A 54,931-nucleotide genomic window follows, 5' to 3' on the forward strand; every position below is an offset into this window, starting at 1 on the left:
GTCCTGGCGGTGACGCTGCTGCTGCAGACCGGGCCGGGCGGATCCGTGCTGCACGGCCTCGGCCTGGCCGAGAAGCCCCCTTCTTTCACCGAGATGTCCTTCCTGCACCCGCGTGAACTGCCCGCACGGATCACCACCGGGCAGGCGCCGGCCAAGGCCGAGTTCGAGATCCGCAACCGCACGGGCGAGAAGCAGGTCTACCGCTGGGTGGCCCTGGCGGTGCGCGGCAGGACCGAGGTCCGGCTCGGCACCGGGTCGGTCACGCTCGCCGACGGCGAGCGCACCACCGTCAAGCCGCCCGCGGCACGCTGCACACCGGGTCCGGTCCACTACGTGATCCGGCTGGAGACGCGCCGGGAGTCCCTGGGCTTCCACGCCGACTGCGAGGCGGCATGATCAACGAGCGGCGTCCGGCCACCGAGACGGCCTTCGACGTGCCCCCGCGTTCCGCGCTGGACCGGTCCCCCACCGAGACGGTCTACGACCTGCCCCCGCGCCGGGCCCTGGAGAAGTCCCCCACCGAGACGGTCCCCGACCTGCCGGTGCGCCCGGCCGCGCAGGGGGCCCGGCGCTCCCTGTACCGGTACGCGGGCCTGCTCGTGGCCATCGACGTTCTGGTGGTGGCGCGCGACCTGTGGGCCGCGCAGATCCTCCTCGTGCCGCTGCTGCTGACCGTGCCGGGACTGCTGCTGCTGCGGGCGCTGCGGATCCCCGCCTCGGCGATCGCGGCGTTCCCGCTCTATGTGCCCGCCGCCTCGCTGATGACGCTCATGGGCTCCGGTTTGGCGGTGAACCTGGTCGGCCCGCTGGTCGGGGTCGACGCGCCGCTGCGCGCCGTCCCGCTCCTGATCGGCCTCCAGCTCTGCCTGGGGGCCCTGCTCCTGGCCGGGGCCCGGGCCCCCGACGACACCCTCCTGGACTGGAGCGGGCTGCCCTCCCCCCGCTGGACGGCACTGCTCGCCCTCGTCCCCCTGGTCGCCGCGATGGGCGCGCTCCGGCTGAACACCGGGCACGACAGCGTGCTCGCGATCGTGTCCATCGTCCTGTGCCTGCTCATCCTCACGGTCTCCACCACCTCGGCCGACCGGCTCACCCCGGCGCAGCTGTCGGTCATGCTGTTCGTGGTCGCGCTCGCGATGATGTGGTCCTTCTCCCTGCGCAGCGACCTGGTGTACGGCTTCGACATCGCCACCGAGTACGGCATGTCGCACCGGACGGTCCAGGCCGGGTACTGGAAGGCCGACAACAGCACCGACGCGTACGGCGCGATGCTGAGCATCACCCTCCTGCCCGCGCAGCTGCACGCGCTGACCGGCATGGCGGACGTCGTGGTCCTGAAGCTGGTCTTCCCCGCCGTCTTCGCGATGTTCCCCATCGGGGTCTTCCGGCTGGCCCACCGGTTCCTGCCGCAGCGGTGGGCCTTCCTGGCCGCGGCCTACACCCTGGTGCAGGGCGGCGTCTTCCAGCAGCTCCCGGCACTGGCCCGGCAGGAGATCGCGCTGCTGATGTTCCTCGCGCTGATCAACGTGGTCTTCGACGACCGGGTCTCCGGCCGCCAGCGCGCCCTGCTCATCGCGGTCCTCACACCGGGCATGATCGTCAGCCACTACTCGACCGCCTACCTCGCCGTGGCGATCTTCGGCGGCGGGGTCGTCCTCCAGCTCGCGGTCTCGGCCGTCCGCCGCAGACGGGCGCTCAACCTGGCCGTCCTCGCCGTGTTCGCCGCGGGCCTGGGCTCCGGTGCGCTCTGGTACGGCCTCGTCACGCAGTCGGCGTCGAACCTCTCGACCTTCAGCTCCTCGCTGAGCACCTCCGGCCTGCGGCTGCTGCCCAACACCGACGGCAAGGGCAACCTCATCAGCGGCTACCTCAAGGGCACCGAGACCAGCGGCATCAAGGTCAAGGAGTATTCCGCGCGGCTGGAGGAGCAGTACGCCGAGCGCACGTACGTGGTGCCCTTCGAGGACGCCGGGGACCGCGAGTACGCCCTGTACGACAAGCCCATGGCCAAGCCGCCGGTGCTGGTGCCGATGCTGCGCGGCATCCTGAACACCGGCGAGCTGTACGTGCAGCAGTTCGGGAACCTGCTCGGCCTGCTCGGCGCACTGATCCTCGTCAGCAAGCGCAACTCTCCCGGGGCGATCCGGGTGATCGGGCTGCTGTCCGTCCCCGCCCTGACGCTGCTGGCGCTGTTCCGGCTGTCGGGCACCTTCGCCGCCTCCTACAACCAGGGACGCGCCCAGCTCCAGGCCATGATCCTGCTGGCGGTCCCGATGTTCTGGCTGCTGCACCGGCTGCCCGGCAGGCTGGAGCGGTTCGCCCGCTCCAGGGACGACCAGTTCCTGGACCGGCTCATCCGGACGACGGCCGCCGGCGCGCTGCTGACGATCTTCCTCAACACGACCGGGTTCGTCGGCACGTTCTTCGGCGGCGGCACCAGCACGAACCTCACCTCCTCGGGCGAGGACCACGACCGGTTCTACATCCAGGGCCCCGAACTGGCGGGCGCCGAGTGGATGGGCAGCCGCGTCGCGCTCAAGGAACTGGTGTACGCCGACCGGTACGGCGCTCTGAGGCTCTACGCGATGACCCAGATCAAGGACCGGCTCATCACCGACATCACCCCCCGCACCCTGCACCGGACCGGCTGGATCTACGCCGGCCGGTCCAACACCGTGGACGAGCGGACCAGGAGCCTGGTGGACAACCGGCTGGCGGTCTTCAACTTCCCGACGGCCTTCGTCCAGAGCCACTACAACCTGGTGTACTCCAACGGCTACTCGGGGGTCTACCGGCGCTGAGCGGCCCCGGGCCTCACCGGGGGCCGGGGAGGACGGTCGTCCAGGCCGACGGGTCGCCGGGCCGGCCCGAGAAGTCGTACCGGACCGTCCGTGGGCCGAGCGCGACCAGGCTGACCGACGTGGTGGCGAAGACCCGGTCCTCGGCGGTGACGTGCCTGTGCAGCAGGGCGCGCGGGTCGGACGGGTCCAGCCCGTCGCCCTCGGCCAGGGGCAGCCAGTCGCCCCACGCCCCGGCGGGGTCGCCGTCCTCGGGCTCGGGACGGGCGGCGGCCTCCAGCCGGGGCCGGAAGTGCGCCAGCCGGGCCCGGATGCCGTCCAGGGCGCTCTGCGGGATGGCGGTGGGGCCGGGGCAGGTGTCGTCCAGGCCGGTGTTCACCACCAGGTGGACGCCCGGCTCCAGCGTCCGCTCGGTGAGGTCGCGGCCGGTCCAGGTCCACAGCCGGACGCGGTCCGGCTCGGCGCACACCAGGTGGAACGGGTCGAGGCGGGAGTGGTCGAGGCCGCCGAGGCGCCCGTCGGACGCCGCGCGCAGCGGCAGGTCGCCGCGGGAGAGCCGGTCGCGCGGCGGGGCGTCGACGCCGCAGCCGTTGAGCACGCACGCCGCCCGCGGCAGGGAGGGGTTCACCGCCAGCCAGGTGCCGCCCGCCAGGCGGTCCCGGCCGCCGAGCAGTGCCGGCCGGTCCGGCCAGTGCGCGGCGGGCGGGTCCCAGGCCCGGTCGGCGTACTCGTCGCGGACTCCGACGAGCAGCACCGGGATCGGGGAGGAGGGGTCAAAGCTCAGGAGGCAGGTGCACATTGAAATATTTCAACAAATGTCGCAAAGTGCCCGCTACATCGGGGGCCAGGGTATGGCGGGCCAGTCCTCCGGCGGATAGGGGTGCACCCTGTGCTTGAGCATGAGGTCGACCCGGCGCCCGGTCGCCTCGACCTCCTCGGTGGTGATCAGCCCGGCCAGCCGCCCGGCCAGCCCGCCCTCCAGCTCGGCCCTGACCTTGGCCAGCGCCTGCAGTGCCAGCGGCTTGAGCGGCTTGCCCCGCCACTGCCACAGGACCGTGCGCAGCTTGTACTCGGTGGAGAAGCACACCCCGTGGTCGCAGCCGTGCACATGGCCGCCCTCCACCGGCAGCAGATGCCCGATCTTCCGGTCGGCGTTGTTGACCACCGCGTCGAACACGGCGATCCGGCGCACCGCCGCGTCGTTGGCGCGGGACAGGGCGACGAGGTCGACCGACGGGTCGGGGTCGATCCACAGCTGGACCATGCCCGGCCCCCAGGGCCCGTCGCGGTGCACGGTCGGCGGCACGATCCGCCACCCCATCGCCTGGGACACCAGGTAGGCGGCCACCTCGCGCCCGGCCAGGGTGCCGTCGGGGAAGTCCCACAGCGGGCGCTCCCCCGCCACCGGCTTGTAGACGCATTTGGCGCGCACACCCTCGAACTCGATGTCGCAGCGGAGAGTGGCGTTCGAGGCCTGGACCAGCCGCCCTTCGACCGTCATGGCGCCGTGCGTCAGCAGCCGTTCGGCCGCGGCGGTGTCCTCCGCGAGGGACTGCGTCATATCGTCCTTAGATGTCCGTTCTGGCGGGGGCACACGTGCCCTGAGGAGTCCAGTGGCAGCCCGCACAGCGGGCAGGGCGGGCGGCCGGCGGCCACCAGCTTGAGGGCCCGCTCCGCGAACGCCCTGGCCTGGGCCGCGGTGAGCGAGACCCGCAACGTGGAGCCCTCCGGCTCCTCCGGGGCGGGCTCCTCTGGGTCCAGCAGCGTGGGATCGTTCTCGGCGGCCTCGACGATGACGCGCTCCTCCTGCGGATCCCAGGCCAGCGCCATCGCGCCCACCCGGAACTCCTCCTCCACCGGCTGGTCGAGCGGGGAGTCGTCGTGCAGGTCCTCGGGGGTGACCGCGGGGATGGAGGCGGAGCCGCCGCTGCGCCGCAGCACCTCGTCCAGCAGCTCCTCCAGGCGTTCGGCCAGCAGCTCGACCTGGAACTTCTCCAGTCCGACGCTGGTCACCCTGGCGCCGGCGCGGGCCTGGAGGTAGAACGCGCGATCCCCGGGCTGGCCGACGGTCCCGGCGACGAACCGGTCGGGCAGGTCATAGGAGATGACGGGCATGATCCGACCCTACGCGCCGCCGCCGACCGGCGCGTCACTGTCCCCCTGGTTCGCGGGCACCAAACCACTCAGATCGGTCCCGTTGTCGTTCAGCCGCACCAGGAAGGGACGCAGCTCGGTGTAGCGGATGACGGTCAGCGAGGCCGGATCGACCTGGATCCGCTGGAACTGGTCCAGGTGCAGGCCCAGCGCGTCCGCGACGATCGCCTTGATGATGTCCCCATGGGAGCAGACGGCGTAGACGGCTTCGGCGCCCAGGCGATCGTTCCAGTCCCGCACGGCCCGCACCGCCCGCAGCTGGGCGGCGGCCAGCGCCTCCCCGTCCGCGCCGGGGAAGGTCACCGCGCTGGGGTGGGCCTGGACGACCTTCCACAGCGGCTCCTCGGCGAGCTCCTTCAGCTCCCGGCCCGTCCAGTCGCCGTAACGGACCTCGCCGAAGCGTTCGTCGACGTCGAGGCCGCCGGGCGTGTCGCGGCCCTCCAGCACGGCTCGCGCGGTCTGCACGCACCGCTCCAGGGGGCTGGAGACCACCGCGTCCAGCGGTACCGCGGCCAGCCTGGCCCCCACGGCCCCGGCCTGGGCCGCGCCGCGCTCGTCCAGCGGCACTCCCGGGGTCCAGCCGGTCAGCACCGGCCCGGTCTTCGCGGTCAGGCCATGACGGATCAAAAGAACAGTGGGCACGGTTAACACTTTATGCCGGATACTTGGCGTCATGATTGTCGACTGTGCCCTCTACCGAGGTGGCTTCCGGCAGGAGGTGGACGGCGACATCCGCGAGGCTCTGAAGGCCGCCACGGCGCACGACGACGCCTTCATATGGATCGGTCTGCACGAGCCCGCCCCCGAGGAGTTCGAGACCGTCAGCAAGGACCTCGGGCTGCACCCCCTCGCCGTCGCCGACGCCACCTACGGGCACCAGCGGCCCAAACTCGAGGACTACGGGGACACCCTCTTCGTGGTGGTCAAGACCGCCACCTACACCAAGCCCGCCGAGATCATCCTGGGCGAGATCATGGTGTTCGTCGGCCCTGGCTTCGTCATCACCGCGCGGCACGGCGACGCCAACCCGCTCGCCCCCGTCCGGCGCCGGATGGAGAGCGACCCCACCCTCCTGGCGACCGGTCCGAGCGCGGTGCTGTACGGGGTGCTGGACGAGATCGTCGACAGCTACGACGTCATCGCCCACGACATCGAGTCCGACATCATCGCCCTCGAACGCCGGGTCTTCACCCACGACGGCCAGGACGTCACCGAGGACGTCTACACCCTCAAACGCGAGATCCTGGAGTTCCGCACCGGGGAGGACCCGCTCCTGCCGGTGCTGCAGGAGCTCGTCAAGGGCAGGATCCCGCTGTGCGTGCGGCACAAGGAGCGCTTCCGCGACGTCCAGGACCACCTGCTGCGCATCGACCAGAAGATCGACGCGCACAGCGAGATGGTCACCAACGTGCTGACCGCGCATCTGGCCGTCCTGAGCAAGCGGCAGAACGACGACGTGCGCAAGATCTCCGCCTGGGCCGCCATCCTGGCCATCCCCACCATGATCGCGGGGGTCTACGGCATGAACTTCGAGCACATGCCCGAGCTCGGCTGGGCCACCGGCTACCCGCTGGCCCTCGGCACCATGGGGAGCGCGTGCCTGCTGCTGTACCGGAAGTTCAAGAAGAGCGGCTGGCTGTGAGGCCGAAGCGCCTCAGCGCTTGCCGCGCAGGGCTTTGAGCTTGGTGGCCGCCGCCGACGCCCGGTGCATCACCCCGAGCGCGAGCCTGCCGATCCGCATGCCCTCCGGCTTCATCGGATGCAGGATCGCGTCGGTCCCCCCGTCGACGAACACCACGGTGCCGACGATGAGCGAAGAGGCCTCCGACAGCAGGAACGCGATCGTCGCGGCGACCTCCTCGGGCCGTCCCGGACGGCCCAGCGCGCTCGGGTAGGCGTCGGCGAAGACCCCCAGCCTGGGGTCCCGACGCAGCCCCTCGGTCATCGCGGTGTCGATCATTCCGGGGGCGACGGCGTTGAGCCGGATCCCGGCGCCGGCCCACTCGTCCTTCACCGCCTCCCGGCGCGTCCAGTACGCCAGCGCCGCCTTGGTCGCGGGGTAGACCTCGACGGCGTCCGCGGACGCCGCGGCCCGGCGGGCGCCGTCCTCGTCGTCGCGCAGGCACGCCGCGGCCACGTCGGCGTTCCAGCCCGGCTGGCAGGTCACCGAGTTCGACGACAGCAGCACCGCCGAGGCGCCGCCGGCCGCCTCCAGCTCCGCGCGCAGCCCCTTCACCAGGGCCAGCGCGCCGAAGTAGTTCACCGACACCACCAGCTCCGGGTCCACTCCGGTGAGGCCGGCGATCCCGGCACACGGCACGAGCCCGTGCACCACCCCGGTCCTGGCGCGCACTCCGGCGACCGCGTCCTCCCTGCCCCGCGCGGTGGACAGGTCGGCGACCACGTCGGCGTCCTTCAGGTCGACCGTGACGACCGTGTGGCCCTGCCCGCGCAGCAGCGCGGCGGTGGCCGCCCCGATCCCCGACGCCGCTCCGCTGATGACATAGGTGCCCATCGGTCCCGCCTTCCGCTCCGGTCGTGTCCGGCCCGACTGTAACGACAGGGAAGACCGTGGGTCAGCCCCGGACCCGGCCTTCGGGTAAGGGGCCAGCAAGGAGGCCCACAGGCCGCTGCTGACGCCGTCGGCCTCCAGTCGCGCCCTGATCTGCTCGATCGTCGAACGGGTCGGGATCCCCGTCCAGAGCACCAGCGGGTAGCCGAGGCAGAAGGAGAGCGCCATCGGCAGGAAGCTGTCCGCCGCCATCGCCAGCGGCAGCCCGAGGAGCACCACGCCCTCGGTGAGCGCGAACCGCAGGAACAGGCCGGCGCGGAAGGACTCCGACGCGCTCAACCGGGAACCGCCCTGCCCGGCGCGGACCGGCAGCGCGGCGGGCAGCCGCCGCGCCAGGAGCAGAGCGCCCGCGGCGGCCACCGGGATGACGGCGCACGCCCACAGCGGCGGGGTGTCCACGGTGTGCGTCTCCACCCGCATGATGTACGGCGAGAGCGCCAGCACCCCCACGGGCACGGCCAGCAGCCCGAGGAAGGCCCTGCGCAGCTGGGCGAGCATGGTTCCGGTGCGCAACGACGCGAGATATCCGGGGTCGCCCTCCGGGCCCGCCCCCGGTGGCGGATCTGCTGGAACTGCCACGAAGCCGAACCTTAGCCTGAGCGGGCCCGGTTCTGACAGTGCGGCCGTGTCGCTTTTGCGCCTTCCGTATGCCGGTCCGGAAACGCTATAGCCTTTGGACCTTATGGAGCAGCGTCAGCTCGGTCGGAGCGGTCTCATGGTGTCCCGGCTGGGGCTCGGCACCATGACCTGGGGTGAGGGCACCAGCCCGGAGGAGGCTGCGGCGCAGCTCACCGAGTTCGTCGACGCGGGCGGCAACCTCGTCGACACCGCGGACGTGTACGGCGGCGGGCGCAGCGAGCAGATCCTCGGACAGCTGCTGCGCACCGTCGTGGACCGCGACGACATCGTCGTCGCGACCAAGGCGGGCGTCACGCCCCGCGGATACGACGGATCGCGCCGGCACCTGCTGGCCGCGCTCGACCGGTCGCTGGACCGCCTGTGCCTCGACCACGTCGACCTGTGGCAGGTCCACGCGCACGACCCGGCCACCCCCTACGAGGAGACGATGGCGGCGCTGGACGAGGCGGTCTCCTCGGGGCGCGCCCGCTACGTCGGGGTGTCCAACTACGGCGGCTGGCAGCTGGCGACCGCGGCGACCTGGCAGCGGGCCTGGCCGGGACGGCAGCCGATCGTCTCCGACCAGGTGGAGTACTCGCTGCTGCAGCGCGATCCCGAACGGGAGGTGGTCCCGGCCGCGCTGGACGCGGGCACCTCGGTCCTGGCCTGGTCGCCGCTGGGCCGGGGCGTGCTCACCGGCAAGTACCGCAACGCCATCCCGGCCGACTCCCGCGCGGCGCGCGACCGGCTGGAGGACTTCGTGGCACCTTATCTGGGCGAGCAGAGCGCCCGGATCGTGGAGTCGGTCGCCACCGCCGCCGACGGCCTGGGCGTCACCCCGCTGGCCGTCGCCCTGGCCTGGGTGCGTGACCAGCCGGGAGTGGCGGCGCCCCTGGTCGGGGCCCGCACCGCCGTCCAGCTCCGGGCCGCTCTGCAGGCCGAGGAGCTGACCCTGCCCGACGAGATCCGCGACGCACTGGACGACGTATCCGATGTCTGAACTCTCCTTTCTCGGCCTGCCCGGGGAAATCGCCGTCCGCGCCCGCGCGCACCTCGGGGAGGGCGCCGAAGCGCTGCTGCGCGGCGACCCGTGGGAACTGCTGCGGGTGCCGGGCGTGCGGCCGGCGCAGGCCGACAGGTTCGCGCTCTCCGTGCTCCCCTCGGCCGACCCGCAGGACCTGCGGCGCGGCCGGGCGCTGGTGGAGTTCCTGCTGGCCGAGGCAGCGCGGCGCGGTGACACCGCGCTGCCGGGTGAGGAGGTGGTGAAGGCGCTGCGCGGGCTGCGCATCGCCGATCCGGTGGCGGCGGTGCAGGCCGCGCTGGACGAGGCGCGGGTCATGCTGTTCCACCTGGAGCCGGAGTTCCCCGACGGCGCTGACTGGGCCGACGGGGCAGGCGGGGCAGGCGGGGCCGACGGAGACATCGACGAGCTGCCCGACGCGCAGGAGTGGCTCGCGCTGGCCCGTTACGGGCTGGCGGAGGAGGCCGTCTCCGAGGGCGTGCAGCGGCTGGCGGCCACCGCCCCGCCGATCGAGGCGGGCCCCGACGCCCCGGAGCACGGCGAGGCGGCGCGTCAGGCGCTCTTCCACGGCGTCAGCGTCGTGGCGGGTCCTCCCGGCTCGGAGGACGGCCTGATCGCCGATCTGAGGGCGCTGGAGCCGTTCCTGCCCGTCCCCGTGACGGTCGCGGCGGTCACCGCGACGGCGGCCGCGAGGCATGAGGGTGCGGTGAGCCTTCACCGGCTTCTGGAGGCTCGTGAGGGCCTCGGGGGCCTGGGGTACGCCCGGGGCGAGCAGTGGCCTCTGGAGCCCGGCGTGGTGGTCGTGACGGGTGCCGAGGCGCTCGACGTGGAGCTGGCCGCCGCGCTGGTGGAGGCGTGCCCCGACGACGCGCATCTGGTGCTGGCCGGAGACCCCGGCGGTCTGGCCTCCTACCGGCCGGGCCGGGTGCTGGCCGATCTCGTCGAGGCGCAGGCGGTGCCCGTCACGCCGGCGCCGCCGGAGGACGGCCCGCTGACGGAGCTCTGCGAGGGCGTACGCGCGGGCGTGCTGCGCCGGGTGGAGGCACCCGGCAGGGAGGTCGTGGTCGTTCCGGCCGCCGACGGGCGGGAGGCCGCGCACCGGGTGGGCCAGTTGCTGGCCGACTCCATCCCCCGGGTGCTGGGCATCGCCGCGCGGGACGTCCAGGTCCTCACTCCCGGCCCGGCGGGGACCGCGGCGCTCAACACCGCGTTGAAGGCCCGCCTGAACCCCGGCCCGGGTGTGTGCGGCGGTTTCGACGCGGGCGACCGCGTGGTGGTGGCGGTGCCGTTCGCCGAGGCGGCCGCGGGTGAGACCGGAACGGTCGCCGAGGCCTCGCCCGACGGGCTGACGGTGGAGTTCCCGGACGCGGTGGTGCGGGTCCCCGCGGCGTCGCTGCCGCGGTTGCGTGCGGGCTGGGCGATCCCGGTCCAGCAGGCGGTGGGGACCCGCTGGCCCGCCGTCGTGGCGGTCTTCCCGGGTAGCGGGGAGCTGTCGGGGCCGCTGGTGCTGACCGCGGTCACCCGGGCGCTGGAGCACCTGTCGGTGGTGACGGCCGCGGGTCCCGCGCTCGCCGAGGCGGTCGCCGATTTTGGTCCACTTAAGAGAAAAACGCGTCTGGTGTCGCTTTTTTTCTAGAACGTCATTCGTTTTTCTCTTTGTCAAGACGTGACGATGATGCCGCCGATCCGTTAAACAAGGAGGTGAGCGTCACCACCCCCCCGGGCAAGGAGGAGCATGATTCCAGGACGAGCTCGCGTCCGCCGTCTGAGTGCGGCCTCCCTCGCGCTGTCGGCCGGCGCGCTGATGGTCTTCGGCACCCCCGCGCCCGCCGCGGCCGCCGAACCCAAGAAGTGCGTGAAGGGGCACGACCCCGAGACGTCGATCGCCGACATCAAGTGCCAGTTCCACAACAACGTCGAGACCATCAAGAACAAGATCGACGAGGCGAACGGCCAGAAGAAGGACGACCCGCCGAAGAACGAGGGCAAGGACCAGCCGGAGACCAAGAGCACCAAGAACCCGGCGAAGTCTGACAAGCCCAAGAGCAAGCCGCGGATCACCCCGCAGACCAGCGTGCGGTCCCCGTCGAACTTCACGGTGGTACCGCCGAAGGACCTCACCCCCCGGTCTCCGGACGAGTCCGCGACCGACGCGCTGCCGGAGCAGCCGCAGGTCGCCGGCGCGCCGCAGCCGGAGCAGACCCTCGCCCTTCCCGAGACCCGCATGGTCGAGCCCGTCGCGGCCGAACTCCCGATCCCGGGCGACTCCGAACGGGCCATGTGGGCCGCCGGGGGCGCGGCCGCCATCACCGCGGTGGTGATGGGCCAGTTCAGCCTCATCGGCTCGCGGCTGCGCCGCCGGGCCCTGCAGAGGCGCTGAACTCGACGGACGCGCGAGGCCCCGGACGTCGGAGCGTCCGGGGCCTCGGATCAGGCGACCGCAGCGAAGCGAGGATCGTCTGATCCGCCCGCGGGGGTCCGGGGGTCGCCCCCCGGACGGACAGGTCAGTCGAACTGGCCGCCCATGGCGTGCACGCCGCCGTCGACGTGGATGATCTCGGCGGTGGTCGCCGGGAACCAGTCCGACAGCAGCGCGACCGTGGCCTTGGCCGTCGGCACCACGTCGGTGATGTCCCAGCCCAGCGGAGCGGACTTGCTCCAGCCCTCGGTGATGCCCTCGAAACCGGGGATGTTCTTGGCCGCCATCGTCTTGATCGGGCCGGCCGCCACCAGGTTGAAGCGGATGCCCTCCTTGCCCAGGTAGCGGGCGAGGTAGCGGTTGGTGGACTCCAGGCCCGCCTTGGCCACGCCCATCCAGTCGTAGACCGGCCAGGCGGCGCGCGCGTCGAAGGTCAGGCCGACGACCGAGCCGCCGGCCTTCATCAGCGGCAGGCACGCCATCGTCAGCGACTTCAGCGAGTACGCCGAGATCTGCACGGCCGTCGCGACGTCCTCCCACTTGGTGTTGAGGAAGTTGCCGCCGAGCGCGTCCTGCGGCGCGAACCCGATGGAGTGCACCACGCCGTCGACGCGGTCCCAGCCCAGGGCGCGCAGCTGCTCCTCCAGGCCGCCCAGGTGCTCCTCGTTGGTGACGTCCAGCTCGATGACCGCCGGCGGGTTGTCGGGGCCGCTGGGCAGCTTCTTGGCGATGCGCTGGGTCAGCGTCGGCCGGGGGAACGCGGTGAGGACGACGTTCGCGCCCTCCTCCTGCGCGATCCGAGCCACTTGAAAGGCGATCGAGGCGTCGGTCAGGACGCCCGTCACCAGGATGTTCTTGCCTTCGAGGATGCCCATGCTCAGTGCCCCATTCCCAGTCCGCCGTCCACCGGGATCACGGCCCCGGTGATGTAGGAGGCGTCGTCGCTCGCGAGGAACCTGACCACCTTGGCGATCTCCTCCGGCTCCGCCTGCCGCTTCAGCGGGATGTTCTGCTTGATCGTCGCCTGCAGTTTCTCGTCGAGCACCGCGGTCATGTCCGTGTTCACGAAACCGGGCGCCACGACGTTGGCGGTGATGTTGCGCGAGCCCAGCTCGCGGGCCAGTGACCGCGCCAGGCCCACCATGCCGGACTTGGAGGCGGCGTAGTTGGCCTGGCCGCCCGAGCCCGACAGGCCCACCACCGAGGAGATGAGGATGATGCGGCCCCTGCGGAGCTTCATCATGCCCTTCACCGCGCGCTTGGCCACCCGGAAGGAGCCGGTGAGGTTGGTGTCGACCACCGAGGTGAAGGTGTCCTCACTCATCAGCGCCAGCAGTGTGTCCTTGGTGACGCCCGCGTTGGAGATCACGACCTCGACCGGGCCCTGCTCGACCTCGATCTTGGCGAAGGCGTTGTCCACGTCCTCCCAGCTCGTCACGTCGCACTTCACCGCGAAGAGGCCCTCCGGCGGCTCGCCCGACCGGTAGGTGACGGCCACGGCGTCCCCCGCGGCCTGCAACTCCCGGGCGATCGCGAGCCCGATGCCGCGGTTTCCGCCGGTGACCAGGACTGAGCGCGCCATGCGCTGCACCTCCGTGTGGGTATGTGGGTAGCGGACGTCACATTGCGGCACGAGATTACCGTTCCCGGAGGCCGGTGTCGGGTGCGGAGATCGACAAGTTACGGCCTCCGTTCTTGTGCCGGAGGTACCGTCGGGCGGCGTGAAACCCGGTACCGGGCTCGTACGGCGGCGGATAGGTTCGAGTCCGTGCATGAAATCGATCCGGCATTCACCGCGCTTCCCCTGCGCGCCCTCGCAGACGCCGCGCTGTCCCGGGCCCGGGAGCTGGGGGCCTCCCACGCCGACTTCCGGCTGGAGCGCATCCGCAGCCAGTCCCTGCGGCTCAAGGACGGCGCCCTGGAGACCTCCCTGGACACCGACGACATCGGGCTCTCGGTCCGCGTCGTCAAGGACGGCACCTGGGGGTTCGCCTCCGGCATCGACCTGACGCCCGAGGCCGCCTCCGGGCTCGCCGAGCAGGCGGTCGCCGTCGCCCAGGTGGCCAGGTCCATCAACCGCGAGCCCGTCGAACTGGCCCCCGAACCCGCCCACGGCGAGCAGACCTGGGTGTCGTCCTACGAGATCGACCCGTTCACCGTGCCCGCCACCGAGAAGGTGGAGCTGCTGGCCGACTGGTCGGGACGGCTGCTGGCGGCGGGAGTCGACCACGTGGACGCCTCGCTGCTGCAGGTGAAGGAGAACAAGTTCTTCGCCTCCCTCGACGGGACGGTCACCACCCAGCAGCGCGTCCGGCTGCACCCGCAGCTGACCTCCGTGCGGGTCGCGGACGGCGCGTTCGACACCATGCGCACCCTCGCGCCGCCGGCCGGCCGCGGCTGGGAGTACCTCACCGGCACCGGCTGGGACTTCGACGCCGAGCTGGACCGGATCCCCGGGCTGCTGGAGGAGAAACTGGCCGCGCCTTCCGTGGAGGCCGGAACCCTCGACGTGGTGATCGACCCGTCGAACCTGTGGCTGACCATCCACGAGTCGATCGGGCACGCCACCGAGCTGGACCGGGCGCTGGGCTACGAGGCCGCCTACGCCGGGACGTCCTTCGCCACCCCCGACAAGCTCGGCGGCCTCCGGTACGGCTCCCCCGTCCTGAACGTCACCGGCGACCGCACCGCCGAGCACGGCCTGGCCACCATCGGGTTCGACGACGAGGGCGTGCGCACCCAGGAGTGGGACATCATCACCGGGGGCCTGTTCACCGGCTACCAGACCGACCGTCGCATCGCCCACCTGACCGGGCGGGACCGATCGAACGGCTGCGCGTTCGCCGACTCCCCCGCCAACACCCCCATCCAGCGGATGGCGAACGTGTCGATCAAGCCCGCGCCCGGCGGCCCTTCCACCGAGGAGCTGATCTCCCGGGTGGAGGACGGGATCTACATCGTCGGCGACAAGAGCTGGTCGATCGACATGCAGCGCTACAACTTCCAGTTCACCGGCCAGCGCTTCTTCAGGATCAGGAACGGCCGGCTGGCGGGCCAGGTGCGCGACGTCGCCTACCAGGCCACCACCACCGACTTCTGGAACTCCCTTGAGGCCGTCGGAGGCCCGCAGACGTACGTGCTGGGCGGCGCGTTCAACTGCGGCAAGGGCCAGCCCGGGCAGGTCGCGCCGGTCAGCCACGGCTGTCCGTCCGCGTTGTTCCGGGGCGTCAACATCCTCAACGCGCTGAAGGAGGCGGGCAAGTGAGGCCCCAGGAAGCGGTCGAGCGTGTCCTCGACCTGTCGACGACCAGCGACTGCGTGGTCATCGCCGAGGAGTCCAGCGCCGCCAACCTGCGCTGGGCCGGCAACACCCTGACCACCAACGGGGTCAACCGGTCCCGGCGGCTGACGGTGATCGCCGTCCAGGACGGCTCGGTCGGCGTCGTCTCCCGCGCCGGGGTCGGCGCCGAGGAGCTGTCCGACCTGGTCAAGGCCGCCGAGGAGCAGGCCAGGGGCGCCGAGCCCGCCGAGGACGCCGCCCCGCTGATCGCGGGCGGCGCGGCCGGGGACTGGGACGCCGAGCCCGCCCTCACCGACATCTCGGTGTTCTCCTCCTTCGCCCCCGCGCTGGGCGAGCAGTTCGAGGCGGCGCAGGCCGCGGGCCGCAGGCTCTACGGCTTCGCCCACCACGAGCTGACCTCCACCTACCTGGGCTCCTCCAGCGGGCTGCGGCTGCGCCACGACCAGCCGACCGGAAAGCTCGAGCTCAACGCCAAGAACGAGAGCAGCTCCGCCTGGGCGGGTACGAGCACCCGCGACTTCACCGACCTGGACGTGGCGGGCCTGGGCGCCGAACTGGAGCGCCGCCTGGCCTGGGGGCGGCGCCGGCTGGACCTGCCCGCGGGCCGCTACGAGACGCTGCTGCCGCCCAGCGCCGTCTCCGACCTGATGGTCTACCTGTATTGGACGGCCGGGGCCCGCGACGCCCACGAGGGCCGCACGGTCTTCAGCTCCCACCCCGTCGGGTCCGGGCTCTCGTCCCTGCCGCTGCGCCTGTACAGCGACCCGCACGCGCCCGGCCTGGAGACCACCCCGTTCGTCGTCGCCCACGCCTCCGGCCGTGACACGTCGGTCTTCGACAACGGCCTCGAGTTGTCGTCCACCGACTGGATCGCGGACGGGAAGGTCGCCGCGCTCACCCAGACCCGGCACTCGGCCGGGCTCACCGGGCAGCCGGTCACCCCTGCGATCGACAACCTCCTCATGGAGGGCGCGCCCGGCGGCCCCACCCTCGAGGAGATGGTGGCGCGCACCGAGCGCGGACTGCTGTTGACCTGCCTGTGGTACATCCGCGAGGTCGACCCGCAGAGCCTGCTGCTGACCGGGCTCACCCGTGACGGCGTCTACCTGGTGGAGAACGGCGAGATCACGGGCGAGGTCAACAACTTCCGGTTCAACGAGAGCCCTGTGGACCTGTTGTCCCGGGTCTCGGAGACCGGCCGGACCGAGCGCACCCTCCCCCGCGAGTGGTCGGACTACTTCACCCGCGCGGCCATGCCCGCCCTGCGTGTGCCCGACTACAACATGTCCACGGTGAGCCAGGCCTCCTAAGCCGAGGCGGACCCGGCCTCCTAGGACTCCGGATCCTCGAGGCGGAAGCCCACTTTCAGGGTGACCTGGAAGTGGGCCACCTCGCCGTCCTCCACCTGGCCGCGGAACTCGACGGCCTCGAACCAGTCCAGGTGCCGCAGGGTGGCCGCGGCACGGCGGATGCCGTTCCTGATCGCCTCGTCGATCCCGTCCGGGGACGTCCCGACGATCTCGGTCACCCGGTAGGTGTGGTTGCTCATCCGATCCTCCTGAAAGCCTGTGATGACCTCCCCCTACCCACGGGTCGCCCCGGGCGTCACCTAACGTGGAGGGCGTGAGGGCACTTTCCCGTCGGAAGACGACCGTCTACACCGTGACCGACGCCTCCCGGCCCCTGTCGGAGGACGTCGACGAACGCCAGCGCCACTACCTGATCTCGATGGGGATCCGGATGGTCTGCTTTCTCCTGGCCGTGGCCCTGTGGGGCCGGATCCATCCGGTGCTGCTGGGGATCCTGCTGGTCGGCGCCATCCTGCTGCCCTACACCAGCGTGATCTTCGCCAATGGAGGGCGTCTTCCCCCCGAAGGGGCGGACCTCACCGACCCCTCCGAACTCCGGGCGCTCCCCCCGTCCCCGCCGCCTCCAGGGCGCTCCACGACCGGCTCCGGGGAGAACGGTTCCGGCGTTCCTCCAGAAACCAGTCCGTGACAATCTCTTGACTAACCCCGGGGGGTTTCGGTGTACGATTTGTACCTGGCGCTCCGGTCCCCCGTCGGGGCGCCCGATGCCGGTGTTCCGGGCCCCCGTCGGAACACCGATGCGCGGCGCAGGGAGGGTTGCCCCCGTATCCTCCCTGCGCCGCTTTCCTTTTGACCGGTCTCCCCGCCTCAGCCTTCGGCCTGCTCCTCGTCCCGCTCCGAGACGACGACCACCGGGCAGGCCGAGTGGTGCAGGACCGTGTGGTTGACCCGGCCCAGCACCATGCCGAAGCCCAGCCGCCTCCTGCGGGCCCCCACCACCAGCAGCGCCGCGTCCTCGGACGCCTCGACGAGCGCCCGCGCCGCGGACGTCTCGGCCAGCCGGTACTCCACCTCCAGGTCGGGGTACTCGCTCTTGCGGCCCGCCAGCGCCTCGGCCAGTTCCATCTCCTCCCCGACGCGCTGACCGGGCGCGCCGAAACCGCCCACCGCGTGCAGGGCCACCAGGGGCACCCCGCGGAGGTCGGCCTCGGCGAAGGCCCAGCCGATCGCCTCGGACTCCTTGTGCCGCTCGTCGACGCCCAGCACGATCCGCTCTCCGCGCTCGCCCTCCCCGCCGCGCGGCACCACCACGACGGGGCAGTGGCCGTGCGTCGCCACGTGCAGGCCGACCGACCCCAGCAGCAGCCGCTCGAACCCGCCGGCGCCCCTGGTGCCGACCACCACCAGCAGCGCCTCGCGGCTGAGCTCCACCAGCACCCGCGCCGGGTCGTCGGCCTCCAGCAGCAGCTCGACGCTCAGCCCCGGCAGGTCCTCCAGGAGCCCGTCACGGGTGGCCTCCAGCAGCTGCAGGCGCTCCTGCCGCAGCCGCCCGAGCGCCTCGTCGCCGAGCATGCTCCCCGGCTCCAGCAGTCTGCTGCCGTGGACCAGCAGCAGAGGCGCGTTCCTGCGGCCCGCCTCGACGGCCGCCCAGTCCAGGGCCGCCGTGGATCCCTCGGAACCGTCAACACCCACCACGATCTGTTTGTTCATGTCTCTGACGCTAGTGTGCGCGGGCCCGGTTGTCAGACCGGAACGATCACGACGGGGCAGCGGGCGTGGTGCAGCACCGCGTGGCCGACCGACCCGAGCAGGAGGCTGCCCAGGGCGCCGCGGCCGTGGGTGCCGACCACCAGCAGGTCGGCGCCGGACGAGGAGTCGGTCAGCGTCGCCGCCGGATGCTCGTTGACGACCTCCTCGACGACCTTGACGTCCGGGTAGCGGCCCCGCCAGGACTCCAGCAGCTCGGTGAGCCGGTCGAGCGGGTCGATGAAGGAGGGGTCCTCCTTGGCCTGGCGGGCGAAGGTGTCGGTGACGTCCCAGGCGTGCACGGCCCGCAGCCGCGCCCCGCGCCGCCTGGCCGCCTCGAAGGCGTAGGTGAGAGGCCCGGTCTGGTCGTGGTCGAAGGCCACGCCCACCACGATCTCGCCGCGGCGGGACGCGGGCTCACCCCGCACCACCACCACGGGCCTGGCCGCGTGCCCGGCCACCCGCAGCGTGGTGGAGCCGAGCAGCAGTTCGGCGAACCGGCCCCGGCCCCGGCTGCCCAGTACCAGCTCGCCGCCCTGCTCGGAGATCAGGCGCAGGGCGCGCACCGTCTCCCCCTGGATGTTCTCGGTCTCCACGACCAGGTCCGGACGGCCCTCGGCGGCCACCGCCGCCGCCTCGTCGAGGATCTCGCGGGACTCCACCGACCGCGCCTCGTCGGCCATCGGCGGCGGGATGTCGGGCAGGCCCAGCGTCCACGGCTCCTGTACGTGCACGATGCGCAGCGGCCGGCCCTCCCTGAGGGCCTCGTCCGCGGCCCAGGACACCGCGGCGTGGGAGGTGGGCGAACCATCGGTGCCGACGATGACCGGCTGCTGGGAAGTCTCGTTCATACCCTGAGCCTGCTCTTCCCCCACCCCCATGGGGAGGCACGGAGGTCACGCCGCGCAGGGACCTTCGTCCCGCTTCGCAGGACCGCTCTCCCCTGGCCCGGCCGGCCCTCCCCCCGGAAGGCTGTGCGCAAGACGAGGGAGGACTTGTTCATGAGGCTCAGGACCAGCCTGCGGCGCGTGGTCGTCGGCGTCGACGGATCCCCCAACTCCCTGGCGGCGCTGCGCAGGGCCGTGCGGGAGGCCCATGAACGACAGGCCGCCATCGAGGTGGTCCGGGTGCTGCCGGGCACGCCCGGCCGGCTCGCGCGGATCAGGGGCTGGCTGGCGCTGCGGGCGATCGCGGCCCGGATCGTGCCGATGGAGCAGCAGTTCACCACCAGGCTGCGCGTCGCGTCCGGATCCCCGGCCGAAGTGCTGAACCGCGCTTCCGAGTACGCCGAGGCCCTGCTGATCGGGGCCCGCGCCCAGACCGCGGCCCGCGGCCCGCTGGGCGGCGAGGTGCTGGGGAACCTCCGCACCCGCCCGGGATGCGAGCTCATCATCTGCGCCGACCACGCCACGGCGCCCCGCGACTGAGCGGTGAGACCTCAGCGCAGCGGGACGCGCCACAGCAGGACGGTGCCGCCGCCCTCGCGGTCCTTCAGCTCCATGAACCCGCCCAGGGACTCGGCGCGCCCCGCCATGTTCTTCAGGCCGCTGCGGCGGCCGCCCGGCGGGATGCCGCAGCCGTCGTCCTCGACCCGCAGGATGAGGTCTTCGCGGACGTCCACCACGATGTCGACTCGGCTCGCCCCGGCGTGCCTGGCGACGTTGGACAGCGCCTCGGACACCACGGCGATGAGCTGCTCGCCGACCTGGCTGTCGACGTCGGTGTCGAGCAGCCCGTCGAAGCGGACGGACGGCGCGAAGCCCAGCAGGTCCACGAAGTCGTCGACGACCGAGTACAGCCGGCTGCGCAGACTCTCCGCGTCCGGTTCGACCTGGAGCGCGAAGATGGTGGAGCGGATCTGCCGGATGGTCTCGTCCAGGTCGTCCACCGAACGCTGGATCCGGCGCCGCACGTCGGGCCGGTCGGCCAGCTTCCCCGCGCTCATCAGCGTCATGGCGGTGGCGAACAGCCTTTGGATGACGGTGTCGTGCAGGTCCTTGGCGATGCGGTCGCGGTCCTCCAGCAGCGACAACCGCTCTAGGTCGCGCCGCCGGTCCGCCAGCTCCATCGCGACCGCGGCCTGGGCCGCGAACGGCTCCAGCAGCCGCTGGACGACCTCGGTGAACGCGGTGCCGCCCTCGGTGTTGCCCACCGCGAGCACGCCGCGGGCCGAGCCGCCGTGACCCAGCGGAACCAGCAGCGCCGGGCCGATCGAAAGCTCCTTGCAGATCGTGTCCTCGGGGGCGGCCCCCCTGGCGTCCGCCGTCAGCAGCGACCGGTCGTGCTCGTGCACGTCGGACCCGAGCGCGCCCTCGAACGGCAGCCGCAGGCCCCTGACGCGCTCGGCGCCCCGGCCGGACGCCGCCGCCACCAGGAACTCCCCCGCCACCTCGTCGGCCGTCGCGACGAAGGCCACCTCGGCGTCGCAGATCTCCCTGGCCCGGTCGGCGACCAGGCCGCCCACCTCGTCGGGGGCGGTGCCCGACAGCAGCGCGGTGGAGATCTCGGTCAGCGCCTGCTGCCAGCGCTCCCTGCGGCGGGTCTCCTCGTACAGGCGGGCGTTCTCGATCGCGATGCCCGCCGCGGTGGCCAGGGCGGTGAGGACCACCTCGTCCTGCTCGTCGAACTCCCCGCCACCCTGCTTCTCGGCCATGTAGAGATTGCCGAAGACCTCCTCGCGGACCCTGACGGGCACGCCGAGGAAGCGGTGCATCGGCGGATGGTTGGCGGGGAAGCCCACTGACTCGGGGTGGGCGCCCAGGTCGGCCAGGCGCAGCGGGCGCGGCTCCTTGATCAGCAGGCCGAGGATACCGCCGCCGTGCGGCCAGTGCCCGATCGAGGCGATCTCCTCGTCCGAGACGCCCACGGTGATGAACTCCACCAGGCTCTCCCCGTCGTCGCTGATCACGCCGAGGGCGCCGTACCTGGCGTCCACCAGGGTGGTGGACGCCTCGGTGATCCGGCGCAGCACGGTGGCGAGGTCGAGTTCGCTGCCGATGGAGACCACGGCCTCCAGAAGGGAGTGCACCCGGTCGCGGGTGGAACGCGCGGCCTCCAGCCGGGACTGCAGCTCGCTCAGCAGATCGTCCAGCTGCAACTGGGGAAGGATCAACCTGGCCCGGTCCACCCCGTGCCGGGAATCGCTGTCCACGCTGCCGGCCTCCTGGTTCCAGGTGTAACGTCACGATCGGGCCGCCGGGGGACCTTGGTCCCGGAATCCCGGCCCTTCGGCCGTTGCTGGCGGCCGAACGTCCCGATACCTTCAGCTGCAACATACCGTCATAGGAAGAAGGCCATTCCGTGACACAGGTCACTCCCGGCTCCAGGATCAGGGTATTCCTGCTCGACGACCACGAGGTGGTGCGCAAGGGGGTCGCCGCGCTGCTGGAGGCCGAGGGGGACATCGAGATCGTCGGCGAGGCCTCCTCCGCCGCCCAGGCGCTGGCCCGCATCCCCGCCTCGGCGCCGGACGTGGCGGTGCTGGACGTGCGCCTGCCCGACGGCGACGGGGTGAGCGTGTGCCGGGAGGTCCGGGCGCAGCTGCCCCAGGTGGCCTGCTTGATGCTCACCTCCTTCTCCGACGAGGAGGCGCTGTTCAACGCGGTCATGGCCGGCGCCTCGGGCTACGTGCTCAAGCAGATCCACGGCTCGGACCTGGTGGGCGCGGTGCGCACCGTGGCGTCCGGCCAGTCGCTGCTGGACCCGCGGTCCACCAGCCAGATGCTGCAGCGGCTGCGCGAACGGGAGAACCGCAAGGACCCGCTGGCCGCGCTGTCGGACCAGGAGCGCCAGATCCTCGAGCTGATCGGCGAGGGCCTGACCAACCGGCAGATCGGCGAGCGCATGTTCCTGGCCGAGAAGACCGTCAAGAACTACGTCTCCAACCTCTTCGCCAAGCTGGACATGCGCCGCCGCACCCAGGCCGCGGCGTTCGCCGCCCAACTGAAGGCCTCCAGGGACCGTCCGGACGCGGGATAGGGACCTTCGTCCCTACGAGGGCCGCGGTCTCAGGAGCAGGATGGCGCTCATGCCCTTCGATGCCGGAGGCCTGGAGGTACTCGAAGACGACGAGTGCCTGGCCCTCCTCCAGACCACCCCCGTGGGCCGGATCGTCTTCACCCACCAGGCCCTGCCCGCCGTCCAGCCGGTGAACTACGCCCTGGACGGCGAAGACGTGATCATCCGCACCTCTCCGGGGTCGAAGCTGGCGGCCGCCCTGCGCAACGCGGTGGTCGCCTTCGAGATCGACGACTACGACGCCGAGGACCGCACCGGCTGGTCGGTGGTGCTGGTCGGACAGGCCCGGCGGGTGAGCGACCCCGCGGAGCTGATCGGGCTGCGCGGGCTGGACCTGTGGCCCTGGGTGCCCGGCGAGCGGGAGGAGTTCATCCGGATCTCCCCCCGGCTGCGCTCGGGCCGCCGCATCCTCAACTCCACCGAGGCGGCCGGTCGGGCTGGTCGGGTCGATAGTTCCAGCCGCTGACCATCGGGTCGTCCTCGCCGTGCTCGCGGGTGTAGGCGCGGCAGCGCAGCCGTTCGTCGGCCATCCGCTGGCGCAGCGGCGCCACCCTGCCGCCGAGGTTCGGCACCCGGTCGATGACGTCCATGACCAGGTGGAACCGGTCGAGGTCGTTCAGCATCACCATGTCGAACGGGGTCGTGGTGGTCCCCTTCTCCTTGTAGCCGCGCACGTGCAGGTTGTCATGGCCGTGCCTGCGGTAGGTCATCCGGTGCACCAGCCACGGGTAGCCGTGGAAGGCGAAGATCACCGGCTTGTCGGTGGTGAAGAGGGCGTCGAACTCCGCGTCGCTCAGCCCGTGCGGATGCTCCGACGGCGGATGCAGGCGCATCAGGTTCACCACGTTGACCACCCGGACCCTCAGGCCGGGCAGGTATTTCTGGAGGAGGCGGGCCGCGGCGACGGTCTCCAGCGTCGGCACGTCCCCCGCGCAGGCCAGGACGACGTCGGGATCGGTGCCTCCGTCCGTGCTCGCCCACTCCCAGATGCCGGCGCCGCGGGCGCAGTGCGCGACCGCCTCGTCCACCGGCAGCCAGACCGGAGCCTCCTGCTTGCCCGCGACGATCACGTTCACGCGGTCCGTCGTGCGCAGGCAGTGGTCGGCGACCGCCAGCAGGGTGTTGGCGTCCGGCGGCAGGTAGACCCCGACGACCTCGGGCTGCTTGTTGAGGACGACGTCCAGGAACCCCGGGTCCTGGTGGGTGAAACCGTTGTGGTCCTGCCGCCACACGTGTGAGGACAGCAGGTAGTTCAGCGCGGCGATGGGCCGCCGCCAGGGCAGGTTCCGGGAGGCCTCCAGCCATTTGGCGTGCTGGTTGAACATGGCGTCCACGATGTGCACGAACGCCTCGTAGGTGTTGAGCAGGCCGTGCCGGCCGGTCAGCAGATAGCCCTCCAGCCAGCCCTGGCACAGGTGCTCGCTCAGCACCTCCATGACCTGGCCGTGTTCGGCCAGGTGCTCGTCCGTGGGCAGCAGTTCGCCGCGCCAGACCCGGTCGGTGCGTTCGAAGACCGCCGACAGCCGGTTGGAGGCGGTCTCGTCGGGACCCATGATGCGGAAGTTCGTGCGGTTGGCCGCGATCGTCTCGCGCAGGTAGCCGCCGAGCACCGTGGTGGCCCCGGCCTGGACCGCGCCGTGCTCCGGGACCGGCACCGCGTAGTCCCGGAAGTCCGGCAGGTCCAGCGGCCGCAGCAGCAGCCCGCCGTTGGCGTGGGGGCTGGCGCTCATCCTGCGGTTCCCGCGCGGGCTCTGCTCCAGGATCTCCGGCACCGGGGCGCCCCGCTCGTCGAAGAGCTCCTCCGGCCGGTAGGAGCGCAGCCACGCCTCGAGCTGGGCCAGTTCCTCCGGGTCGGCGCGGGGGGTCTTCAGCGGGATCTGGTGGGCGCGCCAGGTGCCCTCCATCAGCACCCCTCCCACCTTGCGGGGCCCGGTCCAGCCCTTGGGGGTGCGCAGGATGATCATCGGCCAGGCGGGGCGGGCGGTGTCCCCGCCGGAGCGCGCCGCCTCCTGGATCCGTGCGATGTCGTCCATCGCCCGGTCCAGGGTCTGGGCCATCAGCCGGTGCATCTCCACCGGATCGTCGCCGCTCACCAGGTACGGGCGGTGGCCGTAGCCCTCCATGAGGGCGAGCAGTTCCCGTTCGGGGATGCGGGCCAGCACCGTCGGGTTGGCGATCTTGTAGCCGTTGAGGTGCAGGATCGGCAGCACCGCGCCGTCCCCGACCGGGTCGAGGAACTTGGTGGAGTGCCAGCTCGCGGCCAGCGGCCCGGTCTCGGCCTCGCCGTCGCCGACGACGCAGGCCACCACCAGGCCGGGGTTGTCGAAGGCCGCGCCGTAGGCGTGGGCCAGGGAGTAGCCGAGTTCGCCGCCTTCGTGGATGGAGCCGGGCGTCTCGGGTGCCGCGTGCGAGGGGATGCCGCCGGGGAAGGAGAACTGCCGGAAGAGCCGTGCCATGCCCCGCTCGTCCTGTGAGACGTCGGGGTAGGTCTCGCTGTAGGTGCCGTCCAGCCAGGCGCTGGCCACCGCGGACGGGCCGCCGTGGCCGGGGCCCATCACGAACATCATGTCCAGGTCGCGCCGCCGGATCACCCGGTTCAGGTGGGCGTAGCAGAAGTTCAGGCCAGGTGAGGTGCCCCAGTGCCCGAGCAGACGGGGCTTGATGTGCTCGGGTCGCAGCGGTTCGCGCAGCAGGGGGTTGTCCAGGAGGTAGATCTGCCCGGCGGAGAGGTAGTTCGAGGCCCGCCACCAGGCGTCCAGGGCGTCAAGTCCGTCAAGTCCACTCATGCTTCCTCGTCTGTGAGCGCGTCGGGGTTCCTGCGTACCGTTCCCAGAGTCTCGGCCGCCTCACCCAGACGGAGCAGAACCTGAGGGTGGCTTCCGTGACACAGGCGGACCCGAATGAGCGTGCGCAGTTCGGGTATCTGCAGGGGTTGGGTGTGCAGTGCCGCCGACAGCCCTTCGGCGGAGGCGCGCAGCAGCATGCGCTGCAGGCCCTGCCCCGCCGCCAGCCAGTCGGCGCGCTCGTCGCCCCTGGTGGTGACGAGCACCACCACGCCGGTGATACCCGGCTCGGCGGGCGTCTTCGCGCGTGCTCCCCACGGCCGTCCCTGGGCGAAGTCCCTGGTGACGAAGTGCGGGGAGGCCGGCGCCTCCTCGGCGGGGTAGGCGTCCTCGACCATGCCCTCGGAGCGGCGCCTTCCGGGCGGGGGCGCCCAGCGCGCCGCCTCCGCCTGGTGCTCGGGGTCGAGCCGCTGCAGCTGCTCGGCGACCTCGGTGAAGGCGGCCAGTGCCCGGCGTTCCCTGGGGTCGGACACCAGGAGCATCTCCGCGCCCTCCCGGTGGGCCTCCTCGCGCAGGGCGGTCAGCACCGCGGCGGACACGACGGTCTGCTTGAAGGGGCCTCGGTGGCTGCGCCGGAGCTTGACCTGCCGGTACAGCCGCTCGGTCTCCAGCCCGGCGCCCGGCGCGGTCTCCGCGGCGGGGTCGATGACCAGGTCCGCGAGCAGGCCCGGCCGGGCGGGGTCGGGCAGCAGCAGCACCCGGGGCTCGTAGCCCAGGGCCTGGACGGCCAGGCGCAGCGTGAACAGGGCGGCGCCGCAGCTGATGAGCATCTCCCTGCCGTCCGGGTCGGCGATGTCCAGCCGGCGTTCGGAGTCGGCGTGCAGGCTGATGCGCGCGCCGCCGTCCCCGTGCGCGGAGGTGCCGAACCACCAGGGCTGGGTGTTGTTCACTGACGGCGCCCACACCGCCGCCTCGATGGCCGCTCTCATGACGCCGTCGATGTCGGTTCTCACGGTCATGGTGTCCCCTCACCTGATCTCTTCTTCAGCACACCATCGCGGTGGCGGACGCGACAGGGACCAAGGTCCATCGCCGCGCAGACCAACGCTCGCCGTCAGGGACTTTTGTCTCTGCCCCGGACCGCGCCTCCCGCTCCACGATGAGGTCATGGAAGTCGACGCTCATGGACTCGAAGTGCTGGACCGGCGGGAATGCCTGCGGCTGCTGGCCTCCGTCCCGGTCGGCAGGATCGCCTTCACCGACCGGGCCCTGCCGGCGATCCAGCCGGTGAACTTCGCGCTGGACGGCTCCGACGTCATCCTGCGGACCGGTCCCGGCAGCAAACTCGGCCTCGCCATCCAGCGGGCGGTCGTGGCGTTCGAGGCCGACGACTTCGATCCCGAGTCCCACCAGGGCTGGTCGGTGACCCTGCTCGGCGAGGCCAAGGCCGTCACCGACCCCGCCGAGCTCGAGCGGCTCTCCCGGCTCTCCATCCCCGCCTGGGCGCCCGGCCCCCGCGACCTCTGCATCCGGATCGTCGGCCGGTACGTGTCGGGCCGCAGGATCAACGCCCTGGCCGCCTGAGTCCCGCGGGACCGCCTCTACCTGACGATCGCCACCGGGCAGTGGCCGTGGTGCAGCATCGCCTGGCCGACCGAGCCCAGGAGCAGGCCGGCGAAGCCTCCGCGCCCGCGGCTGCCGAGGACCAGCAGGTCCGCCCGCGCGGAGGCCCCCGCCAGGGCCCGGACGGTTCCGCTCCGCACCGTGTCCTCGGCCACCTCGACGTCGGGGTAGCGGGACGACCAGCCCGACAGCGCCTCCGCCAGGAGACGCGACTCCTCGCCCGAGACCCGTTCGAGGTCGTAGACCGGCGGCTCCATCTCACCCGGGCCCAAAGAGGCGGGGTTCTGCCAGGCGTGGACGGCCCGCAGCCGCGCCGAACGCGCCGAGGCCTCCTCGAAGGCGAACGCCAGGGCGGTCTGGGCGCTCGGCGTGTCGTCCACTCCTACCACGATCTCGCCGCGCTCCGTCTCCTCGGTGTGCCGGACCACGACGACCGGGCAGCGCGCGTACAGCGCGACCTGGTTGGCGGCGGAGCCGAGCAGCAGGCCGCTGAACTCCCCCAGCCCTCGGCCGCCCACCACGAGCATCGGGGCGTCCTCCGCCTCCTTCAGCAGCGCCTGGACGGGGCTTCCGGGGATGAGTTCGGTCTCCAGCTTCACCTCCGGCGCTCTGGAGGCCGCGCGGATCGAGGCCTGCCTGAGCACCTCCTGGCCGCCGTCCCGCAGGCTCCGGCGCAGCCTGTCCGCGCCGGGCTCGGGCAGCGGCTCCAGGAGCCAGGGCGCCAGGACGAAGACGATCCGCAGGCGCAGCCCGCGGCGGACAGCCTCGGTCGCGGCCCACTCGACGGCGGCGTAGGCGGGCTCGGAGCCGTCGGCCCCGACGATGATGGGTCTCTCGGCGCGCTCGTTCATCCTTCGAGCGTAAAGGCGAAGATCTTGGAGCGGAAAGGACCAAGGTCCCACGGGGTGATGCTGGACGGCCCTCTCGCGCGATTCCCGGCACACGATGGACTGGACACGGGTGACATACGTGTGAGGGGTCTTCATGTCCGACAGCCGGGCCGCCATGGTGGCCGAGACGCACATCGCCACCGTCTTCTTCACGGGCGACCGCGCCTACAAGCTGAAGAAGCCGGTGCGCACCGGTTTCCTCGACTTCACCACCATCGAGGCCCGGGAACGGGCCTGCAGGCGTGAGGTCGAGCTCAACCGCCGTTTCTCCCCCGACGTCTATCTGGGCGTCTACGACGTCCGGGACGAGGAGGGGACGGTCTGCGACCACCTGGTGGCGATGCGCCGCATGGATCCCGAGAGCAGGCTCTCCGCGCTCGTGCGCATGGGGGAGCCGGTGGGCGGGCCGCTGCGAGAGGTGGCCCGGAGGCTGGCGGCCTGGCACGCGGGCGCCCCCCGGTCCCCGGAGATCTCCCAGGAGGGCGGCCGGGACGCGTTGCGCCGCCGCTGGAGCGACAACCTCTCCGAGACCGTCGCCTACGGGCTGCCGGGCGCCGAGGAGATCGAACACCTGGTGCTGCGCTTCCTGGACGGCCGGGGCCCGCTGTTCGCCCGCCGGATCGCCGACGACCGGATCGTGGACGGCCATGGAGACCTCATCGCCGACGATGTCTTCTGCCTCCCCGACGGGCCGCGCATCCTGGACTGCCTGGAGTTCGACGACCGTCTCAGATACCTGGACGGGCTGGACGACGCGGCGTTCCTCGCCATGGACCTGGAGCGGCTCCGCGCGCCGGCCCTGGCCCGCGACTTCCTGGACCGGTACGCCGAGTTCAGCGGCGACCCCGCGCCCGCCTCGCTGCGCCACCACTACATCGCCTACCGCGCGTTCGTGCGGGCCAAGGTCGGCTGCCTGTCGGATCGGCCCGCCGTCGCGCGGGAGTACACCGAACTGGCGCTGCGGCACCTGCGGGCCGGTTCGGTGGCGCTCGTGCTCGTCGGGGGGCTGCCCGGCACCGGCAAGTCGACCCTGGCCGGCGCACTGGGCGACCGGCTCGGCTGGAGCGTCCTGAGCAGCGACCGCACCCGCAAGGAGCTGTCCGGGCTGGCCGCCGAGCAGTCCGCCCGCGCCCCCTTCGGGCAGGGCATCTACGATGCGCGGACCACCAAGGAGACCTACGCCAGGCTGCTGGACCGGGCCGGGAAGCTGCTCGGCATGGGCGAGTCCGTCATCCTCGACGCCTCCTGGACCGACGCGGTGTTCCGGGACGAGGCGGCGGCGCTGGCCGGGCGGACCCACACGGACCTGGTCGCCCTGGAGTGCCGTGTCCCGGCCGAGGTCGCCGCGGCCCGGCTGCGGGCCCGCCGGGGCGGGCCGTCCGACGCCGACGTCCGGGTCGCCGAGGCGATGGCGGCCGAGGCCGTACCCTGGTCCGGGGCCACCGCCGTCGACACCGGCCGGCCGGTCGACGCCTGCGTGGAGGAGGCGCTGCGGGCGGTCAGGCCGCACGGCCACGCCCACCACTGGCCGAGGCGCCCTCAGATGGCCCCGGACTGAACGCCCCTCAGCTCCTCCGCCAGGGGTGCACCACCACCAGGGTGCGCGGCGACAGGTCCAGCAGCGCGCTGCTGACCGCGCCGAGCCGCAGCGTGGCGGGCATGCCGTCCTGCCGGTCGCCGAGGACCAGCAACGCGGCCTCCTCGGCCGCCGCGCGCAGCGCCTCCCTGGGCTCCTCGTGCACCAGCCTGGTCTTCAGCTGGACCTGCGGGTACTTGGTCGCCCAGGCCGCGACCTGCCGCTGCAGCAGGGCTCCGGCCGTCCGGGCCGCCCCCTCGTGCAGGGCCGGGTCGGACGGCAGCGGCGCGGCGTGCACGGCCAGCAGCTCCCGGTTGCGCACCGCCGCCTCCTCGAACGCGAAGGCCAGGGCCGCGTCGGCGGCGTGCGAGCCGTCCACCCCCACCGCCACCGGACCGTCCGCCCCGGGCTCGCGGACGATCGCCACCGGGCACAGCGCGTGCTCGGCCACCTGGGTGGCGGTGGAGCCGGTGCGCAGCTCGGGGAACCCCTCGCCGCCGCGCGCGCCCACCACCACCAGGGTCGCCTGCGCGGCCTCGTGCAGCAGCGCCGCGGCGGCGGGTCCCCGGTGCAGAACCGAGCGGACCTTGAGCCGGGGGGCGAGGCTCTCGGCCTCGAAGACGCCCTTGTAGAGCAGGTTCTCGGCGAACCTGCGGACGGTGTCCGCCGAGGGCAGGTGCACCGGGTCCATCGCGTACGGCCAGTGCCAGGCGTGGCAGACCGCCAGCGGCAGGCCGCGCAGGGTGCTCTCCCGCACCGCCCAGCGCAGGGCCTGCTCGGACGCGGGCGAGCCGTCGTAGCCGACGAGGATCTCGGACATGGGTACTCCCTCGGTGAGTCTCAGCGGGCTCCGCGGGCGCGGCCGGCGCTCAGGCCGCCCGCGCTTCTGCGGCCAGACCGATCTGCAGGTCCGGCGGCACGACCAGGGACTGGGTGACCGGACAGTCCCGGATCGCTTGGATCATGGCCTCGGTCTCCTCCTCCCGCAGCCGGGAGGGGGGCCGCACGGTGAGGGTGAGCCGGGAGATCCGCTGCGGGGAGGGCCCGCCCAGCAGGTAGCGCGCGCCGATCTCCAGCCCGTTGTAGGGCAGGCCCCTCTTCTTCAGGTGGCGGCACGCGAAGTGCGCGGCGCAGGCGGCCATGGCGGCGACGAACAGCTCCACCGGGGTCGGCCCGCTCTCCTCCCCCGTCGGCACCGGCTGATCCACCTGGACGACGTAGTCGCGGACGAAGATGGCGAACGCGTCCTGGTCGCGATGGATGACGTTGATCTCTTCCACCGGTCCCTCCCCCCTGAGTCCCTGTTTCCAGGATCGGCCCCCTACACCCCCCGGGCAGAGGCCGAAGGGCGGGCATCGGCGGGACCTTCGTCCACCGGGCCCGCCCCCGTCTCCTCCTTCGCCTCGGCCAGGGCCGCGAGTTCCTGGAACTGCCGGAGCTGCCGGAGAAAGGACGCGGGACGGTTGAAGAGGAAATCAGCGAGCCACACCACGGCCCTCGGCCGACCCTCGCTCCGGGTCCGGACGACCAGCCGGGTGCGGCCTCCGGGCAGCGCCCGCAGGTGGAATCCCCGCACGGTGGTGCGGTAGACCGGCGGGAGCGGCCCTTCGGGGACCGTCATCCGGCCTCTGGACGGCCGCTGGTCGGAGCTGAGGACCAGGGTGTGCGGCGCGTCGAGGACCTCCACCGTGAAGTGCGGGTCGCCGCCGGGCTGCGGAGCCGCCCTGGCCCCCACCTTGAGATCCGGCCGCGCCAGCCACGCCCAGACCCGCTCCGGCGGGGCCTGGAGCGTGACTGCCATGGTGCTCACCACCCCGTCGGGGATCAGCTCGTCCCCGGGCAGCCTGGCTCCGGCCTCCGCCCGGCTCGCCCCGTAGCGGGCCAGCCGGGGCAGCAGCAGCCTTCCGTAGCCGTAGAGGGCCAGGAGGGCGAGCCCCGCGAGCGGGCCGAACAACGCGGCCCTTCGTCTCCCGATCATGATCGTCTCCCTTCTCGGGCCCTGCGGGCGCCGGCGTCGCGCTCAGTCCTCCGACGGGTGGACCACGGTGACCGAGCAGAGGGCGTGCCGGACGGCGGCGCTGCTCACCGAACCCAGCAGCATGCTCCTGATGCCTCCGGCTCCCCTGGAGCCGACGACCAGCAGGCGGGCCCCCTCGGTGGCGGTGATCAGCTCGGTGACCGGGTCCCCCTCCAGGAAGACCTTCTCGACCTGGGCCTCGGCGTACTTGGTCTGCCAGGACTCCACGGACCGCTCGAACCGCTCCCTCGCCAGCTCGCGCAGGACGCGGTCGTCGATGAACGGGGTGTCCCGGACGGCGGCGCCGTCGGGGCACACGCACAGGACGGTCAGCCCGGCCCGGCGCAGGTGCGCCTCCTCGAAGGCCACCCGCAGCGCCTCGTCGGCGGCGGACGAGCCGTCGACGCCCACCACGATCCGCCCGGAGTAGGGGCCGGTTCCCTCGCCCGTGGTGCTGCGCACGACCGTCACGACGCCCGGCGCGTGCGAGGTCACCTGGGCGCTCACCGACCCGATGAGGGCCTTGCGCACGGTGCCGGCGCCCTCGCTGCCCACGACGGTGAGCTCCGCGTCCCTGGCGTGTTCGATCAGCGAGTAGGCGGGCGAGCCGCTCTCCACGAGCTTGCGCACCTCCAGGCCGGGGTGGGCGCCGGAGATCCGCTCCGCGGCGGTCTGGGTGACGCTCTCGGCGGCGTCGCTCAGCGTGGTGATCGGCAGCACGACGAACCCCGGGTAGACGATCTGCCATACATGGGAGATCGTCAGCGGAAGCCCGCGCAGCACGGCCTCTTCCGCGGCCCAGTCGAGGGCGAGGTCGCCGCACTCGGATCCGTCGTAGCCGACGAGCACTCCATGGCGCCGAGTCATCGTGTTCTCTCCTTCATTCCGGGCTCTTGGAGCCCTCCGCGGAGGGTGCGGCCGCGGTCCGGTGTTCCCAGCATCCCCGGGCGGGGAACGGAATATCAGGGGCCCGGGTAAGTAGTCAGTGTGTCCCACGTCCTGAGTGGATCATGCCTCGAGCCGGTCGGTCAGCGGTACACCGCCCGGTCGACGATCTGTGTGATGAAGGCCCCGTCCTTCCAGGCGGCCGAGCCCTCTCCGTACCCGGCGATGACCCGGGTCGGGATCGTGTAACCGTCGAACGTCCCCTCGCCCTCGAACACGGCGGTGAAGGGGTGCCTCCGGTAGGGCCCTTTCCCGACCTTCGCCCAGCGGTCGAGTGTGGCCCGGTCGAGCTCGCCGGACGGGCGGACGGTCAGCGTCACCTCGTGGGACCACCCGTGCGCGGGGACGACGGCGACCGCGGTGCGGTCGTCCACGTCCCTCCACGTCACCGACGGGTCGAGCGCGGCGGCGGGCGCGAACACGATCTCGCAGGCCTGCCGACCGGCGGCGGCGCGCGTCAGGTCGGGTCCGGTCGCCGACACCAGCGGAAGGAAGCCCAGCAGCCGGTGTCTCATCTCCCCCTCGCCGTGGGTCAGCCGGTCGTAGCCGCTCACCTTGAGGCCGGCCACGCCGGTCCGCTCCGCCCAGATGTAGCCCTCCAGCGGGGCGAGCACCTGCGCGGCGGTGAACGGGCGCCAGCTTCCCAGTTTGATGCGGCCGTGCTGGGCCAGTTCGACACGAGTGCGCAGCGGGGTGCCCGGGGCGATGGCGTGCAGCAGCCATCGGCGGGCCGCCGCGGGCAGGCCCCGGACGAGGCCGGGGGTGAAGACGCCCTCCCCCTCGCCTCCGCCGGCCAGTTCCCTCCAGTGCCGCCGCAGCCGTTCGGGCAGGTGCTGGGGGATCTCCGTCTCCCGCGCCGCCGTCTCCGTCGTGCTCATGCTCCTCCCCCTTCTCCGGCGGACGGGGTGATGACCGCGCGGCCGACCAGTTCACCGCGTTCCATCAGCCGGTAGGCGGTCATCGCCTCTTCCAGCGGGAAGCGGGTGAGGGCGGGCTTGAGCAGGCCCTGCGCCGCCAGTTCGAGGACCTCGGCGAGCTCGGGCCGCGAACCCCAGTAGGTGCTCTGCACCGACGTCTCGTACGGCGGGGAGAAGAAGGAGAAGTCCAGCCGTCCTCCGCCGATCCCGACGAGGGTGAGGTCTCCGAGCATCCGGGGGATCGCCGCGGCGAGCGCCAGGGTGCCGTCGGAGCCGACGAAGTCCAGCACGACGTCGGCTCCGCGCCCGGAGGTCTGCTCGCGGATCCGCGCCGCGACCTCCGCGGTCGTCCCGTCGGGCCCGCCGCTGCGCAGCGCGAGGTGGGCTCCGCTCTCGAGCGCCAGGTCCAGCGCCTTGGGACGGGTGTCGACCGCGATGACGCGCGCGGCGGTCGTCGCCCTGAGGATCTGGACCGCCAGGTGCCCCAGCCCTCCGACGCCGATGACCACGGCGGTGCTGCCGGGCGGGAGCTTGGGCCAGGAGCGGCGGACCGCGTGGTACGGGGTGAGCCCGGCGTCGGTGAGGGCCGCGGCCGTCACCGGGTCCAGGCCCGGCGGCAGCGGCACCAGGAACCGGGCGTCCGGGACGAGCAGGAACTCCGCCATGCCGCCGTCGAGTCCGAGCCCTCCGCCGCCCGAGGGCACCGGCGCGGCGTCGGGGCGTTCGCAGTAGGTGTCGATGCCCAGCCGGCAGCGGCTGCAGAAACCGCAGCCCCACGGTCCGTGGACGGCGACGGGCATGCCGGGCTCCAGGCCGGTGACCCCCCGGCCTATCCGGTGCACCCAGCCCGCGTTCTCGTGCCCGAGGGTGAAGGGCGGCCCCCACGGCAGCGAGCCCTCGTCGAAGTCGCGCATGAGGTGCAGGTCGGAGTGGCAGGCGCCGGCCCCGGCGACCCTGACCACGACCTGGCCCGGCTCGGGATCCGGCTCGGGGACCTCCACCAGCACCGGGTCGCTCTTCCAGGCGGTCAGGCGCAGAGCGCGCATTGTCTTTCCTCCCGCTTTCGGGCGTCTCCGTCGGACTTCAGCCGACCAGAGCGCGGCACGCGGGGGCAGAGGCTCACGTCCCTTGATCGAAGGGACCTTCGCCTCCGGCGGGATGACCTCGGGAAAGGGACTTTCGCCCCTACCTGGAAGGGGGGCGTCGACTCCAGCCTGGTGCGGCCGACAAAATACGCCGGATCGCCGCGGGAAGATCCGGGCCGGGAAGTCAGGGGTGTACGTGCCGGGCAAGGAACGGTATCGGATCTGGACCACCGCGCCACGTCCCTATCGGATCGTGGACCGGTACGCCGAGCTTCCGGGAGAGATGACGCTCGTCCTCGCCCCCGACGGCCGCGACACCGGACGGGCCGCGACCGAGCCGCAGGAGGCCGGCGCGGCGGCGCCGGGCCGGTTCTGGGTGCTGCACACCGAGTCCGGCATGCGCATCCCCGCCGCCGACGTGAGCACCCGGCCGCTGCTGTCCGACGGGCAGGTGGGCGAGAGCTCCCTGGTGGAGCTCAGGGCGCTGCGGGTGCCGTGCGGCCCGAACGCCTGCCGGATCGGCGACCGGGTGGGGTTGGCCGGGCCGCGCGGCAACGGCTGGAACCTGGGCCGGGCGGCGGGCGGGGAGCTGCTGCTCCTCGGCTGGGATTCGGGGCTGAGCCTGCTGCGCCCGGTGGTGGAGCGGGCGCTGGCCGACTCGGCGCGCTACCGGAGCCTGCGGGTGTGGGCGGCGGGGGCGGTCTGGTCCGCCGCGCCCGAGGGCCCGCGCCGGCCCGTCCCGTCGGGGTCGATCACGCCGGTGGTCGACGGCTCGCACTCCTCGGGGGAGCTGGTCTTCGATCCGGAGTCGGCCGTGGCGCTGCTGGCCGGGCCGCTGCGGCTGGCGCTGGCCACCGCGCGGAGGCTGCGGGGGCAGGGGATGGAGGCCGCGCGGATCCAGGTGGCCGCGCACGAGCTCATCCAGTGCGGCAGCGGCCGGTGCGGGCGCTGCCTGCTGGAGACGCCCGAAGGACCCGTTCGCGTCTGCCGCGAGGGGCCGGTCCTGCGTTACGACCAGCTGGCGGCGATGTCCCTCTGAGCGCGGCTCGGGGCCGGGCCGCGCCGGTTCATCGCTCCCCGTCGCGCGGGGGGCGGTGGTCGCCGTCGTCCTCCTCCTGGAGGGCGAGCATCATGATCAGCAAAAAGCCCAGGACGCCGTAGAAGAAGACCGTCACGACGCCCCACTTGCGTGAGTCCGACTGCAGGCCCGTCCAGGGGGCCTCGCCGAAGAGGAAGATGAACAGGGCCAGCAGCGCGCCGATCAGGCAGGCCCACAGCGCCGTCCGCTGCCGGAGGCTCCAGACCCGGGGATCGCCGGCCGAGCGCACCCCCCGTACGCCCGACCACAGCAGCAGCAGCCCCGCCAGCAGCGCCGCGGACACCACCAGGGGGAAGACGACCAGCCCGGTGGCGGCGCTGCCGGTGTTCTGGGTCGGCGGAGGCGGCGGGTTCTCCGCCACCTGCTGCGGGATGATCACCAGACTGACCGCGCAGATCACCACGACGAACGCCCCGGCCGCCGTCACCAGGACGCTCAGCGCCCTCCGCAGCCAACTCACCGGACGGGGCGCCCCATACGCGCGAGCGGGGCTTCCCGCCCCGGCGAGAACCGGCCTCGCATGTCCCCTCCATCCAATAACGGAAAGTGAAATTCAGTATCTCCTACGTGACCGTAATGAGGGGTCGCCGGGGTGCCCTATCGCCGTCCAGCCCGACACGACGCCCTGCGACGCCCTCGGATACTGTTCGGCGCGGTCGTCCGCCGTCCTGTGACGGTCGTCTGACATGCCGGCCGGCGGGCCGGAACGGGGCCTCCCCGCACCGGACCTGACGCCTGGGTGCGAAGGAGGAGAACCGGGAATGGCGCGTGGCGGACAAGGGTGTCAACCGGACGCCAAATGATCAGGGGTGCTCTAAGCTTGCTGGCGCCACCCCCCGCTTGACCGCTCGGAGCTCGACCGATGATCTCTACCTCACCGAACAGGCGCCGCTTCCTCATGGGGATGAGCGGGCTCGCCGCCGGTGCGGTCGGGGTCGCGGCCTGGCCCGTCTCCCAGGCTCCCGGCACCTCCTCCGCGCCGAAGGACAGGGACGTCTCCTCCCCCGCTCCGGCACCGCGGCCGAACTTCATCATCGTGCTCGCCGACGACCTCGGCTACGGCGAGCTCGGCTGCTACGGGCAGCAGAAGATCCACACCCCGCGCATCGACCGGCTGGCCGCCGAGGGACTGCGCTTCACCCACGCCTACGCCGCCGCGCCGGTCTGCGCGCCCGCCCGCGCCTCGATGCTCACCGGGCTGCACAGCGGGCACTCCCCGGTGCGCAGGAACCCTCCCCAGGGCCAGGACCTTCCACTGCGGGGCGTGCCGAGCTTCGCCACGCTGCTGCGCGAGCACGGCTACCGCACCGGCCTGTTCGGCAAGTGGGGCTTCGGCCCCGACCAGCCCAGCCCCGAGCACCCCAACTCCTACGGGTTCGAGGAGTTCTTCGGCTACCTCACCCACCGCGCGGCGCACTACTACTACCCGCGCGCCCTGTGGCACAACGAGGAACTGGTCTCGGTGCCGGGCAACCAGGGCGAGAGCGGCATGCTCTTCGGACCCGACCTCATCATGCGGCGGGCGCTGGACTTCCTGCGCGAGCCGAGCCGCGAGCCGTTCCTGCTCACGCTGACCCTGCCTCTGCCGCACGCCCCCTCGGCCGCGCCCCGGCTCGGCGAGTACTCCGGCCTGGGCTGGGATCCCGAGGACGCCGCGCACGCCGCCCAGATCACCCTGCTCGACACGTACATGGGCACGCTCGTCGACGAGCTGCGCACCCAGGGGCTGGACGAGAACACCATCGTCATCTTCACCAGCGACAACGGCCCGCACCAGGAGCGCGGGGTCCATCCAGACTTCTTCCAGGGGGCCGGGCCGTTCCGCGGGCTCAAACGCAACCTCTACGAGGGCGGCATCAGGGTCCCGTTCATCGCCTGGGCGCCCGGCCTGTTCCGGCGCACCGCGGGGACGACGGTCGAGCATCCGACCGCGCACTACGACCTGCTCGCCACGCTCGCCGACTTCGCGGGCGCCCGGCCCCCGGCCTCGACCGACGGGCTGTCCCTGCGTCCCGTCTTCACCGGCGAGGGCACCGCGGCGGTGCACCCGTACCTGTACTGGCTGCGCCTGCACGTCGGCAGCACTCCGAGCCATCGCGCCGAGGAGGCGGGGCGGGGCAGGAACGTCTCCGCCGCCGTCCGGTTCGGCCGCTGGAAGCTCATCGGCTGGGGTCCGGCGCCCGACTACAGCCGGCCCGGCCCCGACTGGACGTACGAGCTCTACGACCTCTTCGACGACCCGTGGGAGAGCGAGGACGTCGCCTCCCGCAATCCCTCCGTCGTCGAACGCGGCATCGCCTACATGCGCGAGGCCTGGACCCCGCCGGGCCTCACCCCGCAGGCGCCCGCCACCGGCACCCCCGCTTAGCCGTCCCGGCTCCGGACGAGGGCGACGGCCTCGCCCGGGGAGAGATCCCGGTGCGGCCCGTGGCCGGGCAGCAGGAGCTCCGCGGGCAGCGGCTCGAGCAGGTCCAGCGGCCCGGGGGCGGGGAAGGCCTCGGCCCCGGGCACGCGGACGTCCTTCAGTGCTCCGGCCCGCACGATGTGCAGCGCCCAGGCCGGGAATCCCGGACGCCAGAGGATCGTCCAGTTGACCGCTTCGGTGCGCACGAAGTGCACGCCGTCGGCGACCTGGGTGAGGACAGGAGGTCTCATGCCTCCCTTCTACCGGTCAGACGGCCGCCTGGCCCAGCATCAGCCTCCTGAGGTGCGACGGCGCGATGAACGTGCAGTAGTGCTGGCCGCGGAAGCTCTCGGGGAGGGCGTTCCACGTCCACGGTACGGACAGCGACCGCGACGGCAGATGGATCCTGCCGCGCAGATCCTTGTAGGCCGCCGGGAACTCCCACAGCCAGTCCCAGCCGGTGAAGGCCGGGACGTCGCCGTCGATGACGACCTTCGATGCCGGGTAGACCAGGGAGGCCCGCTCCTCCGCCGTGAAGGAGGCGTCGACCTCCTGCAGCGTGGTCTGGTTGACCGTCCTGCATTCCTGCTCCGGGCCGGCCACCGCGTCGCCGTAGATCAGCTGCAGGTGATCGGACCTCTTGGATTTGCACCGGATCTGCTCGGGCAGGGTCCTGGCCTCGTCCTCGTAGGTCACGTAGGAACCGGTGACGAGTGGCTTCTCCGTGGGCTTGGACTTCTCGAAGGAGGTCCTGTCGGGATAGTCGATGTTGCTCAGCTCGCCTCCCGCGTTCTGGAAGGCGGCCTGGTCGAGCTCGGCGGTCTGCTGCTGCGCGCGCAGGCACAGGTCGCCGGCCGAAGGCGCCGCCGCGGACGCGGAGGAGACACCGGAGAGGACGGCGAGGCAGCCGCCCGTCATCCCCAGGGCGAGGAGTCCCCGCCCGATTCCGTCTCGCATGGACCAACTCCCCAAGTGAGGGAAACAATGTTTCGCTTGAGGATACAGATCCCTATGCTGGACGGAAGTGCGAAAAGAGGATGCGACATGAATCTGGAACATGACTACGAAAAAGCGGGATTCGGAGGAAGTCTGCCATTCGGACGGCGCCCCGCCGTCCTCGTGGTGGACATGGTGCGGGCCTATCTCGAGAAGGACTCGCCTCTGTACGCCGGCGTCGAGGACGCCGTGGCCGCCGGGGCCGCACTGGTGGCCGCCGCCCGCGAGCGGGAGGTGCCCGTCGTCTTCACCAAGGTCGAATACCTGCCCGGAGGCGCGGACGGCGGCCTCTTCTACCGCAAGGTCCCAGCGCTCGCCGCCTTCCAGCGCGGCGGCCCCTACGGCGAGTTCGTCCCGGAACTGACGCCGCGCGACGGCGACGTCGTGGTGGTCAAGCAGTACGCCAGCGCCTTCTTCGGCACCAGCCTGGCCGCCACCCTCACCGCGATGTCCGTCGACACCCTGCTGATCTGCGGCCTGTCGACCAGCGGCTGCGTCCGCGCCACCGGAGTGGACGCCCTGCAGCACGGCTTCATCCCCTATGTGGTCGCCGACGCCTGCGGCGACCGCGACCCGCGCCCGCACGAGGCCGCGCTGTTCGATCTCCGGCACAAGTACACCGAGGTGGTCTCCCTGGCCGAGGCCGCCGACCTGCTGGCCCGTCTCCCCCGCACGCCTTGACGAGTCGGCCTTCCGGACACCATGCTACTGCCAATAATGGAACAGTGTTTCTCTGTAGGAAACAACCTTGGAGGCTCGGGTGCAGCTTTCGATAGCGGGCGGGATCAGGGAGTTCGCGGTCAGCAGCCCCGGGGCGGTGGCCGTGATCGACGGCCCGCGCCGCCTCACCTTCGCCGAGGTGCATGACCGCTCCAGCAGGCTGGCCGACGGGCTGCGGGCCGCGGGGCTGAGCCCCGGCGCCCGGGTCGGCGTCCTGCTCGGCAACCGGCTGGAGTGGCCGGAGATCGCCGCCGGGCTGGCCAAGGCCGGCCTGGTGATGGTCCCGCTGGGCACCCGCTCCACCGCCGCCGAGAACGCCTACATCCTGGAGCACTCCGAGTGCGCCGCCCTGATCGCCGACCGGGCGCTGCTCGGCGCCGTCGAGACCCCGCCCCCGATCCTGGTGGAGGTGGACGGCGGCTACGAGGAGTTCCTCGCCGCCGCTTCCCCCGTGGACCCGCGCGTCCCGGTGCGGGAGACCGACCCGTTCACGATCGTCTACACCTCCGGCACCACCGGACGCCCCAAGGGCGTCCTGATCAGCCACCGCTCGCGCACGCTCACCTTCTACTGCGCGGCGCTGGAGTGGAACCTCGGCCCGGGACGCACCAGCGTCGCGGTCGCGCCGATGTACCACGGCGCGGGATTCGCCTTCGGCTACGCCCCGGTCTTCACCGGCGGCACCGTGGTGATGCTGCGCTCCTTCAGCCCCGAGGCGCTGCTGTCGCTGGTGGCCGAGACCCGAGCGCAGAGCGTCTTCCTGGTCCCCACCCACGCCCACCAGCTCCGCGCCTCGGGCCTGATGCACGACTACGACGTCTCCAGCCTCGACACCCTGTTCTTCAACGCCGCCGCACTGCCCGTCACGCTCAAGGAATGGGTCATGTCGGCCTTCCCCGGCGCGGGCGTGCACGAGCTGTACGGCTCGACCGAGGGCGGCATCGTCACCGACTGCCGGCCCGCGGACGCGCTGCGCAAGCCTGGCTCGGTCGGCCCGCCCTGGTTCCTCACCGAACTGAAGATCCTCGACGACGACGGCGCGGAGGTCCCTCGCGGCGAGCGCGGTGAGCTGTGCTCCCGCTCCCCCTTCCTCATGAACGGCTACCTGAAGAACCCGGAGGCCACCGCCGAGGCGCTCACCGAGGACGGCTTCTACCGCTCCGGCGACATCGCGGTGCAGGACGCCGACGGGGTCGTCACCATCGTCGACCGCAAGAAGGACATGATCATCTCCGGCGGGGTCAACGTGGCGCCCCGCGAGGTGGAGGAGGTGCTCTGCTCCTTCCCCGGCGTGGCCGAGGCCGCCGTCGTGGGCCTGGCCGACGAGCGTTGGGGCGAGCGGGTCACCGCCTTCGTCGTTCCCCTGCCCGGCCGCTCCCCCGATCCGGACGCCCTGGTGGAGCACTGCCGGTCCGTCCTGTCCGGCCCCAAGGTGCCGCGGCAGGTGGAGTTCCTGACCACCCTGCCGCGCAACGCGGCAGGCAAGATCCTCAAGCGTGAACTGCGGAAGGACTGAAACATATGCGGCCGCACGTCGAACTGATCCAGGAGAACGACTACGTCTGGCACGGCGCCGAACTGATCGGCGGCGAGGGCCGCGCCAGCGAGCGCCGACTCTCGGTGGACGAGGAGGACGGCTCCTGCTCGCTGCGGGTCGACTTCCACACCCGCTGGGGGCGCGGACCGGGCGTCCATCACGCCGACACCGAGTTCTACGTCCTCGAGGGCTCGATGACATATGCCGGCAAGGAGTACGGCAAGGGCGCCTACCTCTACGTCCCCAAGGGCGTCCCGGCCGAGGCCGTGGTGTTCTCCGAGGGCAGCAAGGTGCTGCACTACCGCGAGTACGGCGACGCCGGCTTCGACCCCGGAGCCTCCCGCTGGGCCGACGCCCGTGAAGAGGTCATCGTCATGGACACCGAGGCGATGAACTGGGACGCGGTGCCCAACGCCGGGCCGATGCCCGGCCTGTTCATCAAGTACCTGCACGTGGACCCGGTGACCGGCTTCTACACCCGGCTGGTGCACGCGCAGGAGGGCTGGACCGACCACCGGCTGGCCCACCACCCCTGCTACGAGGAGGCCTACACCACGCAGGGGCACATGGAGTACAACTTCGGCACCCTGGATCTGGGCACCTACTTCTTCCGCCCCGCCCGGGTCAAGCACGGCCACTTCACCACCCAGGAGGGCGGCGCGACCTGGCTGCTGCGCTCCGACGGCGAGCTGATGAACTGGTACACCCAGAACGAGTGGCTTCGCTGGGGCGGAGAGGCGGTCAACTACGGCCCTGGCGGCAGCCGGATGCGCTGGTCGATGTCCTCGCACGACCTCGGCCCCGCCGGACGCTCCGACCGCGACCACGAGGAACTGGCCGCGTCCGTGGCCTACCAGCACTCCCAGGGCGAGATGGACGCCCCGTTCGTCCCGCACGGCACGGGCGTCGACAAGAGCGTCATCGCGCTCGCCAAGGCGCTGGACGCCGCCGCCCTGCAGGGCGGCCACGGCGGTCACGGCCACTCCCACGACCATGACCACGGCCACTCTCACGAGCCCGAGGCGCCCGCCCTCGACTGGGGTGCCGACCCGGCGTCCCTGGAGCACGCCGACGAACGCACCGACCGGCTCAGCCACAACTGGGGCGCGGGACGGCAGTGGAAGCAGGGCGACCCGATCCCCGGACCGATCCTGTCCACCCTCCCGGTGCGCAGCCGCTCGACCGGCCGCTGGAGCGGCGAAGGCATGTGACGGCCCCCTGACGACGGGACGGGCCCGCTCCGGCGGGCCCCGAACGAGGAAGGCCCCGGTCCCTGCGGACCGGGGCCTTCCTCGTGTGCCGGTTCAGTCGGCCTGGCGGCGGCGCGGCACCAGGAACAGCGCGGCCACACCGGTGAGCACCAGGGCCGAGGCCGCCAGCGCGAAGGTGGGGATGCCGTCCGGGCTGCCGGTCTGCGGCAGGCTGTCGTTGCCGTCGTTCGTGTTCGTGGAGCCGTTGTTCGTGTCGTTGTTGTTCGACCCGTTGTTCGTGTCGTTGTTGGAGCCGTTGTTCGACGAGGATCCGCCGAACGTCAGGGGTGTCGTGGCGATGACGTTCCCGGGGTTGGTGAGGCTGGTGACGCCGATGATGCAGGCGCCGGCCTTGGAGGTGCAGTCGACCCCGTTGATGGTCTTCACCAGCTTGATCGCGGTGCCCTTCGAGGACTTCCACTTGCCGCTGCCGTCGGCGGCGCCCTGCAGCGCGCTGCCCAGCTCGCAGTCGGTGGGGCCGCCCACCTTGGCCTTGCACTGGGCGACGTACACCTGGGACAGGTTGGCCTTCAGGCCGGTGAGCGAGACGACGTTGATCGTCTCCCCCACCGCGAGGCCGCTGGACTTGCTCAGCGTGAGCTTGGCCGCCGCGGCCGAGGCCGCGGACGGCGCGCAGACGAGCGCCGCCGCCGCGCCCAGCGCGGCGACCTTACTGAACTTCATGTGATCCTCCTGAGGGACTGTCGCCTGGCGGCGAAGAAGGTGACGAGGACGAGCAGCCCCGCTGTGGCGAACCACAGGGGGGCCGAGGGGCCGCCCACGCCATCGGGGTCGGAGTCCGCCGCGGCCGGGGCCGCGGACTCGGTGGGCACGGCTTCGAAGGCAGCGCCCTCGAAGCCGAGCCTGGTGGTCACGACGTTGGCCTTCTGGATGGAGTCGGGCACCGCTCCGGGAAGCGGTCCCGCGCCCACCACGCACTGCTGGATGAGGCAGTCGTACTCCAGGAACTTCGTGGAGACGGTCAGCGTGAGCTCAGGGATCTTCCCCTTGTCGTCGGCGTTGACGAAGGCCGCGCCGCCCTCCAGGTCGCAGTGCTTCAGGCCGTTGGTGTAGCCCTCGATGCACAGGCCGACCGCGATCTGCTTCAGGCCCGGCTTGAAGCCGGCCCCGTTGACCGTGATCTTGTCTCCTTCGACGATGCCCTCGGTCTTGCTGATCTCGAGCGCGGGGCCCTTGTCCGCCGGCGCGGCGAGGGCGAGGGCGGGTGCGGGGGTCAGCGCCAGCGCGGCGGCGAGCGCCGGGAGCGCGGTTCTTCTCATGGGCGTCCTCGGTCCAGGCTCGCGGTCAGTTCTTCTTCGGTGGAATGGGGCAGCTCGTCCGCCGGCCGACCGCGCCGCAGCAGGTGGGCGTGGGCGTCCAGGGCGACGGTCAGCGGCACCGGGGGGTCCGCGAGCACGACCACCGCGCCGCCCCTGGCCAGCCCGTCGAAGACGGGTGCCAGGTCCGGGTCGCAGCCGCGGGCGTCGGCCAGCAGGATCCGCGGCCGGATCAGCAGCGCCTCGGCCAGGCCGAGCAGCAGCATGCCGGTCTCGTCGAGTTCACAGACCGGGTCCGTGCGCCGGGCCTCCAGCGCGGGGAAGACCTCCAGCACCGCCCTGGTCCGCCATGGCTCGGTCACGGTCAGGTCTGCCAGGCGTTCGGCGACCGTCCTGCGGTCGGCTCCGGGCACGGCGGGCACCCGGTGGCACACCCGCAGCTCGGCTCTGCGCGCGGCGCCGGCCCGGGTGAGGTCGACGCCGCGGGACAGGAACCTGCCGCCGTCGGCCTTGACCTCGCCCGACAGCAGCCCGAGGAGGGTGACGGCTCCGCGACCGTAGAAGGCCAGCCTCTCCCCCGCCTCGGCACGCAGGTCGAGCCGGTCGATCGCGCGTCCGGGGTCGCTCAGCCGCCACAGGGCCAGCGCCGGCCCCGAGGTCTTCGCGGCCGGCGTGAGGTACACCGACCACACGATGAGCAGCGCCGACGGGATCGTGCTCAGGGCGAGGACGCTTCCCGAACCCGCGAACATCCGCAGCAGCGGTTCCGCGCCGTAGGCCGCCAGGCCGCCCAGCAGCGCGGCGGTCGCGGTCAGCGCGGCGCCCCTGCCCTCGGCGAGCCGGTCGAGCCGGGAGAGCGCGGCCATGGACGCGCCGAGCGTCACGCCCGCACCGACGGCGACCCCCGCCGCCCACGGCGCGGTGGCCACCAGCAGCATGCCTCCGGCCGCCACCGCCAGCAGCGTCGGGACCTCGTCCACCAGCCGCCCGAGCAGGAAGGCCAGCGCGCATCCCGCGGCCACCGCGCCGAGCAGGAAGTACATCCGATCGGCGCCGAACAGCTCGAACCGGAACAGCCACAGCCGGTTGGCGGGCAGCACCACCGCGCCCAGCGACCAGCCGACCGCCGCGTAGGCGGGCAGCATCCAGCGCACCTCGCGGAAGGCCCGGCGGGAGTCGGGGACCGGCCCGGAGAGCACTCCGGCGAACACGGCGAAGACACCCGCCACGGCCAGGCCCAGCCGCGGCTGGTCCTGCCACACGGCAGCGACCAGCACCGCGCCGACCGCCCCGGCGATACCGGCGTACCCCATGCCCCGGCCACCGCCGCCGCGGGTCAGCGCGAGCAGGGTCGGCACGCACAGGCCTGCCACCATGGCCAGGGTCGCGAACACCGGGACGACCGGGAACGCGGCCATCACCAGCAGGCTCGCTCCGGGCAGCACGCACAGCGCCCGGCGGATCACGGGGTGGCCCTCTCCGCGCAGCACCCACGGCGACACGCCGACGCCGACCAGCATGCCCGTGGCGACCATGTAGCCGACCACGTCGCCGGGGAACCCGAGCAGGGTCCCCAGTCCCTCTCGCAGCAGGACCAGCGAGCCCAGCGCGAGCGGCGCCACCGCCGCGGAACCGACGATGTGAACGCGTTCACCGTGACGCATCGGGCCCTCCATCGGACAGGAAGCGGTCGAGGGCCTGGGAGTCCAGGAGGGGCGGCCCGTTCAGGTAGGCCACCAGGGAGGGCCGGTCGATCACGAGGGTCTCGCCGTCCTCACGCCGGGCGTTGCTCTCCAGGTAGGTGAGCAGCGCGGTCTGGTCGAGGGAACGCGGGGCCGCTTTCGGCGCGGCCGGGAGGGTGACGTCGGCGGCCCCGCGAGATCGGTTGCGCCTGCGGCGCAGGGCCGCGCGCACTCCGGCGAGCACGGCCAGGAGGGCGACCAGGTTGACGGCGAACAGCAGGTACGGGTACGTGGTGAACTTGACCTCGAACTCCGTCTGGCCCGCGAACCTGCCGCCGACCACGAACGTCCCGTAGGAGGCGGGCGGCAGTTCCACCGGGACCCGGTAGACGGCCGTAGCGCCGGGTTCGATGGTGCCGGTGGGCGGCGCGGTCAGCGGGGAGTCGGCCGTCGCGTCCGCTCCCCAGCCGACGACCAGCGGGGCGTCCGTCACCGGGTCGGGCCCGTTGTTGCGGACGGTGAGCACCAGCGTCCGCTTGGTGCGCCAGCCGAACAGCTCGCTGACGCCGCCGCTGCCGCGCAGCTCGGCGTCGACCACGTCGATCCGGGCGGGGTTCTCCTGCTTGACGACGTCGGCGGTCTTGTGGCCGAGCACGGTGAACGGGATGTCCACCGTCATCTTCTCCGTGCCCGAGGGCGTCACCATGTGGAGGACGCAGGGGCACGGCACGGGCGGTGCGCTGACGGTGAGCCCGGCGGTGACCACCCCGTCGGGGCCGACCGGCGCGGTCACCGTGTTGAGCTGGTCGCAGTCGACCGATCCGTTGACGGCGTTGCGGCCGCAGACCGAGATCTGCACCGAGACGCCGACGGGCCAGCCGGCTCCCCGGACCTGGACGACGGTTCCGGGCGCGCCTTCGGCGGGTGCCGCGCTCGCGCCCGGGTCCGCCGAGGCCGGCACGGGCCACAGGAACAGGGACACCAGCACGAGGGCGGCGAGAACGCGTGGACGACGCGTGCCGGTCATGCGTTTCTCCGAGCGATGAGATGCCGACGCAGCCGCAGTAGCAGGGCGACCGCGAGGACGAGGGCGAGTACGGAAACGAGCGTCTGCCAGGGCAGGGAGACGTAGCTGGTACGGGCTACCGACTGCAGGCCGACCTGGGTCTTCAGTTCGACGGTGACCTTCACCGCGTCGGCGGGCGGGGCGCCGGGCCACTTCAGTTCGACCTCCACGTCCTCTCCCGGCAGCAGTTCGGGCATCGCCCGTTCCGGGAAGTCGCGCAGGACCCGGCCGAAGAGGCCGGTGGCGCGGATCTGGGCGGTGGGGGTGAGCCTGACGTTGCCGACGTTGACGATCCGGTACCGGATCACGGTGCCGACGGGGCTGCCCCAGGGCAGTTCGGGCTCGGTGTTCCGCACCCGCAGGTCCTCGACCCTGGCGCCGGGCACCAGGGAGCCTTCGAGCCGCAGGTAGATCCGCGCGCCGACGGCGCGGCGCAGGCCGAGGACGGCGCCGCCGGTCTGCTTGACCGCCTCGACCTCCTTGTTGGCGACGACGACGCCGCCGATGTGGTCGCCGGGGGTGGCGTTCGGCGGGATGCTCACGATGAAGGGGACGTCGACGGCGCGGCCCGCGGGCACGGAGACCTCACGGCTGCCGACCTTGGTCCACCGGCCGATCCCCTTCTGCGGCTCCTCCTCACCGCGCAGGGCGAAGGCCCCGTCCCGCGCGGTGTTGTAGCCGTCCGCGCCGTAGACCTCGAACTTCATCTTCTTGCCGGTGAGGTTCCAGATCCGGACCGTGTCGTTGATGACGTCGCCGGCGCGTCCTTCGAGGGTGAAGCGCAGCCGCGGGGTGAGCGTCTTGCTGGTGGTGGCGGGGGCCACGGCCCAGGATCCGTTTCCGGTCGTCCCCGGCGCGGGCTTCTCCTCCTTCACGTCCCTGCCGGCAGGCGGGGAGGTGCCGTCCGCGCGGGCCGGGGAGAGGGGTGCCAGCGCGCTCAGCAGCACGACGAGGGTGGTGATCACTCGGATCATGTGGTCACCTCCTTCGAGGGGAGTGCCCCGCCGGGCGGGCGCGTTCGCCCGGCGGGGAGCAGGGGGGGTCAGTGACGGTGTTCGGGACCGGTGGTTCAGGACAGGGTGAGGGTCAGGACCGCGTCGTACTCTCCGGAGGCGGTGGCCGGCGGGACGTTGAGGGACAGGGACGCGCCGGCGTCGTAGGTGCCGCCGACCGGTCCCGAGGTGCTGTCGGCGGTCGAGCACAGCAGCGCGCCCGTCTCGCCGAGCGGCCCGGGGGTGCCGGTGACCACGGGGGTCGCTCCGGCTCTGGCGGTGCACTGCGGGGTCCAGCTGAGGTTGTTCGCGGCGATGGACGCTCCGGCCGGTCCCTTGAAGTCGCCGAGGGTGCCGATGAGCGACCAGCCGACGGACGAGCCTCTCGCGTCGCTGACGGTCACCCGCTTGAGCGTCCCGGTGGTGGTCCGGGCGCCGCCGTTCAGGGTGACGGGGTCGAGGACGACCTCGCCGGGCTCCTGGGCGAGTGTGAGGGGGCCGCCGGTGACGGTCACCGAGATGTCCTGCTGCCCGCACTGGTCGGGTTCCTTGTCGGCGCAGGGGTCGGGTTCGGTCCCGGGGGCCTCCACCTTGATCGCCACCAGTTTGACCGTGTCGCCCTGGCTCGCCTTGAGCTTGTAGGTGCCGGTCGCGGTGCCGTCCTTGATCTTCGCGCTTCCGGTGAGCCTCCCTCCGGCCACGGAGGTGGAGAAGTCGGTGATCCTGTCGGTCCCGCAGTCGGTGCCGTCCGCGTCGCACAGCGAGAGCTTCACCGCTCCGTTCCCCCAGCCGGAACCGGAGATCTCGATCGCGGCGCCGGGGGCGACGGTGGCGGGGTCGGCGAGCAGGGTGACCGGGGAGCTCTCCCCGCGCACCTTCAGGGACAGCAGTTCGGGCGTCTTCCCCTTGGGCGTGCAGGTGATCTGCACCGAGATGCCGAACGAGGTCCCCGTGATGGTGAGGGGACCCGGGGAGAGGCCGAGGGTGCCTCCGGCCGTCAGCGGGACCCGTGCGGTGAGCTCGCCGATCGGCAGAGGCTTCTTCTCCTTCACGGGGCCCTTCCGCTCGGGCCCCGTGAGGTCGTAGGTTCCCGTTTGTGCGCCTGACACGACGAGCTTCGCCGTCGTCTTCCAGGAGTCGACCGTGAGCGGCGCGACCCCGGGAAGGTCGGAGAAGTCCGCCTCGATCCGAGCGGTGTCCCCGACCCCGCCGGGCGAGGGGGGACCGCTCATGCGAATCTTGGCGGTGTAGGTGAAGCGGCTGGCGAAGATCTGGCACTCGTAGGTCACGGTGCCCGATCCCGCCCATGCCGGCTCACCCACGACCGTCGTGGCGGCCACGGCGGTGGCTCCGGCCACGAGGCCCCTGAGGGCGGCCTGTCTCTTCATCACGGGATGAACTCCGTCTTGTTCCGCTAGAGGAAACGCAGTTTCGCAACTTGGCTTAGAGAACCGCCCCGGGCGGACCACTGTCAAGGGCACCGGGGGACGCGAAACCCAAACGTTTCATTTACGGGCCATGTGTTTCCCATCCGCACGAAACTCGGGATACCGTCCCTGGGCATGCGCACCGTGGTACGTCTGGTCGCGGAACTCCTCATCACCGCAGGCCTCGTCATCGCCCTCTTCGTCGCCCATCTGACATGGGGCACCGACGACTACGCCCGGCGTGCCCAAGCGGGCCTCAACGACGAGCTCGACGAGCTCTGGCGCAAGCAGACGACGGTCTCGGCCGCGGTCCGGCCGGGCAGGCCCAAAGTGGTCCCCCAGACCGTCGTCGCCGCCGAGCGGGGCAAGGCGTTCGCGGTCATCCGCATCCCCCGCTTCGGTTCCGGCTGGCGGTACGCCACCGTCGAAGGGGTGAGCAACGTCGACCTCGCCAAGGGTCCCGGCCACTATCCGGGCACCGCGATGCCCGGCGAGGTGGGAAACACCGTCTTCAGCGGACACCGCACCACCTATGGCGGCCCGTTCAACCGGCTGGACGAACTGGTGGCCGGGGACCAGATCCTCGTCGACACCGCCACGGCCACGCACGTGTACCAGATGGCCGGCAGCAAGGTCGTGCTGCCCACGGACGTCTCGGTCATCGCCCCGGTGCCCGGCAAGCCCGGCGCGAAGGCGAAGAAGGCGCGACTGACGCTCACCACCTGCCACCCGAAGTTCTCCGCGGCCTACCGGCTCATCGTCTTCGCCGAACTGGTGCGCAGCGAGCCGCGCGCGACGGCCTGACCCCCGCCCGGGGCTCCCTCACCATCAGGCAGGACGCGGATCACGCCCGCCGCACTTCCGTCTATCGTTCCCCACAGGGTAACGTCGTTTCCCTAAACCGAGACGGGCCCGCGCGAGAAAGGCATGATCTGACCTTGCTCTGGAAAGACCTGACCGGGGCGACGATCCTCGACCTCGCCCAGCCCATGCGGACCGGCATGCCGCAGTCACCGAACCATCCGCCGTTCCGCATGCTGCTGGAACGCCGCCACGGCGACATGGTCCGGGCCGACGGAGGCTCCGCCGCCAACGAGATCATCATCACCGGAGGCCACGTCGGTACCCATGTCGACGCCCTCGCGCACGTCTCCCACGAGGGGCTGCTGCACGGAGGCGGGCCCGCGGTCTCCGACCACCGCGGCTTCGCCGAGATGGGCATCGACGACTTCCCGCCTTACGTCGGGCGGGGCGTGCTCCTGGACGTCGCCAAGGTCCACGGCGTGCCGGTGCTCCCCGCCGGATACGAGGTGACCGTCGAAGACCTGGAGAAGGCCGCCGACGGGCTGGACATCCGTCCCGGCGACGTGGTGCTCATCGGCACCGGCTGGTCGCGGCACTGGGAGGACGGCGAGCGGTTCATCGGCGCCGAGGACGGCGTGCCGGGCCCCGGCGCGGCCGCGGGCAAGTGGCTGGCCGGGCTGGGCGTGCGCGCCGCGGGCGGCGAGACCATCGCCTTCGAGCACCTGGCGCCCGGCAAGGGCCACGCGCTGCTGCCGGTCCACCGCATCCTGCTGGTCGAGGCCGGCATCAACATCATCGAGACCATGCGGCTGCTGCCGCTGCTGGAGTCCGGCGCGCGGGAGTTCCTGCTGGTGCTCAACCCCTTGCCGATCGTCGGTGCCACCGGCGCACCCGTCCGCCCGCTCGCCGTCCTCCCGGCGGTGGCCGGTGAGTGAGCCCACCCAGGTGCAGACGCTGGCGGAGTTCGCCGTCCGCTGCCGGGACGAGGGAATCTCCGCCGAGGTCGCCCGGGACGTCTCCGAGCGCATCCTGGACGTCGTCGGCAACTGCCTGGCCGGACGCGCCGAGGAGACCTCCGACACCGACCCCGGCAACGCCGTGCTGTCCACCGTGCGCGGCTGGGGCGAAGGCGGCACGGCCGAGGTGCTGGGCACCGGGCTGACCCTGCCCTCCCCCAACGCCGCCCTGGTCAACGGCACCTACGCGCACGCGCTGGACTTCGACGACACCCACCTCCCGTCGGTGCTGCACCCCAGCGCCTCGGTGGTCCCGGCGGCCCTGGCCGTCGCGCAGGAACGCGGCTCCTCCGGCGCCCACCTGCTGGCCGCCGTCGCCGCGGGCATCGAGATCTGCAACCGGCTGGGCATGGCCTCCTACGACCGGGAACTGCGCAACTCGGTCTTCTTCGAGAAGGGCCAGCACGCCACCTCCATCTGCGGCACGCTCGGCGCCGCCGCGGCGGCCGCGCTGCTGTACGGGCTGGACGCCCAGGGCGTCGCCTCGGCCGTCGGCATCGCCGCCAGCATGGGCTCGGGCGTCCTGGAGGCCAACCGCACCGGCGGCACCGTCAAGCGCATCCACTGCGGCTGGGCGGCGCACGGAGGCGTGGCCGCCGCGGGGTTCGCCGCCGCGGGGGTGACCGGCCCGCCGACCGTGCTGGAGGGCCGGTTCGGTTTCTTCCAGGCCTGGCTGGACGGCACGTACGACTCCTCCGCGCTGCTCGAAGGGCTGGGCGAACGCTGGGAGACCGTCCGGACGGTCTACAAGCCCTACCCGACCAACCACTTCACCCACCCGGCCATCGACTGCGCGCTGGCACTGCGCGAACGCGGGCTCGACCCCGCCGACATCACGGCCATCGAGGCGGGCTTCCCCGCGCCGACGTTGCGCACCGTCGGCGAGCCCCCGGAGGAGAAGGCCAGGCCCCGTTCGGCCTACCACGCCAAGTTCTCCGGCCCGTTCACCATCGCCACGGCGCTGCTGGGCGGCGGGGGCCTCGGCGTCTACCTGGACGACTTCGCCGACGGCGCGCACGAGGACCCCGAACGGCTCGCGCTGGCCGCCAAGGTGACCTGCGTCGCCGACGAGAAGGCAAGTGACATCTTCCCCAACGCGTTCGCCGCGGTGCTGCGGGTGACCACCCGCGGCGGCTCCGTCCTGGAGCACCGCGTGGACTCCTCACGCGGCGGCCCCGGGCACCCGCTGTCCGCCGCCGACCTGCGGACCAAGTTCCTGCTCAACGCCGCCCGCGCCGTCCCGGGGGACCGGGCCGAGGCCCTGGCCCGGGCCGTCACGGCCCTCGCGGACAGCCCGCGGGTGGGGCCCCTCACGACGGGAGAATGACCTATGGGAGCCCATCCCTACGGTTGGTGGATCATCCTCCACCTCGTATTGTTCGTCTTCTGGCTGGGCGGCGACCTGGGGGTCTACTACTCCAGTCGGTTCGTCATCAGACCGGACGTCACCCCGGCCGCCCGCAACACCGCGCTGAGCATCATGAGCGGCCTGGACCTCGGCCCGAAGATCTGCCTGGTGCTGTTCTTTCCCAGCGGCGTCACGCTCATGGCGATGGACCCGCACGGCGCGAAACTGGCCGGCCACGACGTCTTCAGCTGGCCCCTGGTGGTGCTGACCTGGGTGTTCGCCTTCGGCTGGCTGGCCTCCACCATCGTCGACCACCGCACGCACGGCGGGTACCCGTGGGTGCGGCGGGCGGACTGGACGATCCGGATCGGGCTCATCGCCGTGCTGCTCGGCATGGCCGGCTACGCCTTCTTCGCCGCCGAGCCGTTCGGGGTCACCACCAACCCCAGGTGGCTCGCCGGGAAGATCTTCTTCTACGGGCTGGCGATCGCCTGCGGGCTGGGCATCCGGATCAAGCTGAGGCCGTTCGGCCCGGCCTGGGGCGGCCTGATGACGCGGGGCAGCACTCCCGAGACCGAGAACGCCATCAAGCGCTCGATCGACGGCAGTGTGCCCTACGTCCTGGGCATCTGGGGCAGCGTGCTCATCGCCGCCGCCCTGGGCGTGCTCAAGCCCGGCGCGAACCTTTAGGGGTCACCCGGGATGGCCGAGCTGGGCGGAGACCCGCGCCGCCGCGGCGAGCAGCAGCGGGGCGTACTCCTTGATGTGCGGCTTGAACCTGCTCAGCGGACCGGAGACGCTCAGCACGGCCAGCACCCTGCCGTCATGGTCGAAGACCGGGGCCGCGATCGAGGCGGCCCCTTCCTGGCGCTCGCCGAGCGAGGTGGCGTATCCGCGCTTGCGGATCAGCACCAGCTCGGCGCGCAGCGCGTCCTCCTCCACGATGGTCTTGTCCGTGAGCGGGGTCAGCGGGTGGCGGGCCAGGTAGCCGTCGACCTCGGCCTCGTCGAGGAAGGCGAGGAAGGCCTTGGAGGAGCTGCCCGCGTGCAGCGGGTAGGGGATGCCGAGGCTGACCTCCATCCGCAGCTCCTGGTTGGGCACCGCCTGGTCCACGTACATGCGGGTGTCGCCGCGGCGCACCGACAGCGTGGCGGTCTCCCCCGTCTGGCGCGACAGCAGCCGCAGTTCGGGGCCGACCATCGCGCGCAGGTCCATCCGGGCCATGTAGGCGCGGCCCAGCGAGATCGCGGCGTGTCCGAGCGCGTAGCGGCGGGTGACCGGATCGACGGTGATGAGCTCCTTGCTGCGCAGCGCGGTGAGGATGCGGTGAACGGCCGCCTTGGTCAGACCCAGCTCGGTGGCGATCTCCGTCACGCCGAGATCCGGCCGGGCGCTGCGCCCGAAGAGCAGCAGCACGTCCATGGCCCGTTCCACCGCGGCGATCGATCTGCTCTGGCCCTCGGTGGCCTCGTCGCCTTTGGTCGAAGCTGTCCTCGGCACGGTTTCGCCTCTCCTGAAGTGGTCCGACGGAAGCAGTCTAAGGCACCACGTTTCACTACGGGAAACATCTCTGGAAACGCATTGACACCCCATCGAGGGCGTTGTTACCTTCTGCGGGACAGTGTTTCCATATGCGAAACGAGGGGGGCTCAGGTGGCGGTCGACGCCGAGACCTTCAAATCCGTGCTCGGGCAGTGGCCCACCGGGGTCGTCCTGGTCACCACGGTCGCCGGGGACGTCTGGCACGGCATGACCGCCAGTTCGTTCTCCAGCGTCAGCCTCGATCCTCCGCTGGTACTGGTCTGCCTGGACACCAGGCTCTACAGCCACCGGCTGATCTCCGACAGCGGCAGGTTCGGCATCAGCATCCTCGGCCGGGACCAGGCCGAACTCGGCCTGCGCTTCGCCGGCCGGCTGTCCCCCGCCGAGCGCTTCGAGGGACAGGAGTGGCTGACCCCCGAGACGGGCGCGCCCGTGCTGGCCAACGCGCTCGGCTGGCTGGACTGCCGGGTCGCGCACGCCTATCCGGGCGGGGACCACACGATCTTCGTCGGCGAGGTGCTCGCCGCCGACACCCCGCGCGCCACCGGCCCGCTGCTGTTCCACTCCCGCAACTGGGGCCAGCTCGCCGACCCGCTGCCCGACCGGATCGCCCTGGCCGACACCGGGCTGGCCGAGGCGCTGGAACGCCGCGGCCTCGAGGCCGGGCCGCTGCTGGGGGCGGTGCGGGACGCCGGAGTGCGCACCAGGGTGCGTGAGGACGAGCCGGGCAAGGCCGGCTCCGTCCTGCTGGACTCCCCCGCCGGGCCCGCGCCGGGGCCCGGCGGGGTGATCGAATTCCGCCACCGGGACGCCGGGACGGCGGAGTCGATGGCCGCCGCGGCCCGCGCCGCGGGCTGCGCGGCGGTCGGGCGGGTGCCCGACGCGTTCTCCCCCGACCGGAGGGAGGAGACGCTGACCGCGATCGGCGAACTGGTCTCGGCCGGCTGTGACGAGATCGCGCTGGACGAGGGCGACGAGCCCGCCTCCCCGCTGTCGGTGCGCGAGATCCTGTGCGACGCCGTCCCCCTGGCCGGAGAGGTCCCGGTGCGGGTCCGGCTGACCGACCGGGCCGGGCTCGGCCTGGCCAACGCCCTGACCGCGATGAAGAGCGGGGTCCGGCACTTCGACGTGACCCTCGGCGGGCTCGACGACGGGCTGTGCTCGCTCGACCTGCTCTTCCTCGCCTCCCGGCTCGGGGTCGACGGGCCCGCCGACCGGGACGCCCTGGCCGCGGCCGCGGCCGAGCTGGAGACGGCCTGCGGCACCCCCCTTCCCAGCCGCACCCACCGACCGGGAAGGACGGCTTCTTGATCCCCTCCCCGCCCCCGGGCGGGGCTTCCGCGGTCGCCGGCCGGGGCCTCCCGCCGACCGCCGTACATATCTGCGATCCCTCCCCCGGGTGAAGCCGGGGGTCCCCATGCTCGAGGAGTTCCGATGACACTGATCGCCGAACGGCTGCTGACCAAGCTCACCGACGCCGAACGCGCCCGGATGGAGCGTGTGGAGTCCGTGCTGCCCGCGCTGCGCGAGGCCGCCGCCAAGGCCGACGAGACAGGGGAGTTCCCCATCGGCCACATCGCGCTGATGCGCGAGGCCGGGCTGCTCGGCCTGATCATCCCCGAGGAGTTCGGCGGACTGGGCGGCGGACTGCGCGACCTGGCCGGGGCGACCTTCACCCTCGGCTCGGCCTGCCCTTCCACCGCGCTGGCCTACTTCTTCCACAACACCAGCGCCTCGCGCGGCCTGCTGCCGCTGGAGGCCATCGAGGCCGGCCTGTTCTCCGCCGACGAGGTCCCGGTCGTCGACGCCTTCGCCCGCCGCCTGCTCACCAAGATGGCCGGGGGCACCTGGCTGGCCAACTTCGCCTCCGAGGAGGTCAAGAGCTCCAGCGCCAACATCGCCATCGCCACCGTCGCCTCCCCCGTCGAGGGAGGCTGGTCCCTGAGCGGCGTCAAGTCCTTCGGCTGCGCCACCGGCGT

55 protein-coding genes (2 of these 55 cut by a window edge) are annotated in these 54,931 nt (G+C 72.2%); 25 read left to right on the top strand and 30 right to left on the bottom strand.

Features of this window, described 5'->3' with window-relative positions; translation table 11 throughout:
* Both ABGB12_RS13425 and ABGB12_RS13430 read left to right on the top strand, forming a co-directional pair.
* A protein-coding gene (locus ABGB12_RS13425) for a hypothetical protein (RefSeq protein WP_347677515.1) crosses the window boundary here: on the top strand, nt 1-396 show its 3' portion. Its footprint begins 72 nt before the window's first position; 396 of the gene's 468 nt are visible here — the last part of the coding sequence; its start codon lies off the left edge, out of view; it ends in the stop codon at nt 394-396.
* Nucleotides 393-2,801 carry a hypothetical protein gene (locus tag ABGB12_RS13430; RefSeq protein ID WP_347677517.1) on the top strand — a complete coding sequence of 803 codons (2,409 nt, stop codon included), beginning with the start codon at nt 393-395 and terminating at the stop codon, nt 2,799-2,801. The genes ABGB12_RS13425 and ABGB12_RS13430 overlap by 4 nt, the downstream gene beginning before the upstream one ends.
* Nucleotides 2,802-2,814: 13 nt before the next feature.
* Here ABGB12_RS13430 and ABGB12_RS13435 read toward each other — a convergent pair whose 3' ends face one another.
* Genes ABGB12_RS13435 through ABGB12_RS13450 form a run of 4 tightly spaced genes read right to left on the bottom strand, consistent with a single transcriptional unit; the run spans nt 2,815 to nt 5,594 of the window.
* Nucleotides 2,815-3,597 (bottom strand): NRDE family protein, encoded by a 783-nt coding sequence (locus ABGB12_RS13435; RefSeq protein ID WP_347677519.1) that lies wholly within the window; start codon nt 3,595-3,597, stop codon nt 2,815-2,817.
* Between the two features lie 33 nt (nt 3,598-3,630).
* Entirely contained in the window at nt 3,631-4,359 is a 729-nt protein-coding gene (locus ABGB12_RS13440) for an SCO1664 family protein (RefSeq protein ID WP_347677521.1), read from the bottom strand.
* Complete coding sequence (locus ABGB12_RS13445; protein ID WP_347677523.1) at nt 4,356-4,913, bottom strand: DUF3090 domain-containing protein; 558 nt, start codon at nt 4,911-4,913, stop codon at nt 4,356-4,358. The genes ABGB12_RS13440 and ABGB12_RS13445 overlap by 4 nt, the downstream gene beginning before the upstream one ends.
* Nucleotides 4,914-4,922: 9 nt before the next feature.
* Entirely contained in the window at nt 4,923-5,594 is a 672-nt protein-coding gene (locus ABGB12_RS13450; protein ID WP_347677525.1) for an MSMEG_4193 family putative phosphomutase, read from the bottom strand.
* Nucleotides 5,595-5,625: 31 nt separating this feature from the next.
* Between ABGB12_RS13450 and ABGB12_RS13455 the strand changes: the two genes are divergently transcribed.
* Nucleotides 5,626-6,594 (top strand): magnesium and cobalt transport protein CorA, encoded by a 969-nt coding sequence (locus ABGB12_RS13455; RefSeq protein WP_347677527.1) that lies wholly within the window; start codon nt 5,626-5,628, stop codon nt 6,592-6,594.
* Between the two features lie 12 nt (nt 6,595-6,606).
* On the opposite strand, the gene ABGB12_RS13460 is transcribed toward ABGB12_RS13455, so the two are convergent.
* Nucleotides 6,607-8,103 (bottom strand): SDR family oxidoreductase, encoded by a 1,497-nt coding sequence (locus ABGB12_RS13460; RefSeq protein ID WP_347677528.1) that lies wholly within the window; start codon nt 8,101-8,103, stop codon nt 6,607-6,609.
* A gap of 103 nt (nt 8,104-8,206) precedes the next feature.
* Here ABGB12_RS13460 and ABGB12_RS13465 point away from each other — a divergent pair, with 103 nt between their 5' ends.
* The 3 genes from ABGB12_RS13465 to ABGB12_RS13475 all read left to right on the top strand — a co-directional run bounded on the left by ABGB12_RS13465 (nt 8,207) and on the right by ABGB12_RS13475 (nt 11,543).
* Nucleotides 8,207-9,142, top strand: coding sequence for an aldo/keto reductase (locus ABGB12_RS13465; RefSeq protein WP_347677530.1), 936 nt, complete (start codon nt 8,207-8,209; stop codon nt 9,140-9,142).
* Entirely contained in the window at nt 9,135-10,799 is a 1,665-nt protein-coding gene (locus ABGB12_RS13470) for an ATP-dependent RecD-like DNA helicase (RefSeq protein ID WP_347677532.1), read from the top strand. Before ABGB12_RS13465 ends, ABGB12_RS13470 begins: the two co-directional genes overlap by 8 nt.
* A 99-nt stretch (nt 10,800-10,898) precedes the next feature.
* Nucleotides 10,899-11,543: a hypothetical protein gene (locus tag ABGB12_RS13475; protein WP_347677534.1), complete on the top strand. Its 645-nt coding sequence runs from the start codon at nt 10,899-10,901 to the stop codon at nt 11,541-11,543.
* A 125-nt stretch (nt 11,544-11,668) separates the two neighbouring features.
* Here the strand turns inward: ABGB12_RS13475 and fabI are convergent, their stop codons facing one another.
* Nucleotides 11,669-12,457: an enoyl-ACP reductase FabI gene (gene fabI, locus ABGB12_RS13480; protein WP_347677536.1), complete on the bottom strand. Its 789-nt coding sequence runs from the start codon at nt 12,455-12,457 to the stop codon at nt 11,669-11,671.
* Between the two features lie 2 nt (nt 12,458-12,459).
* Nucleotides 12,460-13,164: a beta-ketoacyl-ACP reductase gene (locus ABGB12_RS13485; RefSeq protein ID WP_347677538.1), complete on the bottom strand. Its 705-nt coding sequence runs from the start codon at nt 13,162-13,164 to the stop codon at nt 12,460-12,462.
* 186 nt (nt 13,165-13,350) lie between these two features.
* Between ABGB12_RS13485 and ABGB12_RS13490 the strand changes: the two genes are divergently transcribed.
* Nucleotides 13,351-14,847, top strand: coding sequence for a TldD/PmbA family protein (locus tag ABGB12_RS13490; protein WP_347677540.1), 1,497 nt, complete (start codon nt 13,351-13,353; stop codon nt 14,845-14,847).
* Nucleotides 14,844-16,193, top strand: a complete 1,350-nt coding sequence (locus tag ABGB12_RS13495; RefSeq protein WP_347677542.1) for a metallopeptidase TldD-related protein — start codon at nt 14,844-14,846, stop codon at nt 16,191-16,193. Before ABGB12_RS13490 ends, ABGB12_RS13495 begins: the two co-directional genes overlap by 4 nt.
* Before the next feature lie 20 nt (nt 16,194-16,213).
* Here the strand turns inward: ABGB12_RS13495 and ABGB12_RS13500 are convergent, their stop codons facing one another.
* Entirely contained in the window at nt 16,214-16,432 is a 219-nt protein-coding gene (locus ABGB12_RS13500) for a dodecin (protein ID WP_347677544.1), read from the bottom strand.
* A 74-nt stretch (nt 16,433-16,506) separates the two neighbouring features.
* Between ABGB12_RS13500 and ABGB12_RS13505 the strand changes: the two genes are divergently transcribed.
* Nucleotides 16,507-16,881, top strand: coding sequence for a DUF3099 domain-containing protein (locus ABGB12_RS13505; RefSeq protein ID WP_347677546.1), 375 nt, complete (start codon nt 16,507-16,509; stop codon nt 16,879-16,881).
* Nucleotides 16,882-17,060: 179 nt separating this feature from the next.
* On the opposite strand, the gene ABGB12_RS13510 is transcribed toward ABGB12_RS13505, so the two are convergent.
* Together ABGB12_RS13510 and ABGB12_RS13515 are read right to left on the bottom strand one after the other, a co-directional pair.
* Nucleotides 17,061-17,903: a universal stress protein gene (locus ABGB12_RS13510; RefSeq protein WP_347677548.1), complete on the bottom strand. Its 843-nt coding sequence runs from the start codon at nt 17,901-17,903 to the stop codon at nt 17,061-17,063.
* Between the two features lie 32 nt (nt 17,904-17,935).
* A complete protein-coding gene (locus ABGB12_RS13515; protein ID WP_347677550.1) occupies nt 17,936-18,790 on the bottom strand; it encodes a universal stress protein in 855 nt (284 codons plus the stop codon).
* 150 nt (nt 18,791-18,940) lie between these two features.
* Here ABGB12_RS13515 and ABGB12_RS13520 point away from each other — a divergent pair, with 150 nt between their 5' ends.
* On the top strand, nt 18,941-19,366 hold the full coding sequence (locus tag ABGB12_RS13520; protein WP_347677552.1) for a universal stress protein: 426 nt from the start codon (nt 18,941-18,943) through the stop codon (nt 19,364-19,366).
* Nucleotides 19,367-19,377: 11 nt separating this feature from the next.
* Here the strand turns inward: ABGB12_RS13520 and ABGB12_RS13525 are convergent, their stop codons facing one another.
* Complete coding sequence (locus ABGB12_RS13525) at nt 19,378-21,090, bottom strand: GAF domain-containing sensor histidine kinase (RefSeq protein WP_347677554.1); 1,713 nt, start codon at nt 21,088-21,090, stop codon at nt 19,378-19,380.
* Nucleotides 21,091-21,239: 149 nt separating this feature from the next.
* Here ABGB12_RS13525 and ABGB12_RS13530 point away from each other — a divergent pair, with 149 nt between their 5' ends.
* Nucleotides 21,240-21,917 (top strand): response regulator transcription factor, encoded by a 678-nt coding sequence (locus tag ABGB12_RS13530; RefSeq protein ID WP_347677556.1) that lies wholly within the window; start codon nt 21,240-21,242, stop codon nt 21,915-21,917.
* Nucleotides 21,918-21,966: 49 nt separating this feature from the next.
* A complete protein-coding gene (locus ABGB12_RS13535; protein WP_347677558.1) occupies nt 21,967-22,422 on the top strand; it encodes a pyridoxamine 5'-phosphate oxidase family protein in 456 nt (151 codons plus the stop codon).
* On the opposite strand, the gene ABGB12_RS13540 is transcribed toward ABGB12_RS13535, so the two are convergent.
* Together ABGB12_RS13540 and ABGB12_RS13545 are read right to left on the bottom strand one after the other, a co-directional pair.
* The gene (locus ABGB12_RS13540) at nt 22,367-24,742 is read right to left on the bottom strand and encodes a phosphoketolase family protein (protein WP_347677560.1); all 2,376 of its coding nucleotides are present in this window, start codon (nt 24,740-24,742) and stop codon (nt 22,367-22,369) included. The two genes, ABGB12_RS13535 and ABGB12_RS13540, sit on opposite strands and share 56 nt — an antisense overlap.
* On the bottom strand, nt 24,739-25,758 hold the full coding sequence (locus ABGB12_RS13545; protein WP_347677562.1) for a hypothetical protein: 1,020 nt from the start codon (nt 25,756-25,758) through the stop codon (nt 24,739-24,741). The genes ABGB12_RS13540 and ABGB12_RS13545 overlap by 4 nt, the downstream gene beginning before the upstream one ends.
* A 148-nt stretch (nt 25,759-25,906) precedes the next feature.
* Between ABGB12_RS13545 and ABGB12_RS13550 the strand changes: the two genes are divergently transcribed.
* Complete coding sequence (locus tag ABGB12_RS13550; protein ID WP_347677564.1) at nt 25,907-26,323, top strand: pyridoxamine 5'-phosphate oxidase family protein; 417 nt, start codon at nt 25,907-25,909, stop codon at nt 26,321-26,323.
* Nucleotides 26,324-26,340: 17 nt separating this feature from the next.
* On the opposite strand, the gene ABGB12_RS13555 is transcribed toward ABGB12_RS13550, so the two are convergent.
* Nucleotides 26,341-27,213, bottom strand: coding sequence for a universal stress protein (locus tag ABGB12_RS13555; protein ID WP_347677566.1), 873 nt, complete (start codon nt 27,211-27,213; stop codon nt 26,341-26,343).
* A 133-nt stretch (nt 27,214-27,346) separates the two neighbouring features.
* Here ABGB12_RS13555 and ABGB12_RS13560 point away from each other — a divergent pair, with 133 nt between their 5' ends.
* Nucleotides 27,347-28,810: an AAA family ATPase gene (locus ABGB12_RS13560; RefSeq protein ID WP_347677568.1), complete on the top strand. Its 1,464-nt coding sequence runs from the start codon at nt 27,347-27,349 to the stop codon at nt 28,808-28,810.
* Between the two features lie 7 nt (nt 28,811-28,817).
* Here the strand turns inward: ABGB12_RS13560 and ABGB12_RS13565 are convergent, their stop codons facing one another.
* The 6 genes from ABGB12_RS13565 to ABGB12_RS13590 form a co-directional block, all read right to left on the bottom strand.
* Nucleotides 28,818-29,648, bottom strand: a complete 831-nt coding sequence (locus tag ABGB12_RS13565) for a universal stress protein (protein WP_347677570.1) — start codon at nt 29,646-29,648, stop codon at nt 28,818-28,820.
* A gap of 49 nt (nt 29,649-29,697) precedes the next feature.
* On the bottom strand, nt 29,698-30,108 hold the full coding sequence (locus tag ABGB12_RS13570) for an OsmC family protein (RefSeq protein ID WP_347677572.1): 411 nt from the start codon (nt 30,106-30,108) through the stop codon (nt 29,698-29,700).
* A gap of 41 nt (nt 30,109-30,149) precedes the next feature.
* Nucleotides 30,150-30,806 (bottom strand): hypothetical protein, encoded by a 657-nt coding sequence (locus ABGB12_RS13575; protein ID WP_347677574.1) that lies wholly within the window; start codon nt 30,804-30,806, stop codon nt 30,150-30,152.
* Nucleotides 30,807-30,848: 42 nt separating this feature from the next.
* Complete coding sequence (locus ABGB12_RS13580; protein WP_347677576.1) at nt 30,849-31,712, bottom strand: universal stress protein; 864 nt, start codon at nt 31,710-31,712, stop codon at nt 30,849-30,851.
* A 161-nt stretch (nt 31,713-31,873) separates the two neighbouring features.
* The gene (locus tag ABGB12_RS13585) at nt 31,874-32,668 is read right to left on the bottom strand and encodes a DUF6544 family protein (protein ID WP_347677578.1); all 795 of its coding nucleotides are present in this window, start codon (nt 32,666-32,668) and stop codon (nt 31,874-31,876) included.
* Complete coding sequence (locus ABGB12_RS13590; protein ID WP_347677580.1) at nt 32,665-33,753, bottom strand: NAD(P)-dependent alcohol dehydrogenase; 1,089 nt, start codon at nt 33,751-33,753, stop codon at nt 32,665-32,667. Before ABGB12_RS13590 ends, ABGB12_RS13585 begins: the two co-directional genes overlap by 4 nt.
* Before the next feature lie 235 nt (nt 33,754-33,988).
* On the opposite strand from ABGB12_RS13590, the gene ABGB12_RS13595 reads away from it, so the two are divergent.
* Nucleotides 33,989-34,831, top strand: coding sequence for a hypothetical protein (locus ABGB12_RS13595; RefSeq protein ID WP_347677582.1), 843 nt, complete (start codon nt 33,989-33,991; stop codon nt 34,829-34,831).
* Between the two features lie 28 nt (nt 34,832-34,859).
* Here the strand turns inward: ABGB12_RS13595 and ABGB12_RS13600 are convergent, their stop codons facing one another.
* A complete protein-coding gene (locus ABGB12_RS13600) occupies nt 34,860-35,351 on the bottom strand; it encodes a hypothetical protein (protein ID WP_347677584.1) in 492 nt (163 codons plus the stop codon).
* A 402-nt stretch (nt 35,352-35,753) separates the two neighbouring features.
* On the opposite strand from ABGB12_RS13600, the gene ABGB12_RS13605 reads away from it, so the two are divergent.
* Nucleotides 35,754-37,259 (top strand): arylsulfatase, encoded by a 1,506-nt coding sequence (locus ABGB12_RS13605; protein WP_347677586.1) that lies wholly within the window; start codon nt 35,754-35,756, stop codon nt 37,257-37,259.
* Here the strand turns inward: ABGB12_RS13605 and ABGB12_RS13610 are convergent.
* Both ABGB12_RS13610 and ABGB12_RS13615 read right to left on the bottom strand, forming a co-directional pair.
* Nucleotides 37,256-37,546, bottom strand: a complete 291-nt coding sequence (locus tag ABGB12_RS13610) for a hypothetical protein (protein ID WP_347677588.1) — start codon at nt 37,544-37,546, stop codon at nt 37,256-37,258. The two genes, ABGB12_RS13605 and ABGB12_RS13610, sit on opposite strands and share 4 nt — an antisense overlap.
* A gap of 16 nt (nt 37,547-37,562) precedes the next feature.
* Nucleotides 37,563-38,252 (bottom strand): hypothetical protein, encoded by a 690-nt coding sequence (locus tag ABGB12_RS13615; RefSeq protein ID WP_347677590.1) that lies wholly within the window; start codon nt 38,250-38,252, stop codon nt 37,563-37,565.
* A gap of 87 nt (nt 38,253-38,339) precedes the next feature.
* Between ABGB12_RS13615 and ABGB12_RS13620 the strand changes: the two genes are divergently transcribed.
* The 3 genes from ABGB12_RS13620 (at nt 38,340) to ABGB12_RS13630 (ending at nt 41,759) form a co-directional block, all read left to right on the top strand.
* Nucleotides 38,340-38,972, top strand: coding sequence for an isochorismatase family protein (locus ABGB12_RS13620; RefSeq protein WP_347677592.1), 633 nt, complete (start codon nt 38,340-38,342; stop codon nt 38,970-38,972).
* 79 nt (nt 38,973-39,051) lie between these two features.
* Nucleotides 39,052-40,527: an AMP-binding protein gene (locus ABGB12_RS13625; protein ID WP_347677594.1), complete on the top strand. Its 1,476-nt coding sequence runs from the start codon at nt 39,052-39,054 to the stop codon at nt 40,525-40,527.
* A 5-nt stretch (nt 40,528-40,532) separates the two neighbouring features.
* On the top strand, nt 40,533-41,759 hold the full coding sequence (locus tag ABGB12_RS13630; protein ID WP_347677596.1) for a DUF4437 domain-containing protein: 1,227 nt from the start codon (nt 40,533-40,535) through the stop codon (nt 41,757-41,759).
* A 93-nt stretch (nt 41,760-41,852) separates the two neighbouring features.
* On the opposite strand, the gene ABGB12_RS13635 is transcribed toward ABGB12_RS13630, so the two are convergent.
* From ABGB12_RS13635 to ABGB12_RS13660, 6 genes are all read right to left on the bottom strand, one after another.
* Nucleotides 41,853-42,482 (bottom strand): neocarzinostatin apoprotein domain-containing protein, encoded by a 630-nt coding sequence (locus ABGB12_RS13635; RefSeq protein ID WP_347677598.1) that lies wholly within the window; start codon nt 42,480-42,482, stop codon nt 41,853-41,855.
* Nucleotides 42,479-43,078 carry a neocarzinostatin apoprotein domain-containing protein gene (locus ABGB12_RS13640; RefSeq protein ID WP_347677600.1) on the bottom strand — a complete coding sequence of 200 codons (600 nt, stop codon included), beginning with the start codon at nt 43,076-43,078 and terminating at the stop codon, nt 42,479-42,481. Before ABGB12_RS13640 ends, ABGB12_RS13635 begins: the two co-directional genes overlap by 4 nt.
* A complete protein-coding gene (locus ABGB12_RS13645; protein WP_347677602.1) occupies nt 43,075-44,739 on the bottom strand; it encodes a hypothetical protein in 1,665 nt (554 codons plus the stop codon). Before ABGB12_RS13645 ends, ABGB12_RS13640 begins: the two co-directional genes overlap by 4 nt.
* Nucleotides 44,726-45,784, bottom strand: coding sequence for a hypothetical protein (locus ABGB12_RS13650; protein WP_347677604.1), 1,059 nt, complete (start codon nt 45,782-45,784; stop codon nt 44,726-44,728). Before ABGB12_RS13650 ends, ABGB12_RS13645 begins: the two co-directional genes overlap by 14 nt.
* Complete coding sequence (locus ABGB12_RS13655) at nt 45,781-46,797, bottom strand: hypothetical protein (protein ID WP_347677606.1); 1,017 nt, start codon at nt 46,795-46,797, stop codon at nt 45,781-45,783. Before ABGB12_RS13655 ends, ABGB12_RS13650 begins: the two co-directional genes overlap by 4 nt.
* 95 nt (nt 46,798-46,892) lie before the next feature.
* Nucleotides 46,893-48,203 carry a hypothetical protein gene (locus ABGB12_RS13660; RefSeq protein ID WP_347677608.1) on the bottom strand — a complete coding sequence of 437 codons (1,311 nt, stop codon included), beginning with the start codon at nt 48,201-48,203 and terminating at the stop codon, nt 46,893-46,895.
* Nucleotides 48,204-48,377: 174 nt separating this feature from the next.
* On the opposite strand from ABGB12_RS13660, the gene ABGB12_RS13665 reads away from it, so the two are divergent.
* The 4 genes from ABGB12_RS13665 to ABGB12_RS13680 all read left to right on the top strand — a co-directional run bounded on the left by ABGB12_RS13665 (nt 48,378) and on the right by ABGB12_RS13680 (nt 52,100).
* Nucleotides 48,378-49,046: a class E sortase gene (locus ABGB12_RS13665; RefSeq protein WP_347677610.1), complete on the top strand. Its 669-nt coding sequence runs from the start codon at nt 48,378-48,380 to the stop codon at nt 49,044-49,046.
* 134 nt (nt 49,047-49,180) lie between these two features.
* Complete coding sequence (locus ABGB12_RS13670; RefSeq protein ID WP_347677612.1) at nt 49,181-49,981, top strand: cyclase family protein; 801 nt, start codon at nt 49,181-49,183, stop codon at nt 49,979-49,981.
* Nucleotides 49,974-51,389, top strand: a complete 1,416-nt coding sequence (locus ABGB12_RS13675; protein ID WP_347677614.1) for an MmgE/PrpD family protein — start codon at nt 49,974-49,976, stop codon at nt 51,387-51,389. Before ABGB12_RS13670 ends, ABGB12_RS13675 begins: the two co-directional genes overlap by 8 nt.
* Before the next feature lie 3 nt (nt 51,390-51,392).
* Complete coding sequence (locus ABGB12_RS13680; RefSeq protein ID WP_347677616.1) at nt 51,393-52,100, top strand: hypothetical protein; 708 nt, start codon at nt 51,393-51,395, stop codon at nt 52,098-52,100.
* Nucleotides 52,101-52,103: 3 nt separating this feature from the next.
* Here the strand turns inward: ABGB12_RS13680 and ABGB12_RS13685 are convergent, their stop codons facing one another.
* Nucleotides 52,104-52,910: an IclR family transcriptional regulator gene (locus ABGB12_RS13685; RefSeq protein ID WP_347677618.1), complete on the bottom strand. Its 807-nt coding sequence runs from the start codon at nt 52,908-52,910 to the stop codon at nt 52,104-52,106.
* A gap of 153 nt (nt 52,911-53,063) precedes the next feature.
* Here ABGB12_RS13685 and ABGB12_RS13690 point away from each other — a divergent pair, with 153 nt between their 5' ends.
* Nucleotides 53,064-54,263 (top strand): flavin reductase, encoded by a 1,200-nt coding sequence (locus ABGB12_RS13690; protein WP_347677620.1) that lies wholly within the window; start codon nt 53,064-53,066, stop codon nt 54,261-54,263.
* A 123-nt stretch (nt 54,264-54,386) separates the two neighbouring features.
* A protein-coding gene (locus ABGB12_RS13695; RefSeq protein ID WP_347677622.1) for an acyl-CoA dehydrogenase family protein crosses the window boundary here: on the top strand, nt 54,387-54,931 show its start. Its footprint extends 724 nt past the window's final position; 545 of the gene's 1,269 nt are visible here — the first part of the coding sequence; the start codon lies at nt 54,387-54,389; the stop codon falls past the right edge of the window.

Source organism: Actinocorallia sp. B10E7, assembly GCF_039871655.1.
GTDB lineage: Bacteria > Actinomycetota > Actinomycetes > Streptosporangiales > Streptosporangiaceae > Actinocorallia.

What these genes read in the sequence shown, in the direction of transcription:
- ABGB12_RS13665 (WP_347677610.1), top strand. Translation starts at nt 48,378, where the DNA reads ATGCGCACCGTGGTACGTCTGGTCGCGGAACTCCTCATCACCGCAGGC.
- ABGB12_RS13585 (WP_347677578.1), bottom strand. Translation starts at nt 32,668, where the DNA reads ATGAGCACGACGGAGACGGCGGCGCGGGAGACGGAGATCCCCCAGCAC.
- ABGB12_RS13655 (WP_347677606.1), bottom strand. Translation starts at nt 46,797, where the DNA reads ATGATCCGAGTGATCACCACCCTCGTCGTGCTGCTGAGCGCGCTGGCA.
- ABGB12_RS13645 (WP_347677602.1), bottom strand. Translation starts at nt 44,739, where the DNA reads ATGCGTCACGGTGAACGCGTTCACATCGTCGGTTCCGCGGCGGTGGCG.
- ABGB12_RS13660 (WP_347677608.1), bottom strand. Translation starts at nt 48,203, where the DNA reads ATGAAGAGACAGGCCGCCCTCAGGGGCCTCGTGGCCGGAGCCACCGCC.
- ABGB12_RS13615 (WP_347677590.1), bottom strand. Translation starts at nt 38,252, where the DNA reads ATGCGAGACGGAATCGGGCGGGGACTCCTCGCCCTGGGGATGACGGGC.
- ABGB12_RS13605 (WP_347677586.1), top strand. Translation starts at nt 35,754, where the DNA reads ATGATCTCTACCTCACCGAACAGGCGCCGCTTCCTCATGGGGATGAGC.
- ABGB12_RS13435 (WP_347677519.1), bottom strand. Translation starts at nt 3,597, where the DNA reads ATGTGCACCTGCCTCCTGAGCTTTGACCCCTCCTCCCCGATCCCGGTG.
- ABGB12_RS13580 (WP_347677576.1), bottom strand. Translation starts at nt 31,712, where the DNA reads ATGACTCGGCGCCATGGAGTGCTCGTCGGCTACGACGGATCCGAGTGC.
- ABGB12_RS13485 (WP_347677538.1), bottom strand. Translation starts at nt 13,164, where the DNA reads ATGGCGCGCTCAGTCCTGGTCACCGGCGGAAACCGCGGCATCGGGCTC.
- ABGB12_RS13440 (WP_347677521.1), bottom strand. Translation starts at nt 4,359, where the DNA reads ATGACGCAGTCCCTCGCGGAGGACACCGCCGCGGCCGAACGGCTGCTG.
- ABGB12_RS13550 (WP_347677564.1), top strand. Translation starts at nt 25,907, where the DNA reads ATGGAAGTCGACGCTCATGGACTCGAAGTGCTGGACCGGCGGGAATGC.
- ABGB12_RS13555 (WP_347677566.1), bottom strand. Translation starts at nt 27,213, where the DNA reads ATGAACGAGCGCGCCGAGAGACCCATCATCGTCGGGGCCGACGGCTCC.
- ABGB12_RS13515 (WP_347677550.1), bottom strand. Translation starts at nt 18,790, where the DNA reads ATGAACGAGACTTCCCAGCAGCCGGTCATCGTCGGCACCGATGGTTCG.
- ABGB12_RS13520 (WP_347677552.1), top strand. Translation starts at nt 18,941, where the DNA reads ATGAGGCTCAGGACCAGCCTGCGGCGCGTGGTCGTCGGCGTCGACGGA.
- ABGB12_RS13510 (WP_347677548.1), bottom strand. Translation starts at nt 17,903, where the DNA reads ATGAACAAACAGATCGTGGTGGGTGTTGACGGTTCCGAGGGATCCACG.
- ABGB12_RS13560 (WP_347677568.1), top strand. Translation starts at nt 27,347, where the DNA reads ATGTCCGACAGCCGGGCCGCCATGGTGGCCGAGACGCACATCGCCACC.
- ABGB12_RS13500 (WP_347677544.1), bottom strand. Translation starts at nt 16,432, where the DNA reads ATGAGCAACCACACCTACCGGGTGACCGAGATCGTCGGGACGTCCCCG.
- ABGB12_RS13630 (WP_347677596.1), top strand. Translation starts at nt 40,533, where the DNA reads ATGCGGCCGCACGTCGAACTGATCCAGGAGAACGACTACGTCTGGCAC.
- ABGB12_RS13545 (WP_347677562.1), bottom strand. Translation starts at nt 25,758, where the DNA reads ATGACCGTGAGAACCGACATCGACGGCGTCATGAGAGCGGCCATCGAG.
- ABGB12_RS13445 (WP_347677523.1), bottom strand. Translation starts at nt 4,913, where the DNA reads ATGCCCGTCATCTCCTATGACCTGCCCGACCGGTTCGTCGCCGGGACC.
- ABGB12_RS13540 (WP_347677560.1), bottom strand. Translation starts at nt 24,742, where the DNA reads ATGAGTGGACTTGACGGACTTGACGCCCTGGACGCCTGGTGGCGGGCC.
- ABGB12_RS13620 (WP_347677592.1), top strand. Translation starts at nt 38,340, where the DNA reads ATGAATCTGGAACATGACTACGAAAAAGCGGGATTCGGAGGAAGTCTG.
- ABGB12_RS13575 (WP_347677574.1), bottom strand. Translation starts at nt 30,806, where the DNA reads ATGATCGGGAGACGAAGGGCCGCGTTGTTCGGCCCGCTCGCGGGGCTC.
- ABGB12_RS13465 (WP_347677530.1), top strand. Translation starts at nt 8,207, where the DNA reads ATGGAGCAGCGTCAGCTCGGTCGGAGCGGTCTCATGGTGTCCCGGCTG.
- ABGB12_RS13535 (WP_347677558.1), top strand. Translation starts at nt 21,967, where the DNA reads ATGCCCTTCGATGCCGGAGGCCTGGAGGTACTCGAAGACGACGAGTGC.
- ABGB12_RS13565 (WP_347677570.1), bottom strand. Translation starts at nt 29,648, where the DNA reads ATGTCCGAGATCCTCGTCGGCTACGACGGCTCGCCCGCGTCCGAGCAG.
- ABGB12_RS13590 (WP_347677580.1), bottom strand. Translation starts at nt 33,753, where the DNA reads ATGCGCGCTCTGCGCCTGACCGCCTGGAAGAGCGACCCGGTGCTGGTG.
- fabI (WP_347677536.1), bottom strand. Translation starts at nt 12,457, where the DNA reads ATGGGCATCCTCGAAGGCAAGAACATCCTGGTGACGGGCGTCCTGACC.
- ABGB12_RS13635 (WP_347677598.1), bottom strand. Translation starts at nt 42,482, where the DNA reads ATGAAGTTCAGTAAGGTCGCCGCGCTGGGCGCGGCGGCGGCGCTCGTC.
- ABGB12_RS13650 (WP_347677604.1), bottom strand. Translation starts at nt 45,784, where the DNA reads ATGACCGGCACGCGTCGTCCACGCGTTCTCGCCGCCCTCGTGCTGGTG.
- ABGB12_RS13475 (WP_347677534.1), top strand. Translation starts at nt 10,899, where the DNA reads ATGATTCCAGGACGAGCTCGCGTCCGCCGTCTGAGTGCGGCCTCCCTC.
- ABGB12_RS13640 (WP_347677600.1), bottom strand. Translation starts at nt 43,078, where the DNA reads ATGAGAAGAACCGCGCTCCCGGCGCTCGCCGCCGCGCTGGCGCTGACC.
- ABGB12_RS13455 (WP_347677527.1), top strand. Translation starts at nt 5,626, where the DNA reads ATGATTGTCGACTGTGCCCTCTACCGAGGTGGCTTCCGGCAGGAGGTG.
- ABGB12_RS13470 (WP_347677532.1), top strand. Translation starts at nt 9,135, where the DNA reads ATGTCTGAACTCTCCTTTCTCGGCCTGCCCGGGGAAATCGCCGTCCGC.
- ABGB12_RS13680 (WP_347677616.1), top strand. Translation starts at nt 51,393, where the DNA reads ATGGGAGCCCATCCCTACGGTTGGTGGATCATCCTCCACCTCGTATTG.
- ABGB12_RS13610 (WP_347677588.1), bottom strand. Translation starts at nt 37,546, where the DNA reads ATGAGACCTCCTGTCCTCACCCAGGTCGCCGACGGCGTGCACTTCGTG.
- ABGB12_RS13430 (WP_347677517.1), top strand. Translation starts at nt 393, where the DNA reads ATGATCAACGAGCGGCGTCCGGCCACCGAGACGGCCTTCGACGTGCCC.